The organism is Chryseobacterium taeanense, from assembly GCF_900099685.1.
GTDB lineage: Bacteria > Bacteroidota > Bacteroidia > Flavobacteriales > Weeksellaceae > Chryseobacterium > Chryseobacterium taeanense.
On record NZ_FNDW01000005.1, the window covers coordinates 57672 to 115342 of the forward strand.

Annotated in this window: 41 protein-coding genes (2 of these 41 cut by a window edge); 18 read left to right on the top strand and 23 right to left on the bottom strand. The window is 36.2% G+C overall.

The window, feature by feature from the left end:
- The 3 genes from BLR30_RS08870 to BLR30_RS08880 all read left to right on the top strand — a co-directional run.
- Window positions 1-252, top strand: partial view of an SRPBCC family protein gene (locus tag BLR30_RS08870; RefSeq protein WP_089857295.1) — the 3' portion only. 207 nt of this gene lie to the left of the window's left edge; the window shows 252 of its 459 coding nt (coding positions 208-459); its start codon lies off the left edge, out of view; it ends in the stop codon at window positions 250-252.
- A gap of 16 nt (window positions 253-268) precedes the next feature.
- Window positions 269-1561, top strand: coding sequence for a cryptochrome/photolyase family protein (locus BLR30_RS08875; protein ID WP_089857596.1), 1293 nt, complete (start codon window positions 269-271; stop codon window positions 1559-1561).
- Between the two features lie 83 nt (window positions 1562-1644).
- A complete protein-coding gene (locus BLR30_RS08880; RefSeq protein WP_089857297.1) occupies window positions 1645-2340 on the top strand; it encodes a VIT1/CCC1 transporter family protein in 696 nt (231 codons plus the stop codon).
- Between the two features lie 31 nt (window positions 2341-2371).
- On the opposite strand, the gene BLR30_RS08885 is transcribed toward BLR30_RS08880, so the two are convergent.
- The 8 genes from BLR30_RS08885 to BLR30_RS08920 all read right to left on the bottom strand — a co-directional run bounded on the left by BLR30_RS08885 (window position 2372) and on the right by BLR30_RS08920 (window position 13254).
- Window positions 2372-2839, bottom strand: coding sequence for a hypothetical protein (locus BLR30_RS08885; protein ID WP_139164609.1), 468 nt, complete (start codon window positions 2837-2839; stop codon window positions 2372-2374).
- Window positions 2840-3180: 341 nt separating this feature from the next.
- Complete coding sequence (locus BLR30_RS08890; RefSeq protein WP_089857301.1) at window positions 3181-3375, bottom strand: cold-shock protein; 195 nt, start codon at window positions 3373-3375, stop codon at window positions 3181-3183.
- A gap of 252 nt (window positions 3376-3627) precedes the next feature.
- Window positions 3628-4689, bottom strand: a complete 1062-nt coding sequence (locus BLR30_RS08895; protein WP_089857303.1) for a 3-oxoacyl-ACP synthase III family protein — start codon at window positions 4687-4689, stop codon at window positions 3628-3630.
- A gap of 198 nt (window positions 4690-4887) precedes the next feature.
- Window positions 4888-6174, bottom strand: a complete 1287-nt coding sequence (locus BLR30_RS08900) for a TolC family protein (protein ID WP_089857304.1) — start codon at window positions 6172-6174, stop codon at window positions 4888-4890.
- Window positions 6175-6258: 84 nt separating this feature from the next.
- Complete coding sequence (locus tag BLR30_RS08905; protein ID WP_089857306.1) at window positions 6259-8676, bottom strand: ABC transporter permease; 2418 nt, start codon at window positions 8674-8676, stop codon at window positions 6259-6261.
- Window positions 8677-8755: 79 nt separating this feature from the next.
- Window positions 8756-11170 (bottom strand): ABC transporter permease, encoded by a 2415-nt coding sequence (locus BLR30_RS08910; RefSeq protein WP_089857307.1) that lies wholly within the window; start codon window positions 11168-11170, stop codon window positions 8756-8758.
- Between the two features lie 100 nt (window positions 11171-11270).
- Window positions 11271-11993, bottom strand: coding sequence for an ABC transporter ATP-binding protein (locus BLR30_RS08915; RefSeq protein ID WP_089857309.1), 723 nt, complete (start codon window positions 11991-11993; stop codon window positions 11271-11273).
- Window positions 11994-12012: 19 nt separating this feature from the next.
- A complete protein-coding gene (locus BLR30_RS08920) occupies window positions 12013-13254 on the bottom strand; it encodes an efflux RND transporter periplasmic adaptor subunit (RefSeq protein ID WP_089857311.1) in 1242 nt (413 codons plus the stop codon).
- Window positions 13255-13575: 321 nt separating this feature from the next.
- Here BLR30_RS08920 and BLR30_RS08925 point away from each other — a divergent pair, with 321 nt between their 5' ends.
- Window positions 13576-14919: a sigma-54-dependent transcriptional regulator gene (locus tag BLR30_RS08925; protein WP_089857312.1), complete on the top strand. Its 1344-nt coding sequence runs from the start codon at window positions 13576-13578 to the stop codon at window positions 14917-14919.
- Between the two features lie 94 nt (window positions 14920-15013).
- Window positions 15014-16330, top strand: coding sequence for a sensor histidine kinase (locus BLR30_RS08930; RefSeq protein WP_089857314.1), 1317 nt, complete (start codon window positions 15014-15016; stop codon window positions 16328-16330).
- A gap of 110 nt (window positions 16331-16440) precedes the next feature.
- Here BLR30_RS08930 and BLR30_RS08935 read toward each other — a convergent pair whose 3' ends face one another.
- Window positions 16441-16740 (bottom strand): hypothetical protein, encoded by a 300-nt coding sequence (locus BLR30_RS08935; protein ID WP_089857316.1) that lies wholly within the window; start codon window positions 16738-16740, stop codon window positions 16441-16443.
- 160 nt (window positions 16741-16900) lie between these two features.
- On the opposite strand from BLR30_RS08935, the gene BLR30_RS08940 reads away from it, so the two are divergent.
- The gene (locus BLR30_RS08940; RefSeq protein WP_089857318.1) at window positions 16901-17137 is read left to right on the top strand and encodes a hypothetical protein; all 237 of its coding nucleotides are present in this window, start codon (window positions 16901-16903) and stop codon (window positions 17135-17137) included.
- A 106-nt stretch (window positions 17138-17243) separates the two neighbouring features.
- Window positions 17244-17438 carry a hypothetical protein gene (locus BLR30_RS08945; RefSeq protein WP_089857320.1) on the top strand — a complete coding sequence of 65 codons (195 nt, stop codon included), beginning with the start codon at window positions 17244-17246 and terminating at the stop codon, window positions 17436-17438.
- A 171-nt stretch (window positions 17439-17609) separates the two neighbouring features.
- Here BLR30_RS08945 and BLR30_RS08950 read toward each other — a convergent pair whose 3' ends face one another.
- From BLR30_RS08950 to BLR30_RS08975, 6 genes are all read right to left on the bottom strand, one after another.
- On the bottom strand, window positions 17610-18845 hold the full coding sequence (locus tag BLR30_RS08950) for a cation:proton antiporter (protein ID WP_089857322.1): 1236 nt from the start codon (window positions 18843-18845) through the stop codon (window positions 17610-17612).
- 128 nt (window positions 18846-18973) lie between these two features.
- The gene (locus BLR30_RS08955; protein WP_089857323.1) at window positions 18974-23785 is read right to left on the bottom strand and encodes a DNA repair ATPase; all 4812 of its coding nucleotides are present in this window, start codon (window positions 23783-23785) and stop codon (window positions 18974-18976) included.
- A 244-nt stretch (window positions 23786-24029) separates the two neighbouring features.
- Entirely contained in the window at window positions 24030-26039 is a 2010-nt protein-coding gene (locus BLR30_RS08960) for a flotillin family protein (protein WP_089857329.1), read from the bottom strand.
- A 106-nt stretch (window positions 26040-26145) separates the two neighbouring features.
- Window positions 26146-26793 carry a hypothetical protein gene (locus BLR30_RS08965; protein ID WP_089857331.1) on the bottom strand — a complete coding sequence of 216 codons (648 nt, stop codon included), beginning with the start codon at window positions 26791-26793 and terminating at the stop codon, window positions 26146-26148.
- Between the two features lies 1 nt (window position 26794).
- Window positions 26795-27496: a PspA/IM30 family protein gene (locus BLR30_RS08970; RefSeq protein WP_089857333.1), complete on the bottom strand. Its 702-nt coding sequence runs from the start codon at window positions 27494-27496 to the stop codon at window positions 26795-26797.
- An 18-nt stretch (window positions 27497-27514) separates the two neighbouring features.
- Window positions 27515-27910: a YbjN domain-containing protein gene (locus tag BLR30_RS08975; RefSeq protein WP_089857335.1), complete on the bottom strand. Its 396-nt coding sequence runs from the start codon at window positions 27908-27910 to the stop codon at window positions 27515-27517.
- Window positions 27911-28024: 114 nt separating this feature from the next.
- Between BLR30_RS08975 and BLR30_RS08980 the strand changes: the two genes are divergently transcribed.
- Window positions 28025-28645: a helix-turn-helix domain-containing protein gene (locus tag BLR30_RS08980; RefSeq protein ID WP_089857337.1), complete on the top strand. Its 621-nt coding sequence runs from the start codon at window positions 28025-28027 to the stop codon at window positions 28643-28645.
- Window positions 28646-28695: 50 nt separating this feature from the next.
- Here the strand turns inward: BLR30_RS08980 and BLR30_RS08985 are convergent, their stop codons facing one another.
- Window positions 28696-29985, bottom strand: coding sequence for a DUF389 domain-containing protein (locus tag BLR30_RS08985; protein ID WP_089857339.1), 1290 nt, complete (start codon window positions 29983-29985; stop codon window positions 28696-28698).
- A 10-nt stretch (window positions 29986-29995) separates the two neighbouring features.
- Window positions 29996-31321 carry a Na+/H+ antiporter NhaA gene (gene nhaA, locus BLR30_RS08990; protein WP_089857341.1) on the bottom strand — a complete coding sequence of 442 codons (1326 nt, stop codon included), beginning with the start codon at window positions 31319-31321 and terminating at the stop codon, window positions 29996-29998.
- Window positions 31322-31524: 203 nt separating this feature from the next.
- Between nhaA and BLR30_RS08995 the strand changes: the two genes are divergently transcribed.
- Window positions 31525-33261, top strand: a complete 1737-nt coding sequence (locus tag BLR30_RS08995) for an APC family permease (protein WP_089857343.1) — start codon at window positions 31525-31527, stop codon at window positions 33259-33261.
- 86 nt (window positions 33262-33347) lie between these two features.
- On the opposite strand, the gene BLR30_RS09000 is transcribed toward BLR30_RS08995, so the two are convergent.
- The 6 genes from BLR30_RS09000 to BLR30_RS09025 all read right to left on the bottom strand — a co-directional run bounded on the left by BLR30_RS09000 (window position 33348) and on the right by BLR30_RS09025 (window position 40508).
- Window positions 33348-34880 carry a SulP family inorganic anion transporter gene (locus BLR30_RS09000; RefSeq protein ID WP_089857345.1) on the bottom strand — a complete coding sequence of 511 codons (1533 nt, stop codon included), beginning with the start codon at window positions 34878-34880 and terminating at the stop codon, window positions 33348-33350.
- 355 nt (window positions 34881-35235) lie between these two features.
- On the bottom strand, window positions 35236-35847 hold the full coding sequence (locus BLR30_RS09005; protein ID WP_089857347.1) for an arsenate-mycothiol transferase ArsC: 612 nt from the start codon (window positions 35845-35847) through the stop codon (window positions 35236-35238).
- A 65-nt stretch (window positions 35848-35912) separates the two neighbouring features.
- The gene (locus BLR30_RS09010; protein ID WP_089857348.1) at window positions 35913-36386 is read right to left on the bottom strand and encodes a DUF6428 family protein; all 474 of its coding nucleotides are present in this window, start codon (window positions 36384-36386) and stop codon (window positions 35913-35915) included.
- A gap of 58 nt (window positions 36387-36444) precedes the next feature.
- Window positions 36445-36771 carry an ArsR/SmtB family transcription factor gene (locus tag BLR30_RS09015; protein ID WP_089857350.1) on the bottom strand — a complete coding sequence of 109 codons (327 nt, stop codon included), beginning with the start codon at window positions 36769-36771 and terminating at the stop codon, window positions 36445-36447.
- A gap of 156 nt (window positions 36772-36927) precedes the next feature.
- Complete coding sequence (locus BLR30_RS09020; protein WP_089857353.1) at window positions 36928-37398, bottom strand: hypothetical protein; 471 nt, start codon at window positions 37396-37398, stop codon at window positions 36928-36930.
- 116 nt (window positions 37399-37514) lie between these two features.
- Window positions 37515-40508, bottom strand: coding sequence for a LamG-like jellyroll fold domain-containing protein (locus tag BLR30_RS09025; RefSeq protein ID WP_089857356.1), 2994 nt, complete (start codon window positions 40506-40508; stop codon window positions 37515-37517).
- A 315-nt stretch (window positions 40509-40823) separates the two neighbouring features.
- Between BLR30_RS09025 and BLR30_RS09030 the strand changes: the two genes are divergently transcribed.
- From BLR30_RS09030 to BLR30_RS09070, 9 genes are all read left to right on the top strand, one after another.
- Complete coding sequence (locus BLR30_RS09030) at window positions 40824-42197, top strand: rhamnogalacturonidase (RefSeq protein WP_089857359.1); 1374 nt, start codon at window positions 40824-40826, stop codon at window positions 42195-42197.
- Window positions 42197-45052 (top strand): glycoside hydrolase family 2 protein, encoded by a 2856-nt coding sequence (locus tag BLR30_RS09035; protein WP_089857361.1) that lies wholly within the window; start codon window positions 42197-42199, stop codon window positions 45050-45052. Before BLR30_RS09030 ends, BLR30_RS09035 begins: the two co-directional genes overlap by 1 nt.
- A gap of 3 nt (window positions 45053-45055) precedes the next feature.
- Window positions 45056-46378, top strand: a complete 1323-nt coding sequence (locus BLR30_RS09040; protein ID WP_089857363.1) for a rhamnogalacturonan acetylesterase — start codon at window positions 45056-45058, stop codon at window positions 46376-46378.
- A gap of 292 nt (window positions 46379-46670) precedes the next feature.
- Window positions 46671-49442 (top strand): glycosyl hydrolase, encoded by a 2772-nt coding sequence (locus BLR30_RS09045; protein ID WP_089857365.1) that lies wholly within the window; start codon window positions 46671-46673, stop codon window positions 49440-49442.
- Between the two features lie 155 nt (window positions 49443-49597).
- The gene (locus tag BLR30_RS09050) at window positions 49598-50401 is read left to right on the top strand and encodes a DUF4350 domain-containing protein (RefSeq protein ID WP_089857368.1); all 804 of its coding nucleotides are present in this window, start codon (window positions 49598-49600) and stop codon (window positions 50399-50401) included.
- 255 nt (window positions 50402-50656) lie between these two features.
- Window positions 50657-52534, top strand: a complete 1878-nt coding sequence (locus BLR30_RS09055) for a rhamnogalacturonan lyase (protein WP_089857370.1) — start codon at window positions 50657-50659, stop codon at window positions 52532-52534.
- Between the two features lie 42 nt (window positions 52535-52576).
- On the top strand, window positions 52577-53734 hold the full coding sequence (locus tag BLR30_RS09060; protein ID WP_089857372.1) for a glycoside hydrolase family 88/105 protein: 1158 nt from the start codon (window positions 52577-52579) through the stop codon (window positions 53732-53734).
- Window positions 53735-53906: 172 nt separating this feature from the next.
- Complete coding sequence (rhaT, locus tag BLR30_RS09065) at window positions 53907-54995, top strand: L-rhamnose/proton symporter RhaT (protein ID WP_089857374.1); 1089 nt, start codon at window positions 53907-53909, stop codon at window positions 54993-54995.
- A 308-nt stretch (window positions 54996-55303) separates the two neighbouring features.
- Window positions 55304-57671, top strand: the 5' portion of a protein-coding gene (locus tag BLR30_RS09070) for a SusC/RagA family TonB-linked outer membrane protein (RefSeq protein WP_089857376.1). Its footprint extends 674 nt past the window's final position; 2368 of the gene's 3042 nt are visible here — the first part of the coding sequence; its start codon is at window positions 55304-55306; its stop codon lies off the right edge, out of view.

The window sequence follows — 57671 nt, forward strand, 5'->3', positions numbered from 1 at the left end:
AAAACCGAGATTATTCAGGTTGATTTCAGAAAGAGTTTTACCGATTTTCAGAAAAAAGGTCCTTATAAGCTTTGGCATCATCATCATGAATTCATAGAAAATGAAAATGGTGTTTTGATGAAAGATACCGTAGATTATGAATTGCCTTTCGGTTTTTTAGGCGAAATTGCCCATAAACTTTTTGTTAAAACTAAACTGGAGCATATTTTCAACTATCGATTTGAAATACTTGAAAAACGTTTTAATCAATAAAATAGAAATGCCTGAAATAAAAGATAAAATAAATATTTTCTGGTTTCGCAGAGATATAAGGCTGCAAGACAATTGCGGATTGTCTGAGGCTCTAAAGCAAGGCTTTAAAGTGCTTCCCATTTTTATTTTCGATAAAGAAATTCTTGATAAGCTTGAAAATAAGAACGATAAAAGAGTAGATTATTTCCATCAGGCTTTAAAAGAAATTCATCAGGAACTGAAAACATACAAAAGCGGAATTACTGTTTTCCATGAAAAACCTCTGGACGCATTCAAAAAACTTGTTCAGCAATATAATATTGATACCGTTTTTTGCAACTCAGATTATGAACCTGAAGCAATACGGCGGGATATGGAAATTGAAAAGTTTCTCAAAAAAAATATAATCAGTTTTAAAAGCTTTAAAGATCAGGTGATTTTTGAAAAAGACGAAGTTCTAAAGAAGGATGGAACGCCTTATACCGTCTATACACCGTATTCAAAAAAATGGAAAGAACTTTTCAATAAAAATAAAATTGAAATATTTACCACCGATTTTTCTAATTTTTTAAAATATAAGACTCCCGATTTTCCGGAACTTGATGATATTGGATTCAAGAAAACAGAAATAAAATTTACAAATCCTACTCTTAAAAAATCAATTATTGACGATTATGACCAGCACAGGGATTTTCCGGCTATGGATCATACGACACATTTGGGAGTTGCTTTACGTTTTGGTACGATATCAATCCGAAAATGTGTTCAGTTTGCTTCAGAGCATAATGAAATCTGGCTTAATGAACTGATTTGGAGAGAGTTTTTTATGCAGATTCTGTATCATTTTCCGAAAGTTGTACATCATTCATTCAAAGAAAAATATGAAAATATAAAGTGGAGAAATAACGAAAAAGAATTTGATCTCTGGTGCAAGGGGCGAACCGGCTATCCTATTGTGGATGCAGGAATGCGGCAATTGAACGAAACAGGTTTCATGCACAACAGAGTAAGAATGATCGTGGCGAGTTTCCTGACGAAGCATCTTTTGATCGACTGGCGTTGGGGCGAAGCTTACTTTGCAGAGAAACTTTTGGATTATGAACTTTCCTCCAATAATGGTAACTGGCAGTGGGCTGCTGGTTGTGGTTGTGACGCTGCCCCTTATTTCAGGGTTTTCAATCCTTATGAACAAACCAAAAAATTTGATAAAGATTATAAATATATCAAAGAATGGCTTTCTGAAAAAGAAATGAATATTGAACCGATTGTGGAACACACATTTGCAAGGAAAAGAGCGCTTGAAGTTTATGGAAAAGCGGTAAAAGAATGAAATGAATTTTTTGCTGTTAATAATTGAAATTTTACATCGTAAATTTAATATTCTCTTAGATAATTTATTCCTAAATTTATAGTATGCATTATCAGTTAGAAAAACATTACGTGAATAGAGTAGGCTGGCTGAGAGCCGCTGTTTTAGGCGCAAACGATGGTCTGCTTTCTACCACAAGTATCGTGATTGGGGTCGCTGCGGCAACTCCGGATCGCAATACCATCATACTTGCAGCATTAGCCGGAATGATCGCCGGAGCAATGTCTATGGCGGCAGGAGAATATGTCTCTGTGAGTTCGCAGGAAGATACCGAAAAAGCAGATCTTCTTCGCGAAAAAAAGGAATTGGAGGAAATGCCCGAAATCGAACTCCAGGAACTTGCCAAAATCTACGAAAAAAGAGGGGTAAGTAAAGAAACTGCTTTGAAAGTTGCAACCGAACTTACCGAACATGATGCACTGGCGGCACATGCGCATGATGAATTGGGAATTAATGAGATTACTCAGGCCAAGCCTTTGCAGGCTGCTATTGCTTCTTTTGGTTCTTTTGCTTTGGGGGCACTGCTTCCGTTTGCGGTCTCACTGTTGGCTCCAATTTCATCAATGGTTTACTTCCAGTATGGCTTTTCAATTGTGTTTCTGATTATTTTAGGAGCTCTTTCTGCAAAAACCGGTGGTTCAAATATCGGAATGGCTGTTTTAAGAATAAGTTTCTGGGGAACTGTTGCAATGGGAGTTACTGCTCTGATAGGCCATCTTTTCGGAGCTACAGTTTCTTAAGAAGAATATTTTCAAGAAGTATTGCAGTGTTTTATTTTCGAATACCTAATTTTTTGAGTGCATTGGTATTTAAATATATTTCATCAAATTGAGTGAGTGATTCAACATCTTTAAATTTCTGGAATGTCATTTCATTTTTATTAAAAGAAAGTTCTATAGACTCGTCGTATGTTGTTGTAATCCGGACTACAGAATAGCCGTTGTAGGCAATTTTGAACCCTTCAAAAAGACATTTTTTTTCAGCTTTCTGATAGATTTTGTATTCCTCAAATACACTGCTGTCGAGATTTTTTTCAGTTCCTTTTCTGTTGTGTTCCAGCGAATTCCATGATGTGTAGTTTTTGGGTTCTTTCAGAATCTGGCCTTTAGAGTCTACCGGCACAAACATTCCTAAGGTTAATGGTTTTTTAAGAAACGTAGCGTAGTTATTCATCAGTTTTAAGGTCTGAAGATCAGCATATCCTTCATGGGAATAATATTCTAAGACGAAATCTGTCATCGGAATCAGTTTATGAGAGGAGCTGATTGGCATATTTACTATTTCTTGAGGCAAAATTAATTGTAATTAGTTTAGAAAAACGAAGATAAATAAATTGTGAAAAACGATAAAATTATTTTAGCACTAATCTTTACGGCTAACCTAAAAAATAAACCTCCCACGTTCCGTGAGAGGCTGATGACATATATAAATGTAATTCATTAATGTCTGTAAAGACAATATATTCAGATATTTAAAAAGGATACATACAGATCGGTATAAAAAGATTTGGCTCGTTGAGAAAAATTTCTCGCGTGAAAAGATCCGTATGCTTACCTGTCAATACATTTTGTTAATTGGTCTTATGCCAATTTTACGTTCACAGCGTTTAAGCCTTTTTCGCTTTGCTGTACCTCAAAAACTACTTTGTCGTTCTCACGGATTGATCTTGAAATTAATCCTGAAGAATGTACAAAAACGTCTCTGCTTCCGTCTGCAGGAGAGATGAATCCGAAGCCTTTTGCTTCATTAAAAAATTTTACTGTGCCTTCTTGCATTGTAATGAATATTAAAAAATTATTGTTAAGTCCAAAGCCTTGTGCAATGACTTATTGTTTTAAACTAAAATGGTGGCTGAAAAGTAATCTGAGGAAAATGAATGAAAAATTCTACAGAATAGCAAAGGCAGAAACCTGTTTATTTTGCAAATATACAATAAAATGAATATAATAAATTTAATTTAAATAACTGATTTTCAAAAATATATTTGTAGATTCAAAGGCGTTTTTACAAACAATGTTTTAAAGGGCTTAAAATTTATACACAAGCGCATTGATATTCATCCCGGCTCCCACTGATGCAAAAAGAATAATATCATCTTTTTTTATTGTATGCGATTCCAGTTCGTCCTTTAAAATCATCGTCAGTAAAGAAGGTATTGTTGCTACACTGCTGTTTCCTAATTTGCTGATAACCATTGGCATGATGTCGGAAGGTACTTGCATATTATACAGTTGGTAAAATCTTTCTACAATCGCTTCATCCATTTTTTCATTGGCCTGATGGATAATTATTTTGCTCAGATCATTGATGGAATATCCACTATCGTCGAGACATTTTTTCATGGCATCCGGAACATTGGAAAGAGCAAATTCATAAATCTTTCTGCCATCCATTTTAATATATTTTGTATCCGGGCAGCTTTCGTTATTATAGGATTTTCCAAAGTATAGAAAATCTTTTTCGTTGAGTGTGTAAGAGGCTGACAAATGCGATTTTATCCCGGAATCGTCTATATCGTTGGCTTCAAGAATCACGGCTCCGGCTCCGTCTGCGTAGATCATACTGTCCCTGTCATGTATGTCTACTACCCTTGAAAGCGTTTCAGCGCCAATAACGAGACACTTTTTTGCAATTCCTGATCTTATGAATGCATTGGCCTGTATTACTCCCTCAATCCATCCCGGGCACCCGAAAAGAACATCGTAGGCTACGCAAAAGTTATTTTTAATTTTTAATAAATTTTTAACCCTTGAAGCCAGGCTGGGAACGGTATCAGACTGAATCGTTCCGAAACGAACATCGCCAAAATTATGGGCAAAAATAATATAGTCCAGCGTTTCAGGGTCTATCCCGGAATCTTCTATCGCCGACTGAGCAGCAATGAAGCCCAGATCTGACGTTACCTGTGAACTGCTGGCGTATCTTCTTTCTTCAATACCTGTGATTTTCTGTAGTTTTTTTGTAATCGAGGCGTTGGTGTCATTCAACAATATCCCTTCTTCATTAAGAAAAACATGATTATCGAAAAATAAATTGTTGATGGTTTCTGATGGTATGTAATTTCCTACCCCTATGATTTTGCTTGTCATATCTAAAAATAGATTCTAATCCTTAACTAAAAATGAAATAGTTGAACAATCGTTCAGCTTGCTAATAAGACTTCCTGATTTATCATGAAGTGCATAACATAATCTGTGGATTTATCCGTTTAATCGATAAAGGTAGTTGATTAATAATAAATAATGCTATAAACTGGTCTAAATCATTAAAAATTAACAATGCTATACTTAAAATCCGTTTTCTAAAACCCTGAGCAGTTCGGTTTGCTGAATAACATCGTTTTTACTGTTTATTAAATTATAGTTTACCTGAAGCCAGTTGTTTCTTACAACGAAAAAAGTGTACGCATCCATCAGTCCCTCCTTATATTTTTCTTCAGATTTTTGAAATGATAATTTTTGGTTTTCAAAATTGGTTTCCAGGAGGTTATACTTTTCCTGCGCATTCAGAAACTGAACTTTTATGGAATTAATGCTTTTTGTTAAATCATTAATGATGATATCTTTATCATAATTAGAACTGATGACATTCAGCTTGGCAATCTCTACGTTGTTTTTCACCTGTAATTTATTGAAAACCGGAATGTTAATGCCAAAAGACAATTGCTGATTTTTATTAAGTTTTATCTGTTCTGAAAAATCTGTCGCAGGCTGTCCCAGAATTTTGTTGTAAAAACTAGACCACGTGTAAGATCCGTTCAGCGTAGGGAGATAGCCAGATTTTGCAATTTTGACATTCTTCTGCTGTGCCTGGATTTCTTTTAAAACAGACTGATAGGCCGGATTTTTTTCTAAAAGATTGTGAACAAAATTTTGGTCATTAAAATCTGCACCGGTAAGGTTTTCTTCCGGCATGGTAAAATCAAGTGTATCTTTTGTAATAGCCAAAGCATTAAGAAGGTTGATTTTGGAAATATCTTTGAGATTTTTAGCAGAAAGCAGTTGTTCCTGCATCGTTCCCAGATTAGCTTTAATGTCGTAAACATCACTTTTTGGACGGCTTCCTATTTCCACTTCTTTTTCTGTACGTTTGATCTGGTCTTCAATTCCTGAGATTTGGGTCTGCAAAACATCAAGCCAGCTTCTGCTGTTCTGATAGGTAAAAAACATCATAATGACATTCATTTTAACTTCATTCTGTGCCAGTTTCATTTTATAAACCGAACTTTCTTTGTTGATTTTTGAAAGGGAAATGGTAAGGTAGTTTTTCCAGTTCATCAGTTCCCAGTTGGCCTGTGCATAGACTTGGTCATACTGTGTGTTGATGGCTTCTCTCTGGTTGGTATTCTGATTAATAGATGATCCGAAACCATAATTATGACTTACTCCAGCATTTACAGACGGAAGAAGCATTCCTTTTGCTGCAGAAATTTCTCTTTCATTTTTCCGGATATTTACCGTCGATTGCTTTACCAAAGGATGATGGGCAGAAGCATAATCCAGACATTGTTTCAGTGTCCAGCTTTGCTGAGCAGAAAGAAGATTGATGAATAATATGAAGAATAGTTTTTTCATAATTGGCTGTTGGTTGATAGTTTACAGTTGATGGTCTTATGGATAAATTCTTTTATCAACTAATAACCAACAACTGTGGATCAATTATTCGTATTTTAGGTATTTCACAAGGTTAATTTTGGTTGCACGGTAAGCTTTGAAACTCACGATTGCGAACGTTAAAATCAGTAATAAAAACAAACTCAGAACATACGGCCAGACCGGCATATCGATTCTGTATGCAAAATCTTTCAGCCATTCATTCATTGCATAATATCCAAACGGAATACTGATGAAAACCGCGATCAAACAAATCAGCAAAAATCTTTTGGTTAAATCCCATACAATCGTTTTCTCATCCGCACCCAATGTTTTTTTGATGGCAACATCTTTTAGTTTTTGTTCGATTAATAATGATGACAAAGCAAATAACCCCAGCAGTGCAATCACTAATACAACAATATTGAGCATTGTGAATAGGGTCTGCTGTTTCTGAAATTTCTCAAACGTTTTTGCAAATTGCTTATCAACGAATTCAAAATCGTAAGGATAACCTGGTTCTGCTTTGGTAATCCAGAATTCTTTGATGCGTTCTAAAGTGCCGTTGATATCATTGCCTGAAAGTTTTATCTGAACATTCTTCATATTGTTTTTTATCCAATTCCTATCATAATTAAAGTAAACTATAGGTTCAACAGGTTTGCTAACACCACTGTAATGTATATCTTTTACGACACCGAGAATTTTATATTTCTTCTTGCCGTCCCAACCTGTGAAAAACTCTTTGTTTAAAGCAGTTTTAGGATTATAGCCCAGTTTTCCGGCAAAAGTTTCGTTCACCACAGCACCATTGATGGTATCAGAAGCCTTCTTCCAGTTCAGGTCTTGCCCCGAAAGGAATTTCACTTTATAGAAACGCAGAAAATTTTCATCGATTCCCCCAAGCATGGTCTGAGTGGTTTTGGTAGTATCTGTTGATAATTTTACTATCGATCCATTAGCAGTACCATTCCCTAAAGAATTCACAGAGCCTGTAACATCGGTTACACCGGAAATTTTTTTCAGTTCATTTTTCAGGCGCCTGTATTTATTCATATTAAAATTATTCTCCCAATTTGTTTTTTTGAAATTAACCTGAATGGTCTGGTCGCCTTTGAAACCCAAGTCTTTATTCATCATATATTTTACCTGTGTATGAATGATAAGTGAACAGATAATGAAGAATGATGAAATAACCAATTGTAATGTCAGGATAAAATTTCTCAGCCAAACACCGCTCTTACTTCTTGCGAAATTCCCTTTCAATGTATTGATTGGTTTAAAATTCGACAGATAAAGGGCCGGAATCAATCCGGAAACTAATGAAAAAACGATCAGGAATAGTCCTGTATAAATAAAAAGACGAGGATCATTCAGTTTGATATCTTTTTCGAGAAATTTATTATATGCCGGAAGCAAAAGCTCTACCATTGCAAAAGCAACTATATAAGCCATAAAACAAATCATAAAAGTCTCTAATAGGAACTGAAATACCAACTTCACCTTTGAACTTCCGACTACTTTTCTTACACCAACTTCCTTAGCTCTTTGAGATGCCTGGGCGGTTTTCAGATTAATAAGATTTATGCCCGACAAGGACAAAATCAAAACAGATAAGCCAAGCAAAATCATTATTGATTTTTTATCTCCTTTTCTTATTCCTTCACTTTTGGCATCCAGTTTCATTTTGCTGATTGGTGTCAGATAGACCATTGGCGGATTTTTTTTATCAACAGCGTAGCCCCATTTTTTAGCAGAAATTTCGTCCTGTTCCTGCATTTTTCTGGAAAGTTTATCTTCCAGTGATTTGATATCTGTGCCGGGCTTCAGCTTGAAAAAACCATTATAACTGTAGTTTGTCCATTGCTCTTTAGACTGCTCCATATAAGGATTTTTGTACATAAAATCAGGTTTGAAAACCGTATTACCTTCCGGAATCTTATAAATTACCGTAACCACGTATTCTTTATCATTAGAATCGCTTTTAACTGATTTTCCGATAGCATCAAGATAATTGTCACCAAAAAGCAGGTGTGCGGTTTTATCCGAAAGGGCAATTTTTCCATTATCCGAAAGAGCATTCCGGAAGCTTCCTGCTACTTTTTCGAAAGGAAAAAACCTGAAAAAAGAATCTACCGTAGCCGACCCCGAAACATAAGCAGAGTTATTCCCGAAGGAAAGTCTTTGTTTCCCCCAATCATTGAGAATTGTACAATCTTCAATCTCTGAAAATATTTCTTTGGATACAAAAATTTCAGGATAACTTGAAACGGACATGGTTCCAAAAGAAGCACTTTTGTTTTCAACGAAATAAATATTTTCTTTACCCGGAATCCATTTTTCATAGGACTTCTCATCCTGCCAATGGATAAATATCAACAGGAAAACACAAAGCCCAACACTTAATCCCAAAATATTGATGATTGTGGAAAGCCAGTTTTTTCTGTAATTGATGAACGCTATTTTGAGCCAGTTTTTTAACATAGTTGTTGGTTGTTAGTTGTTGGTTGTTGGTTGTCGGAAGAGTTCTATCAACTTTCAACCGACAACCATCAACAAATGTTTACTCGTATTTCAAATATTTCACAAGATTCACTTTTGTTGCCTGATACGCTTTGATGCTTACGACAGCAAACGTCAGAATCAATAATAAAGTCAAACTCAGGACGAATGGGAAAACCGGCATATCTATTCGGTAAGCGAAATCTTTCAGCCATTCGTTCATCAGGTAATAACTGATCGGAATGCTTATCAGAACTGCAATGAACGTAATCCAAAGGAATTGTTTTGTTAATCCAAAAATCAATGTGCTGTCTGCTGCGCCCAAAGTTTTTCTGATGGCAACATCTTTCAGTTTTTGCTCAATCATTAATGAAGACAATGCGAATAATCCTAATAATGCTACCATCAAAACCATTGCATTCAGAATTGTGAATAAAGTCTGCTGTTTCTGATATTTCTCGAAACTCTGTGCAAACTTTTTATCAATGAAGAAATAATCAAAAGGATAGCCAGGTTCTACATTATTTTGCCAATAAGTTTTAATCCTTTTTAAAGTTCCACCAATATCGTCTGCTTTTAATTTCAACTGAATATTGTAAACATTGTATCGTTTCCATTCTGTTTCTCTGTAATGAAAAAACACGATTGGCTCTACTGCTTTTCGGGGATTCAGAAGATTGAAATCCTTTACAATCCCGACAATATGATAAGGCTTATTGTCAAATCCAGGGCGGAATTCATTTTTAATAGCCTGGTCATCTGTCCATCCAAATTTTTTCACAAAAGCTTCATTTACCAAAACATTAGTCATTGTATCGGATGCAAGATTTGGATTCAGCCAGCGTCCTTTTTTCAATTTAACATCCATAAACTGGAGGTAATTATAATCCATAGAACCGTGCTGAGCGTAGATGCTTTTGTCCATATAATCCATATTGGAATTGCTGAACCTATAACTTCCAGGAACTGCTTCTCCGTAAGAAACAGCATCTACACCCTGGATTTTTTTCATTTCGTTTTTGATGCGTTCGTATTTCAGCCAGGGTTTTGCATCGTTCTCACTGAAATTAATCAATAAAATTTGCTTCCCATTGTAGCCAAGATCTTTGTTCATCATATATTTTACCTGATTATTCACAATTAAACCACCGATGATGAAAAATGAAGAAATGATGAGTTGCAAAGTCAAAATCCCGTTTCTAAGCCAAATCCCGTGTTTGCTTCTGGCGAAATTTCCTTTCAAAGTTTCTATTGCTTTGAAATTGGCTAAATAAATCGCCGGAATCAAACCTGAAATTAGCGTAACCGCCAACACCATTACAAATGAATAGAAGTAAATATGCCAGTCATTCATCATGATTTCTTTGTCATAGAACTTATTGAAGCTCGGCAAAAGAAGTTCCGTCAATGCAAGAGACAAGAGATATGATGCGAAACAGATCAGGAAAGTTTCCAATAAAAACTGGAGAATAAGATTATATTTTGTACTTCCAATTGCTTTTCTAACACCAATTTCTTTGGCTCTTTGAGAGGCCTGCGCTGTTTTAAGATTAATGAAATTAATTGCTGATAGGATGACGATCAAAACTGAAAGTGTAAACAGGATCATCAACGTTTTGAAATCTCCATTTCCAAACCAATAGGCTTCTGCATGAAGTTTCATTTTATCAAGCGGTGTCAGAATACTGCCCGTTGGCCCGTACAATTCCAAATATTTTTGTGGTGTGACACCGCTTCCTGCCGCATTTATTTTCGCCCGGTATTCAAAAAGATCTTTGACTATTTTGTTTTGAACCTCCTCCACATTTGCATTTTTGCTTAGCATAAAGAAACATCCGTAGTTGAAATTGCCCCATTGGTCCTTATCATTTTTCATTTGTTCAAATGGCAGGATAACAAATTCCGGCTTGATGAGGCTATTTTCCTCTGGTAATTCGTAAACTGCTGTTATTACATAGTTTTTGTTATCAAACTTCACGCTTTCGCCTGCAACATCAGTTTTACCGAAGAGGTTTTTGGCAGCCCCGGTAGAAATTGCCAAAGATGATTCTGCCTTCAGTGCATCTTTAAAACTTCCGTCAATTAGCTTGAAAGGAAAAAAGTTGAAAAAATTACCTGAAACCAACATCCCATCCTTCTGAAAAACCGTTTTCTTTTTTGTCGTCATTTTATAGCCGACACCTGAACCGTTGAATAAAACATAATCTTTGATTTCGGGTATTACTTTTACGGCACGTTCTGCCATGATATAAGGAATAGTTGCGCCATAAGCGTTGTCCTTTTTATTATAAACCTGAGCCCCGTAGATTAAATTTTTTTTAGGATTCCATCTTTCATAGGATTCTTCGTCATTCCAGTGCATCAGAATCAGCATAAATCCTGTTAAACCAACAGTCAGTCCGAATAAATTAATAATCGTGGAAAGCCAGTTTCTTTTATAATTAACGAAGGCAATTCTTAGCCAGTTTTTTAGCATAATTGATAGTTTTTAGGTTGGAAGCGGGGTGATGGAAGCAGGAAGTTATTGAACGCAACAATTTAAACTTCCAGCTTCCATCATCCATCTTCCAGCTTTTTTACTCAAAGTTTTTAGAATCCGCTTTTTCGAAAACATCTTTTCGTTGAGAAGAATGTTCTTCGGAGAAAATTTCTCCGTCTTTCATATTTACAATTCTTGAGGCGTAACCTGCATCATAGGAAGAGTGCGTCACCATAGCAATCGTAGAACCTTCTCTGTGAAGTTCTGCCAGGAGATTCATTACCTCGTTTCCGTTGGAGCTGTCGAGATTTCCGGTGGGCTCATCGGCGAGAATCAGTTTGGGTCTTGTCACCAACGCTCTTGCAACGGCCGCTCTTTGCTGCTGACCTCCGGAAAGCTGCTGTGGATAATGCTTGGCTCTATGTGTAATATTAATTTTCTCCATAATTTCTTCCACTCTTCTTTTTCTTTCTGAGGAAGAAATACCGTTGTAGATTAAAGGTAATTCGATGTTTTCATAAACCGTAAGTTCATCAATCAGGTTAAAATTCTGGAAGATAAAACCGATGTTTTTCTTTCTGATATCTGATTTTTTCTTTTCGCTAAGGCCTACGGTCTCGGTGCCGGAAAACTGATAGGAACCCGATGAAGCACTGTCTAATAGTCCCAGAATATTTAGAAAAGTAGATTTTCCGCAGCCGGAAGGCCCCATAATGGCTACAAATTCACCTTCTGTGATATGTAAGCTCACATTGTTAAGTGCATTGGTCTGAACATCTTCTGTTTTATAGATTTTTGAAAGATTTTGAATATTTATCATTGCAGTATATTTTTAAAGTTTATTTTTGAATATCAAGAATTTCATATTTTTTCAGCTCAGAATAATCCGAAGTAATCACTGATTCGCCGGGTTTCAGACCGGAAACCACTTCATAATACATTGGATTCTCTCTTCCCAGACTGATGTTTCTTTTTTCAGCTTTATTATTTTTTATTACGAAAATCCATTTTCCGTTCGTGTCTTTGTAAAAATTTCCTTTCGGAATCATCAGGCTTTGTGTGTCAGCAGATAGTTTCAGTTTCACTCCGAACGTCATTCCTATTTTTAACGCTGAAATTTTGGTATCTATAAAATTCAGTTCTACGGAAAACTGGCCGTCTTTCACTTCTGGAAGAATTTTGGTGATGATGACTTCATATTCTTTTCCGTTGTTGTCCAGCGTTCCTTTGATTCCTGTTGTTAATTTATTGATGTAATATTCATCGACTTTAGCGACCAGTTTATAGCCATCCATCAGATCAATTTTTCCGATGCTTTCTCCATTGGTAAGGTTTTGGCCGAGCGAAATTGTAAAAGAAGAGAGTCTTCCGGCAGCAGGTGATATAATTAGAAAATTATTTTTATTAGAGCGTAGAATATTTAAACTTTTTTCCATCTGACTGATAGAATTGTTGATGGCTGCCATCTGTGAATTCCTCGAAGATTTTTCGTTCGTTGCCCCTTTTTCTACAATAGATTTTCTCTGTTTCTGATAGTTCAGGTTTTGAAGAGCCATATCGTAATCTGTTTTCTTTCCGATTTCCGCATCATACAATCTTTTCTGAAGATTAAATGTCTGCAATGCCGTATTGTAATCATTCTGAGACTGCAATAGTTCTTTATCCTGATTGAATTCCTGATTTTTAAGTTCAAGAAGCGAGTTTCTCATCTGGCTGATCTGCTGCATGATTCCCGTTTCCTGATTCAGGTAGTTGAATTCCGTGTTCGGATTATAAACCCTTGCGATCGGCTGGCCTTTTGTCAGCATTTGTCCGTCTTCCGCAAAAATTTCTTTTACAGCGCCGCCTTCTACGACATTCACCAATGAAGAATTCAGCGATTGTGTCTGGGCTGTCACCATCAGCATATCTTCAAATTTTCCTTTGGTAACTTCATCAATTGTAATATCTTCTGTTTTTACATTATATGTTTTTTTCTGGTTCAGGAAATACCATCCGAAAACCAGAACTGCCAGCATTGAGACAATTATTATAAGAACAAGTTTCAGTTTAGATTTCTTTTTTACTATTTTCGTATCCATATTTAGATAACTGTTTTAATCACAGTTAATTACACAATGCAGGTGCCATAGATTTATAAATCTGTAACTTCCTGTAAATGTGATTAAATATAATTTTTTTAAATTTAAAACTGTTCATTATCGGACACTTTTTGTGCGGAAACGGACATGTTAGTTATAAATGATGAATTATAAATGATAAATCATTTTATTTTAGAGTAAAATTGATAACAGATGTACTAAAATAATTAGCAACAATATCAATAAAAATGGGCTGAAATCCATTTAAAAAAGTTGACAAAACAAAAAGGCTTTAGTCAAAATTTAAAACAATCTATTTAAATGCGAAAAAAAGAGGCTCATATTTTAATTGTAGACGATGATGAAGACATTTTGTTTTCGGCGAGAGTCTGGCTGAAGAAATTTTTTACAGAGGTGAGCTGCCTCAGCCAGCCAAAAAATATACTGAAACTGATGTCGGAACATCAGATTGATGCTGTTTTACTGGATATGAATTTTCGGAAAGGTTTTGAAAACGGTCAGGATGGATTGTACTGGATGCAGGAAATTAAAGCATTAGAGCCTGAACTTCCGATTATTCTGATGACAGCTTACGGCGAAGTTGAATTAGCGGTAGAAGCTCTGAAAAACGGCGCTTCCGATTTTATCCTGAAGCCCTGGAATAATGAAAAGCTTTATGCCTCCGTTAATCTTGCCGTCGACATTTCCCGGAAAAATAAAAAACTGAATCAGTGGGAAAACGTGAGCGTAAAAACTAATCAGTATCAGCTGGAAACAAAATCATCTGTAATGGAGGAAGTGATGGATCAGATTGCAAAAGTTTCTGCGACCGATGCGAATGTTTTACTTTTAGGAGAAAACGGGACGGGAAAATATGTGCTGGCAGAACATATTCATGAACTTTCCGAAAGGAAAAGCCAGCCTTTTGTTCACATTGATCTTGGAAGTCTTTCCGAAAACCTTTTTGAAGCGGAACTTTTCGGGTACAAGAAAGGCGCATTTACAGATGCGCATCAGGATTATGCCGGGAAAATTGAAAATGCACAGAATGGAACGGTTTTCCTGGATGAAATCGGAAATCTACCGCTCCATCTTCAGACTAAATTGCTGAGTTTAATTCAAAACAGAAAATTATCGAGGATAGGGGAGACTAAAGAACGTTTGCTGGACGTAAGATTTATTTTTGCCACTAATGAAAATCTTAAGAAAGCGGTGTCTGAAAATCGTTTCCGGAAAGATTTGTATTACAGAATTAATACGGTGGAATTGCTGATTCCTGCGTTAAGAGACCGACAGGAAGATATTCCGGATTTGGCAGATTATTTTCTGGAAAAATACAGACAAAAATATCACAAGCCCAAACTTTTTTTAAATGGAAGCCTGATTTCTGAGCTGATGAATTATTCCTGGCCGGGAAACATTCGTGAACTCGACCACTGTATTGAAAGAAGCGTCATTCTTTCCAACGATAAAAACATGAAACTGCTAATGCCAAATGACGAGGAATCGGAGAAAACAGTTGTGAATCTTAATCTTGAGGAAATGGAAGAAATCCTGATTAAAAAAGCACTGAAAAAGCATCGTGGAAACATTTCCTTAGCAGCTGAAGATCTGGGATTGTCGAGAGCAGCGCTTTACAGAAGAATGGAAAAATTTGAGCTTTAATTTTGAAATATTAATTATTTCTTCATTCATGAATGTTTAAGAATAAATAAGCATTGATATTAATAATTTTAAGGAAAGCATATTTATAAAAACTATGAAAAGACATCAGTTTTTTGGGTTGATATTCATTCTGCTGGCGATTGTTTGCGGAATTGTCGCATTTGATTTTTATTCTCATAATAAATGGATTAACTGTATTTTATTTTCGTTCATAAGCTTGGTTTGTGTTATTATTGCGCAGAATTCGGTTTTGTCATACATCCGGAAAACTGAAAAATTGATTTTGGCCATCCGGAAAAAAGATTTTTCGCTGTTTCCGAAAACTGAAGGTAATATTCTGATCGATAATGCGGTAAAACTTTATTATCAAAGCAAAGAAGAACATCTTTCGCGGTCTTCTTACAAGCTTTTGTATGAGGAAATCCTCGGGCAGTTGGAAATAGGTCTGATGATTCTTTCTGAAAAGAACAATACCTGGGAAGTATTCTACGTGAACCCTGTTTTTCTTGAAATTCTGCAGATTCCGAAATACAATTCGTGGAACCTTTACGAAAAGAAAACGCCGGATTTTTATAAAATCATTGAACAAAGCCAATATGAAAATTCTCAGGAGTTTTTTGATATTTCGATTAATGAAAATACGAAGCAGTCTTACTCGCTCAGAACCAAAAAGGTGCAGAATGCCAGACACAGGTTCTGCATCATCAGCCTGGAATCTGTTCAGAAAATTATCGAACAAAAGGAAAAGCTTGCCTGGAATAACCTGATGAAAGTAATTTCTCATGAGCTTCTGAATACTCTTACACCGGTTAATAGCTTGATTCAGAATATGGAATATATTGCTAATCAGGATATTATAGGAAAGGAAGATCAACAGGACATGAAGGAAAGTCTGATGATTATTAATTCAAAATCAAAACAACTGCTTGATTTTGTAGATGATTACAGGCAGGTGGCAGAATTACCCAAACCTGTTTTTAAGACCATTTCTTTAGCAGATACTGTAGAATCTGCACTTCATTTCCTGAAGCCCGAATTTGAACAAAAGAATATTGAGATCATCAATTCATTGGAAAACTATACGATTTCTGCAGATGAAAAAATGATTCAGCGGTGTCTTATAAATCTTTATCTGAATGCTATTTATGCAGTGTCTGAATGTAGCGAAAGGAGTATAAAGACTGAAATTAAAACAGTAAATAAACGAATTATTCTAAGTATTGAAGATAGTGGAGCAGGAATTCAGAAAGAAATTCAGGATAAAATTTTTCTTCCATTTTTTACGACAAGAAGCGGTGGTTCCGGAATCGGATTGACACTGAGCAAAAGTATTGTCGAAGCGCACAAAGGCTACTTGAATTACAAACCTCTGGAACGTGGCAGCCGTTTTGAGATATGGTTTGTCAATTAAATTTTGATTGATTATAAAGTTTTTCCAGCACAAAATAAAACCGGAAAATCCGATGGTTGAGGTTTTCCGGTGATAATTTTTAGCGATTTTAATATCGGCTTTGTCTGTTTCTACAATTCTTCTTCCAGAATACTGATGATGCGGTCGATAACGTGTTGTTTTCTGTATTTTTTATGATATTCAGCTCTGGGTTCAGAAACAATCTGGTCGTGTTCTTTACTGAAAAGGGCATAAAGATCTATTTCCGGATGATGTTCAATGTACCACACCAAAAAAGTAAGAGGCATTGCATTTTTGCCTGAAAAATATAGCTGAATCGACTGCGGTGTCGCACCATATGCTTTGGCGATTTCTGTCATTGTTTCGCCTTTTCCCTTGCTGTACTCACGGATCTTCTCGTAAATTTTCATATTGAGTAGCTTCTTTGTGTTAATTTTTAGACAATAAAATAGTGTAAAATTTTCAATATTTTATTGTTTTTAAATATATAATTGTATATTTGTTTTCTAATTCTCTTTGAGACAAATACAAAATTACGAAAAAAGGTTAAAATAAAATTTATTAATTTTTATGAGCGAATCGATATATACCTGCCATCAGAAAATAATTGATGAAAAGTTTGATTTTATTGACCAATGGCTACCGGCGCGTTATACGGATTCAGTGAATATTTTTCTTAAAAAGGAATCAAAAGATGCCAATTATATCAGACAGGTAAGAATGAGGAAAATAAATGATGAGAAAGTGACGGATGCACTTTACAAAGTTTCTCTTGTTAATAAATTACAGGTAGAGATAGGAACTTAATTAAAAAAAATAAGTAAATTTGATTTTTTAAAAATATAATTCAGTTAAAATTCAAGCATTTAGGAACTCGATGTAGAGTTTAATTATTAAAAACAACACAATAACTATGGAAAAAAAAGCAGCGGTAATCACCGAATGTTTAAAATGTAAAGCACGATACAAGAATTATTTCAATTTATCTCCTTGCTGCCAGTCACTTGTTTTAAAAGTAGACGAAAACGGAAACCGTACCAATATTACTTTTCTCAGTGCCTTAGCGAAACCCCGTCATCATATAGCAAAGAAAATAACTACAGAATAAGAGTTTAAGCAATTGTTTTGGTATCCCGCAGACGTTTTTTTAAGTCTGCGGGTTTTTATCTTGATTGTAAAGGATTTAAAAATCTATCAATTATCTGTGAAAGTGGATTTGTATTTTAAAATTAGTTTAAACAAATGCCTTGGTATAACATTGAATGTATTTCATTTCTCATTAATTACTCAGCTTTTTGATGACTTTTTCAACCGTTACTCCCTGAATGATAATTGAAAAGATAACAATAACAAATGTAATCGAAACGATAATATTTTTGAATGGGCTGGCTGGAAGAGATAAGGATAATGCGATCGATATTCCGCCTCTGAGTCCTCCCCATGTCATAATAAGCAAAGACCTTGTTCCAAACGATTTTTTAAACCGAAAAAGAAGAGAGGGAAAATACAATGAGAAAAAGCGAACCAAAATAATCGCTAAGGCCATGATAATCCCGATGATAAGATAATTTAAGTCAAAAGCCACAATAACGATTTCCAGTCCAATAAGCATAAAAAGAATAGCATTTAGCACCTCATCCGTTACTTCCCAGAACTTTCCGAGATAATCTCGTGTGACATCACTCATCGCAAGCTCTTTACCGCGATTTCCGGTCATTATACCTGCTACAACCATAGCCAAAGGGCCTGAAACATGAAGATAGTGACACATACTGTAACCCCCCATTACCATGGCAAGAGAAATGAGAATTTCTGTTTGAAAATGATCGATAGATTTCATCATTCGATAGCCAATGTATCCGATAACAAGACCCATGAGTATCCCTCCGAAAGCTTCCCTGAAGAAAAGCAATCCAATATCTTTTATGCCAAAATTTTCTATTCCTCCCACTGCTATTTTTAATAAAGTGGCAAAAATAACTACTCCGATACCATCATTGAAAAGTGATTCTCCCACAATATTGGTTTCAATTTTTTTGGAAAGATTGGCTTTCTTAAGAATTCCCATCACGGCAATAGGGTCTGTCGGTGAAATCAAAGCTCCAAAAAGAAGACAGTAGATAAGAGGCACATTCTGATCAAACAATGGCAAAATATAAAACAACGAAAATCCAACAGCTGCTGTTGAAATTAATGTTCCCAGCGTGGCAAAGCTGATGATGCTTTTTGAAGACTCACGCAAATCGGGAACCGATACGTGCAGCGAACCGGCAAACAAAAGAAAACTCAGTAAAATCCCCAGAAGAAATTCCGAAAAATCGATCAATAATAATTTTTCTCTAATCATTTCGGTAAATCCTGCCGAAAAATATCCTGCCACAATCACTCCCAACGCGGCAAGAACTCCCATCAGCATGAGGCTGATCCCGGAAGGAAGTCTGAAAAGTTTTACATTTAAATAAGAAAAAAAGGCAGCCAGCGTGATGAGGCTGGAAAATAATATAAATAGTTCCATGTGTTAAAGTAGAATTCCTTACAAAAGTAGTGAAGTTTTATTTGTAAATATAGGGTAGAAGTGGCAATGCTTCTGAGAAATAATTAACTGCACTGAATGTGCAGTCAATTATTAATACAAAATCATCGTTAGCTGTTTTTGAGCACATCTTTTATTCCGTCGAGTCCCTCGCTGAACTGTGCCAGAAGCGCAATCACCTGTGTCATTCGGTCATTTTCGCCCAAGCCTTTTAATGTCTTGTTTTTTACGAATGTTTTTTTAATTTCTTCCCAACGCAGTTTTTCGTCTTCAGAAATCAAATCCATTAAGTCTTTTAATTTAAGCATATTCGATTCTGCTCCGTTTGTGAGTGTTTGAGATTCGTTCTGATAATGATTCAGCACCATCTGGGTTACTTCCTCATTTTTAAGAATCGGCTGAATCTGGCTAATCAGCTTATTCATATTCCGGTAAGAGCCCTGCAATTTGAAAGCGGGTTCGTTTCTGTATTCATCTGACATGGCTGCAGAAGCGATGTATTGTCTGTTGACTTTTAAAACAACATCTCTTACTTTTAATGTATTTTCAAGCACTTTTCTGAAATCTGAAATTTCGTTTGAACTGAAGTTTCCGGCCAGCTCCACATTGGGTGAGTCTGATAGAATGCTGTCGTACAGATTGTAAAGATTATCCATTCCAAATTGAGTCAACCGGGTAAGATAATCGTTGGACATTAAAGCATTTTCAATTAAACTTAAATCAAATAACTCTGTTTTACTGCCCGAAATTTCACCCAAATTATACGTATCGGAACGGTTTGCCAGCATATCAGGAATTCTGAATTTCTCACCGCTTTCCGTGTAAGGATTTCCGGCCATCACCAGACAGAAACGTTTTGATCTTAAGTCGTAAGTTTTGCTTTCTCCATTATAAATTCCTTCAATTTTTCTTTGCCCGTCAGCCAGGGAAATGAATTTTTGCAAAAACTCAGGGTTACAATGCTGGATGTCATCAAGGTATAACATTACGTTGTCACCCATCTCAAAGGCCAGGTTAAGTTTTTCGAGTTCCTGTTTTGCTCCTGCATTTTTTGCTTCATTCGGATCGGTGGAAACAATATCATGGCCGATTGATGGCCCGTTGATTTTCATGAAAACCAATCCCATTCGGTCTGCCATGTATTCCATTAAGGTTGTTTTTCCGTAACCCGGCGGCGAAACTAGCAGCAGCATTCCCATTCTGTCGGTACGTTTGTCGTTTCCGACGGTTCCCAGCTGCTTGGCCAAATTGGCTCCGATTAATGGGAAATACACTTCGCTGATTAATCTGTTTCTTACAAATGAACTCAAAACCTGAGATTTGAAAGTATCTATTTTCAGAGCTTTCTTTTTATCGTGTACCCATTTCGCTTTCAGTTCCTGAAGCTGTCTGTATTTCGGAACCACCACTTCATTGAAGTGGGATAATCGTGAACTAAATTCATAATAATTTAATGTATAATCTGCATCTTTTTCTAATGATTTCAATCCTTTCAGAACTGTTTCATAGGTAATATGATGAATATTTTTAGCATCAAAATTCTGTGTTATGAAAAATACAGTCGTTTCTTTTTTTATTTCATCTTCAAAATTCGATTCGGAGTTCGATAAAAACGCATCCAAAGCACTCTCAGCAATAGAAAAACAAGCTGCAGGATATGCCTTTAAAGTATTGAGCTGGTCGATAAATTCTAAATCTTTTCCTTTTTCTTTTAAATCTTTTAAAAATGATTCATACAACAAGCCTGCTTTTTCCGAAACCAAAAATGCGGACTTATTTTCTCTTTTCAGATAAACTGCAGCGTTCAGCTCATTTATATCCGTAAAAAAATGATTATTCAAAGCAAATGAATGTATTTCCTTCGACAGTTGCTCATTGAGATGCTGAAAACCACTGTCTGTTGCAAATGATTTTGAAATTAAATCTGCTGCTTCAAACTGCTTCTGATAATAGTCTTTTCTTTCTTCATCCAGAAAATGCCAGAACAGTTGTGCTAAAGCTCTTTCTTTCGGAGTAAACTGCATCAGTCCCAATTCATTGTGCATCTGCTGAAGTTTGGAAACAATCGTTAATGCATCTTCATCATGAATTCCCTTTACCAAACCTTCCCCAAAATGTTCTGTCATAAACTGCTGAATACCATTTCTATTTTGTGTTTCGGTATTGATGCTTTTATTATTTGAAAAAATATTCCATGCTAAATATTCAAAACGTTTTACCGTAGCATTCTCCGAAATATATTCCTGATTCCAGACTTCTTTGTAATCTGAAATGGCTTCAAAATGTAAAGGCTCATAAAATGCAGTTCCTGTAAGATGATAATAATACTGTGCATTTTTCATCACCAGCGTCAGGTCTAATTTCTGACGGTTCACTGCAAATTTATAATCGCCCAAAGCAATAATATTGTCGCCGTCTGCATAAATCTCCTTCTTATCTTTCAGCTTTCTTGATGCTTCCTGTTGGGAAGTTTTAAGCAAAGTCTGGATTTCTTCCGCTTTCGCAGAATCTTCCATTTCCATGAGCTGTCTCGAAATATCACGGACTTTCTCCACCATTAAATCGGTCGCAAAATAGCCGTTGATCTCATTTTCGGAATCAAAAGATTCTGCTTTGGTCTGAACGGATTTTAAAATTCGCTGTGCAGAATCGTACAGACTTTGCGTGCGTTTGTTTCTAGTTTCAGTCAGCTGAACTCTTTTATTTTGAAAATGACCGTAAACTTCTTCACGTTTTTCACCAATATTCTGAATAAATTCATCGAAATCAACAAATTTTGTTTCCATTTCTTCCAGCAAAATGGAAAGTTTTGTCAAATATTCATCACATTTTTCCGGTGTCTGAGACAATTCAAGAAAATTAATCACCGATTGGTCAAACAAAGTCATCTGCGCCTGAAAATCGGCAGATAATTCCTTTCCGGAAATTTCTCTTTTTCTTTTTGAAAGTTCTAGCCGTTCCTGATTTAACCTTGCAAAAATCACCGAAATATTTTCGATAATCTGTGTAGACAGTGAAGTGTCTTCAATTTTTAAATTATTGACAATATCCACCAAAAGCTCAAGCTGTTGCGATAAATTATTAATTTCCTCGTCAATAGATTTTGCGTCAATAGCCTTCTGTAAATTGATGATATTTTCAGAAATATGTTGTGCTCTGTTTTGATAAGGAAGCAATGCATTATCCTGAAGCAAAAAATTCACACAGGCATTAGAGAGTTCCTCCGATCTTTCAGCGAGTGATTTTTCTAAAGAATCAAGTGTTGCAATATCTGCATATTTCAGATCTCTTGCTCCGGTAATTTCTCCTCGTAAAGCTCTGATCTGGGAAAGCATATCGATATATTCCGTCAGCTGAGAATAGTTGATTCTTTTAGTGTCTTCTAAAATTTTCTCACAGCTGGCTTTGAGTTTTTCCACCGCTTCGCCTGTATTTTTCTTCTGCTCAACAACCTTTTCATATTCATTGATGGCAGAATGAGCAATATTTCTGATTTCTTTTAAAGGCTGGTCGAGATTTTCAACCTCATCATCATTAAGGAAATAATATGCATCTAAAATGGTCGTGGAAATCTTTACAATATCATCATACAATCCGCTGTAGGAGTCTTTTTTGTTGAGTAGCGTAATCAGCTCATGACTTTCTGCCATTACTCTCACAATATCTTTATTCCCGATTTTGTAAAGCAGCCTGTCAGATTTTTCTGTATCCGGCAGCAACTCTCTGGAATAAGGGGTCTGCCAGATTTGGGCTAAATGATGTTTTGTCGTTTCTACACTTTCTCTTAAATAAATAAGTTTTCCGTCATTTAATAAAGAATATCCACTGCAACGGATCGGTGTTTCAATCGTCTGGGTAATAATGTTGTACGAAATCAGCTGATAATTATTGGTTTTATCATCATAAAATACGTACATGAAATTTTCACCGTTCGGCTCCTGGATTGTTTTCAGATAATGAAGCCTGTTGACATCCTGCGAAATCACTTTTAAACCTCCCGTCTGCAGAGCATAACCGTTTGAGAATAAGACACCTTGATTTTCCGGAAGTAAAACTGCTGAATATTTCAAAGTATCAACTCGGGAAACTGTTTTTTCCTTATGATTATAAATGAAATATCTTTCTGCTTCCTGATAAGGTTTAATCTTAAATAAAACCAGATTGTCAAGATCACAAAAATGAATTTCCGCATCATCCAGATTCTGGTCTTTATGAACGACATCTTCAGAATAAATTCCTTTTCCGGTATTGGTATTGTCTTCAATTTTTATCGTCAGATCTCCACCGATTGATTCCACAAAAACTTTATCAGCCAGAGAAACGTGCGGGAATTTTCCGCTTCGCTGCATATCTCTGGTTGCTTTCGTCCATGAAAAGCCATGTTGAGGAGGGTAAGAAACTTCGGAAGCACTCCTTGAATCAATATAAGTCAACTGATTGTCTTTTATCAGCCATTTGAACGCTTTGATGTCGGTCGTGCTTTCAGATAGCTGGAAAACCATATACAAATAGTTTTCGGTAAAGTGAAAGCGTACAAAAAAAGTATTTCTGTAATATTTGTATAAATTTTTGAACTCTTCAATAAAGATTTCATTACCGATTAAAGAAGAATCCTGAGGTTCAAAACGATTGTTATTGATTGTGTAGATTGAAAAAACATCTGTGATGTTGATTTCTGTCTGCAAACCCAGATGTGCATTGGAACCGAAGATCAAAGTGTTTTTCAGCGAAAAAATATCTTTGGCCACGCAGTTGTGATCCGTAGAAATTCTTTCGTTGGCGATGAGTGAAAAATCTACGCCGCCGAAAATCTCTTTACGGTTTTCGTTCAGTTTCTGAAGCTTTTGAATGAGACTGTTTTTCTGCTCATTCAGACGGCTTTGTATGATTTCGTATGTCCCTGAATGTAATTGTTCTGACATCGTTTTTTTATTTTATGTTATTCTTTGATGATCTGTTGTAACGCAGAATCTGCAAAGTTTTTTTGAAAATTTTTGCTTGAAGCTTTATTATTCATCAAAGGTTTAAAAAATGCCTTTTTATTTTGAAAGGATTAAAATCCATTTCTATTGAATTGCTTATTCAATAAAATTCCATTAGAAAAACTCTCAAAGGATTAATAGAATCAGGCAATGAGAGTTTATCATATATAGAATGGTTATTGTTTTATTGTACCGGTTTGTGATCTATTCCCAGGTTTTTCGCCATATCCAATGCTCTGTCGAGAATCCCTTTTTCCTGCTGGTTGGCAACACTGTTCAGTTTAAAAATAAGACCTGCAATGCTCATGTTTTTGATATCTTCTGAAGAAATGTTGTATTTATTAACCATTGACATTACTTTTTCGATGATATTTTCGCCGTCACCTAATAGGTTTTCTTTAACCAGAGTTGCATTTTCACTGTGGTTGATAAATTTATCAAGACCTTTACCCGCAGAAACCTGACGTACTACATTGTCGAAGAACGTGTTATCTCCACCCACGATATCAATTTTTGCAGATTTGAAGGCTTCAGCCAAAACGCCGGCCTGTGCTTGTGCAATATCTTTCTGAATGGCGATCTGTGCAAGTTCTACTTCTTTTTCTTTTGCTAGCGTTAATCTGAACTCTTCGTGATCTTTTCCGGCATCGTTCAGCTTCTTCATGGCTTCAGCTTTTTCGGTAATTCCTGCTGCTTCTGCCAACGCTTTTTCTTTGATGACTTCTGCCTGGGCAATTCCTTCTTTCTTAATAGCATCTGCTTTTTTCTCAATCACCACGGCTTCTACAATTCCTTGTCTTTCAGCTGCATCTGCTTTTGCGTGAAGAACCTGAGCTTCGGATAAACCTACTGTTGCTTCTTCTTTTGCTTTAGCATCAGCAATGATTTTACGGGCCTCTGCTTCTTTTTCAGCGGCATCTCTTTTAGCCTGAGCTTCAATCACATATTTCTGAGCGTCTTTTTCAGCGGCTAAACGTCGTGCTTCTGCTGCTCTGGTTTCCTCAATGAGTTTCTTTTCAGCTTCCTGTGTAGCTACGGTGATTTCTACCTGCTTGTTTCTATCAGCTGTTTTGAAGGCCTCAAGGTCTTTAATTCCCTGCTGTTCTTCAACTACAGTTTTTTCCATGGTTAAACGCTCACGGATGGCATCCTGGATATTTTTCTTTTCAAGCTCAATAGCTTTTTCTTTTTCAATCTGAGCCAAAGAAACAATTCTTTCTCTTTCGGTGGCTTCCAGCATTTTGTCTTTCTGTACTCTTTCGGTTTCAACCAAATCGGCACGTTCTTTATTCTTAGCGGCAATCACTACCTGTCTCAGCTTATTTTCTTCTGCGATCTGAAGTTTTTCTTCGGTTGCGATGCGAACAGTTTCATATTTTAATCTTTCCTCTTCGTTCACTTTCAATATTTCAGCATTTTCACGGGCTTTAATATTGGCAACTTCTCTTTTCTGAGATTCTTCTTTTTCGGCCAGTTGCTTTTCCAGTTCTAAAATCGCTTCACGGGCTTCAACGTTCTGTTTCGTGATGGTTTTCTCTTCATCTCTGCGAACCTGATTAGCCTTAATATTTTGTGTAGCTGTTAATTCGGTGATTTTTTTGATCCCTTCTGAATCCAGAATATTGTCTTTGTCTAAACTGTCGATGGAAGTCTGCTCCAGATAGTCAATCGCACAGTCGTCGAGAACGTAGCCGTTAAGATCTGTTCCGATGATATCAAGAATTTCCTGGCGGAATTCACTTCTCGCTTCATACAGTTCGATGAATTCAAATTTTTTACCTACTGTTTTTAATGCTTCCGAAAATTTAGCTTCAAATAATTCTCTTAGAGTATGGATGTCTGAAGCTCTCTGGCAACCGATGGTCTGACCGACATTAACAATGTCATCAACCGATTTATTAACCCTGATAAAGAAAGCTACCTGAATGTCTGCTCTCATATTGTCTTTACAGATCAGGCCGGCTTTTCCTTCTCTGGCGATTTCCAGTTTTTTGACCGAAATGTCCATAGATTCCATTCGGTGTATAATGGGAATTACGATTCCTGCATTGAAGAATACCTTTGTTCCTCCGTATCCGGTTCTGAGAATAACGATTCCCTGTACTGTTTTTTTGTACATAGACAGAATCCAGAATATCAATCCAACTGAAGCTACTACAGCAACAATTAGCCCTGCAATTAGTGGTAAATTCATAGTTTTAAAGTTTAATTATTTGAAAATGTGTTTTTTTATTATAAATGTGCTTATTACAGCATGTAAATAATGGTTAAATTATAATGTAAATGAAGATTGTCATTTTTTAAAAACGAATTTCAGTCGCTACATAATAGTATTTTCTGTTTACGTCTTCATCTACGATAAATACTGTTTCCCCGTATTCTATTTTTTCGCCGTCTTTGCTTTTTACCATCAGAGTCATCGGATCGCTGCCGATAAAAACTTCAAGAATTCCGATTTTGTTTCCGTGGATGGTGGATTTCAATCTTCCTGTACGGCCCAAAAAATCATGTGCCTTTTCTCCTTTATGGTTAATTTCCCTGAAAAAAGGATTTAATGGTTTTAAAATCAGTTTTGTCAATAATATACTTGCCAGAAACACAGGAAAGACCAACAGCGCAGAAGCCCATACCTGAAAGGAAGCAAATGCTTCAATATAAAATGAACCCAACCATGTAAAGAAGAGCGATATCGTCATAAAATACGTAACCGGCACAATATCAAGATCCAGAAATGTTAAAAACTGAATCCATGCAGAAGGATTTTCAGGAACATGTACCTGACCATCCGGTGCATCCATATCCAAATCCAAATCGCCATCAAATCCTACATCAATATCTAAACCTGTTACGATGGTAAAAAGCCAATAGAGAACAGCGAGAATCAGTAGCACACTCAAAACGGTATTAACCGGAGAAAATGCGATATCTAAAAATTGCTGAAAAGTCATATTAGTCTTTTTTAAGTGTTTCTTTTAGTTTTTGTAATGCTTCTTCTGTATTTTTGTCTGAGTTGTTAACAATAGCATCAATCTCATCATCAATGGTTTTCCCTGAAGTTGAAATATCAGAATAAGCTTCTGCCAGAGCTTCTTGTCTGGCTGCCCTTTCTTTTAGTTTTTCAAGCATGCTTACCGTGCTTCCGTTTTCAATAAATGTCATCTTTTTATTGATATCTCTGGTGGCTTCACTTACCTGAACTCTTGCTTTCAGTGTTTTCAGTTCGTTTTCCCATTTAGAGATGTTGGATTTTAAGTTATTGATATTTCCCTGCATTTTTTCGCATTCCATATGAAGTTTTTCATGCTCATTTTCTAATTGTGAAGCATTTTCCAGGGCAGAGCTTTGCTTTTTCAGGGCTTCTTTTGCCAAACGGTCGGCTTCTGCAGCTTCAATCTCTTTATTTTCGGCTTTCTGAACCAAAATAACGGCTTTGTTGTAATAGTCATTTGCAGTCTGTTTTTCGGTCTCTGCTTCGTTTTTCTTTCGTATAGAGATTGCTTTTAGCTGGGCGAGTGCCTCTACGCTTTTGGCTAACTGTTCTTTCATTTCTCTTATGCCTTGTTCGGTCATATTGATGGGGTCTTCAAAGCTTTCGATCACAGAGTGGATCTCGGCTTTTCCTATTTTGAATAATTTTGCAAAAATGTTCATGTTAAATTTTTTTTGTGATTATTTACTCATTTCTATCATCTCGTTGCTGAATTCTCCTACAAGAATTCCTAATGAGTTGATAGATGCAATGACTTCATTCTGTGCCATATTATCTGTAGGAAGGGTGTCACGGAAAATCACTCTCTTGCCTGTGTTGTCTAAAGCGAATGCTCCGTGTACAATATCTCTGTTCTTTCGTAATAATGATCGGTAAATTGCTTCCGACGGGTTTTTAATTTCAAAAAGAAACTGTTCCATAATGACGATGGAGTCTGAAATAATAAGAATCATGTTTTTGATTCCGCTTGACTCTTTTTCAATTATTAAGATTCTCTGAGTTTCATCTTCCAGTGTGATGTTGAACTCATAATCTAACAACCATTCTTTAACCGTTCTAAATATTTGATTTTTCATGATCGTAAGTTTGATTCAAATTTTCTTAGGCAAATATAGATTAAATTTTCAAAATTGCAAATATTTTTAGCATAATTTTATTTTAATTCTTATATTTGCTAAAAAAATAGGCTTATGAGTTTTTTCGGAACCAATATTAAGAAAATAAGGCAGGTCAAAGGATTGAGCCAGAAGGCTTTTGCTGATTTATTTGATTTGAACAGGGGAGTAATAAGCTCTTATGAAGAAGGAAGAGCTGAACCTAAAATTGATACAATTCTTAAGGTTGCCAATTATTTTAACCTTAATCTTGATAAGTTGTTAACTGAAATATTGCAGGTTAATCATCTAGTAAGCGTTTCTGACATCGATCACCTCATGTTTGAGTCGGATAAAGTAAGCGAAAAAGTTGCTGAAGTTCTTCGTTATGGTAATGGTAATCCTGTAAAAGATGAAGTATTGCAAAAAATATTAGCAAATGTTGATTTGATTTATGAATGTAAGAAAGATCCTCATCGAAAATATCATTATAATGAGGGAGATATACTGTTTTTAAGCCTTGAAAAATCTGATGAACACAATCAAAGTGTATTCATTGACGAGGAAGGTTATTTGCAATATATTGCTGATATGCCTATAAAAAATAAAACGCATCAGACACTTTACAAAATTGTAGGTCATCTCTCCATTGGTACAACTAATATGCTTGCGGATATTCTTACTCGTTTGGAAAAGTTGGAAAAAGCTGTTTTTTAGAATTTGTAAATAAGTACATAAACATTTCTTATCAATATAACTCTTGCAAGTTACTTGGTATCAGAATTTATGATCCTGATATTTTTTTCATGAAGTCTTTTTTCCAGCCAGTTGCTTAACTGCTCCTGGTTAATCTCCGTACCGGAATACACCAGTGTAAATTGTAGCCTTGCGCTGTCCGTAAGTGGATATTCTACGATTTTTCCGTACGAAATATTTTTAATGTTTGGATAAAGGATTTCTATTTCTTTTAAAAGTGTGGAATCGGAAACTCTGTAAGTATCAAGCTCCTGTCGCAATTTTGAAATGGCAATATCTTTTTCAGAAATATTGTTGTCGAACTTATTGATCTCACTCATGATCTCCGATTTTATATCAGTATCATTCTGTCGTATATTGAGTTTGGTATCTGCAAGTCCATTATCGGAAAGCATCTTGTTGAATGATGCTATTTCATTGTCTGTAAACTTTTTATTGAGAAATGCCAGATCGATCGTTTTCGGACTCGAATTGTAATTGATTTTTTTATAAATTACGGTATAGCCATTATTTTCAAACTCCTTTTGAACAAACTGTTCAGCTGTTTTAGTAAATTTTTTCTCATTAAAAAGATTATAAGCTAAATAGAAGCTCGGGACGATCATGACGATAATCAGGACAGAAATTCCGTATCTTATTCTTTTTTCGTATTTGCTGTCAATGATGGAAGAAGGATACTGAAGAAACTTCACGACAAAAAACGTGGCAATACAGATAAAGAAGCAGTTGATGGTGTACAGATAAAATGCTCCGAAGAAATAGGAAAAATTAAAAGTGGCAAGTCCAAATCCTGCCGTACAAAGCGGCGGCATCAATGCTGTTGCAATTGCTACACCGGGGATCGGGTTTCCTTTTTCGACCCTTGTGATGGCAATTACACCGACCAATCCTCCAAAAAAAGCAATCAATACATCATAAATATTGGGAGATGTTCTTGAGAGCAGCTCAGACTGTACATCTTTAAAGGGGCTGACGTAAAAATAAATCGATGAAACCGTAAGACTTACAAATGTGGCAATCAGAAGGTTTTTGAAGGATTTCTTCAATAAAGAAAAGTTATAGGTTCCCAGTGCAAAACCAGCACCGACTATCGGCCCCATCAATGGTGAAATAAGCATCGCACCGATGATAACAGCGGTGGAATTTACATTAAGACCTATAGAAGCGATAATAATCGCACAGGCCAGGATCCAAAGGTTGGAACCCCGGAAGGATATATTGGAAATTACATTTTCGAGTACCTTGTCTTTCTTTTCTTCGCCATTATGAAGATTAATAAAATTAAAAACATTTCTGATCATCGTCGTGGCTTTATTTAGAAGTTTTGTTTAATATTATATACCCTATAATGCCTCCAATGAGGGATGCTGCAAAAATGCCGATCTTTGCCTGTGTCTGAAATTCTTCATGGCTAAATGCGAGCGAGGTGATGAACAGAGACATGGTAAAACCTATTGAAGCCAAAAAGCCGAGACCAAAAAGATTCCTGATATTCATGCCTTCCGGAACTTTAGCGATTTTAAGTTTAATAAATAACACACTGAATCCTACTACTCCTATTACTTTACCCAAAAGCAGCCCCATTGCTGTTCCTATGGCAATATTATTGACAAAAAGTTTGTCGATATCAATGTTCAGGGATACGCCTGCATTGGCGATTGCGAAGATAGGGATAATCAGAAAAGAAACTGCCGGATGCATTGCATGTTCCAGCCTTTGCAAAGGAGGCGTAGCAGCCAGTGTGGCTTCGTTCATTTTTTCCAGAACATGAAGCTGCTCGTTCGTGAGCGTTGGTGTATTTTCTTGAGGATCAATATTTTTAAACCTTTCCAGGTAAGCTTTTATTTTGTCGATAAACACATTTTCCCTGATGTTTACGTCAGCAGGTATGGTAAAAGCAGCCAGCACTGCAGCGATAGTAGCATGAACTCCGGATACCAGAAAACAGGTCCAAACCCCTCCGATGCCAAGTAATGCATAAAAAATAATAGACCGTACACCAAGACGGTTTCCGAGGTACATCAAAAGGAGAATGAAAAGACCAACTAATAAAAAGGTCATGTTGATTTCTGAGGTATAAAAAAATGCGATAACCAGAACGGCTCCAAGGTCATCGACAATGGCCAGTGCCGTAAGAAAGACTTTAAGCGCCAGCGGAATTTTATTTCCCAAAAGATACAAAACACCCAAAGCAAAGGCGATATCAGTAGCCATAGGAATTCCCCAACCTTTTTGCGGTTCTCCTGCAGGATTGAAGATGATGTAAATAATAGCAGGCACTACCATTCCTCCGATAGCGGCAAAGATGGGTAAGAGTGCCTTGCGGACGTTGGAAAGTTCTCCGCCGATAATTTCCCTTTTTAATTCAAGACCGACAACAAAGAAAAACACAGACATGAGTCCGTCATTGATCCAATGATGGATGTTATATTCAAAATACGTTTCATTGTTCCAGCGGAAACCGAAAGACTGCTCTAAGATTTCATGATAAACATGTGATAATGGAGTGTTTGCTAATATTAACGCAAGTATAACGCTGATACCCAGTAGCAGACCGCCAGATTTTTCCTGCTGAATAAACCTTTGCATGGGTTGTACGATCTTGTCAATGGGTTTCTTATTGTAAGTATTGTTCATAGTTTATCATGTAATGGTCGGTAAATTTACGAATTTCAGCTATGATTTTCTGCGGTTCAGTACGAATATTGTATTACAATGATGTTGATACTAAAATTATGTTGCTTAAGCTAAAAATTTAAATAAATATTTTGAAACAAAAAATAAGAGAGCAAACAAATTAATTTTTAATATTACAAAACTAAAACAATAATATAAATATAATGTCTACAAAAAAACTTGGCGAATGGTATGCCACTGCAATATGCGGAAATGATATCACTTCTTCCTGTTTGTATGTATCTGCCCTGGCAATCGTAGCTGCAGGCCAATACGCCTGGGTTGCTCTTTTACTCGTAGCAGCAGTATTGTATCTGTTTAGAAAAATCTATGGAGAAGTCGTGGGAGCGCTTCCTTTGAATGGCGGTGCCTATAATGTTCTGCTAAATACAACATCGAAAAGTAATGCTTCGGTAGCAGCTTGCCTCACCATTTTGTCATATATGGCAACAGCGGTTATTTCATCGAGTGAAGCGATGCATTATCTTCACCACATTCTTCCATATTTCAATGTTAATGTAGCTACTTTCGTTTTATTACTCATTTTTTTGGGTTTAACTGTGATGGGGATCTCTGAAAGTGCAATCGTTGCTTTGATTATTTTTATCTTTCATCTGTCGACAATGGCCTTGCTTATTGGCTCCTGTATTTACTTTGTGGTTCATAACGGATTTACGGTTTTAATGGATAACTTTCATCTGCCTGTAAGAAACGGGAGTATTATGATGGCCATATTTTTTGGTTTCTCGGCGGCGATGTTAGGTATTTCCGGTTTTGAGAGTTCTTCAAATTTTGTTGAAGAGCAGAAAAGAGGAGTATTTGCCAAGACGTTGAGGAATATGTGGATAGCGGTTTCTATTCTTAATCCGCTCATTGCTTTTCTTGCGATTTGCATTATTCCGGTAGCAGAGGTAGAGTCTCATCAGAATTCTTTTTTAAGCTATGTCGGAACCTTAACGGGAGGTAAATGGCTGGCCACTATTATTTCAATCAATGCTGTATCGGTGCTGAGTGGTGCTGTTCTTACTTCTTTTGTAGGTGTGAATGGCCTGATTAAAAGAATGACATTAGACAGGATTCTTCCGAATTACTTTTTGAAAGAAAACAAAAGAGGAAGTACATACAGGATTCTAATTCTGTTCTTTCTTTTATGCTGTTCTGTATTATTGGTTACCAAAGGGCAGCTGGCTCCGCTGGCGGCAGTTTATGCCTTATCTTTTCTTACGGTGATGGCTTCTTTCGCATTGGGAAATATCCTGTTAAAGCTGAGACGTTCCCGTCTGCCAAGACCTGAATATGCCAGACCCGGTGCTGTTGTGATAGCCCTTATTGCCATCATCATTGCCCTTTATGGAAATATTAAAACAAAACCTCAATATCTTGTAACCTTTCTTCAGTATTTTCTTCCTTCGGTCATTATTATCCTGGCTATGCTGATGCGTAAAGATATTATGCATTTTGCAGTTAATATACTGGAATCGGTATCAAGAGGATATAAGAAATATACCGTTACCAGACAGCGCTTTCTCAACCGGAAGCTTAAAAAACTTTATGAGCAGAATTTTGTATTCTTTTCTAAAGGTGACGATATCGCTACGCTGAATAAAGTGATGATGTATCTTCATGAAAACGAGGTGACTAATAAAATAAAAATTGTTACTGTTTTAGATAAAGAGCAGCATCCTGATCCGAAGTTTCTTTCAGATTTTGATACCCTTGACCGTGCTTATCCGGATGTGGATATGGAGTATATCACATTAGTAGGGCAGTTTACTCCCGCGCTTGTAGATGAACTTAGCCGTAAATGGAATATCCCTAAGAACTTTATGTTTATCAGCAGCCCCGGAGAGCGTTTCAGTTACAGGGTTGATGAATTGGGCGGAGTGCGTCTGGTATTGTAAAGGTATAAGAAATAACAGATTAAAATATAAAATAATCGGCTTATCAATAATGGTAAGCCGATTAATTGTAAGTGTTGATTAGTTATTTATTTGGGCATTACATTATAAGTAGGATCTTCCTGAATATTAACTTCAATAAACCCATTGGCATTTTCCAATAGTTTAATGCAATCCTGGCTAAGGTGTTTTAGGATTACTTCTTTATTTTCGGATTTATACTTTTCTATCACTTTTTTCAAAGCTTCTATTGCAGACATATCAACAACTCTTGATTCCTTAAAATCTATAATTATGTTTTCGGGATCACTCTCTGCATCAAATTTTTCAATAAATGCCGCGGTGCTTCCAAAGAACAGAGGTCCGTAGATTTCATATATTTTATTTCCTGCTTCGTCGAAAGATTTTCTTGCCCGGATTCTTTTGGCATTGTCCCATGAAAAAACCAGTGCAGAAATGATGACACCTATTAATACTGCCAGCGCAAGATTATGAAGTACCACGGTTATGATGGCTACCAGTATTCCTACAAATATGTCTGATTTTGGCATTTTATTGATGATACGAAATGAAACCCATTCAAAAGTTCCGACAGCGACCATCATCATTACACCTACCAATGCTGCCATAGGTATCTGCTCAATTACGGAACCGCCTATAAGTATTACTAAAAGTATCGTTAATGCTCCAACGATTGCCGATATTCTGGTTCTGGCTCCAGCTCCGATATTCACAAGGGTTTGTGCTACCATAGCACATCCTCCCATGCCCCCAAAGAAACCATTGGTGATGTTTGCAATTCCTTGTGCGACAGCTTCTTTATTAGAGTGACCTTTGGTATTTGTAATTTCATCAACCATATTCAATGTTAATAGAGATTCGATGAGGCCAACACCTGCCATTACCGATGCATAAGGAAAAATAATTTTCAAGGTTTCAATAGTGAAAGGAACATCAGGAATATGAAATGAAGGAAGTGAACCGCTGACAGAAGCAATATCGATAACTCTTTTGGTATCAATATTAAAAAAATACGCGATGGCAAAGACTATAATAATGGCCACTAAAGATGAGGGTACTGCTTTCGTTATTTTCGGAAACAACAAAACGATTGCTATCGTCAAAACAGTTAATCCTGCCATTATGAGCAAAGCTGAGCCTTCCATCCATGTTGAGACTCCGTTAGATACTACTTTAAACTGTGCAACCTGAGCCATAAAGATAATAACTGCAAGACCATTCAGGAAACCATACATGACGGGTTGGGGAATTAATCTCACAAATTTTCCGAGTTTAAAAATACCGACAGTTAATTGGATGATTCCTGCCAATATAATCGCACCAAAAAGATACTGAACACCATGAGAAGATGCTAATGCTATTAAAACTACAACGGTAGCGCCTGCGCCTCCCGATACCATGCCTGGTCTGCCTCCGAAAACGGCGGTTACAATCCCCATTAAAAAGGCTGCATAAAGTCCCGTGAGCGGTGATAATCCTGCCAGAATAGCAAATGACAGTGATTCTGGTATCATCGTCATAGCAACCGTTAAGCCTGCCAGAATTTCGTTTTTTATATTGATATTACGAATTGATTGAAAACCTGATAAGATGTTTTCCATAATTTTAAAATAATTTATCCAATACCTGTCAAAAAAAGATATTGACTGTTAAAATGATGTTATTATAGGAGAATTTATCCAGATGATTATCCGGATATAAAAGAATTAATTAACCTTATAATTTAAGGCGGTGTAATTTGCGAAGATGTAACTCTGAATCTTTTCATTGGAAGCAACAAAGATAAATAAATTCTTTTTAAAATAACGTAATGAATAGTAACTTATGATTATTTGATATAAAAAAAGCCTAACCATATTAACGGATAAGCTCTTTTAAAAGATGTACAGATTGTATATTTAATGATAATATTTTTTCTTTAACCATAAACTCGCTTTTACTAATGTTATAATCCATTTAATTTTCTATTTGAGAAAAGACATAAAACATTTCTGTAGCGATCTGAAGGCTTCTTTCTGCATAGATTTTATCCTGTTCAGGAGTATTATCTGAAGATTTGGGATCATCATATTTTACAGCAAATCTTACCTCTGCACCAACGACCAGCGGACAGCCTTCGTCAGCATTATTACACGTCATAATAACCGCAAATTCATTTTTAGGATTGAATTCATTGTCGTATTTCTTTGAAAAACAAATAACAGTAACTTCATTTTGTGCATATTTTACCGCATAAACAGGGTTTTTATCTTCGCTTAATCTCTGAATCCCAAAGCCTTGACCTTTTAGTGTTTCAGCGACCTTCGGAAACATTGCTGTTGCTTCTGTTCCTCCTGAATAGCAAAACACATTTTTAATTCCAAAATGATAAGCCATGGTTTGTGCCCAGATCTGGGAAAGATGACTTCTTCGGCTGTTATGAGTACAGATAAAGTTCAGCCGGATTGTCTCACAGGCTTTTATTTTGTCTTTAATGTAATCTGTTAGTGGCTTTAAAACAACTTTTCTTTCTTCTGAAATTGTATCTGCAGAAAGTGATTCAATGGTTTTTAAAATATCAGGATTCATTTTATTAAATAAAATTAAAGGCTTGTAAGTTACGTGTTACGGTTACTTTTTTCTGTTGTCCAATTTTAACAGCATCCGCCTCCGGGCGTACATGATGTTGTCTGAGCGCCTGTGAGTTCCGAAAGATTTCTTTTTTGCTTTTCAGAAGGAATACCACAGGCATCCTGAGCAAGACATGCGGTGGTTTTACTTTTCAGGATAAAGTTTACTCCATCAAATTCCAGATCATATTTGCCAATTGTATCAGTTTGATATTCTACTTCAATTTCGGCATCTTCAATTCCTAATTTTTCTTCGGATAACCTGATGATGTTGAGTAATTTTCCTGGTTTTAAGCGATGCTCGTAATCATCAGCATTCCACAGCTGGAAGTTCACCGTTTTTTCATCCCGGATCACTCCGCCACAGTCAATGAATTTTTTATTGATTTGACCGACTTCCGTAACGTGGAAATGTTCCGGTACAAATGTTCCGTTTTCCAGCTGAAATTGTACATTGTTTAATGTTGGTAAAATTTCTTTGATTTCAGATAGTTTCATAATTTTTCATTGTATTGGTTAAATGCAATATTGCGATTAATAAATGTAAAAAAATGCCTTAACAGCATTTCTGATTGGTTGTTGTCAGAATTATATTTGAAAAGTAGTCTTTCAGGACTCCGAAATTATTTTCATCAATACAGTAGCAAATTGCAGTACCTTCGATATTTCCTTTAATAAGACCTGCATTTTTCAATTCTTTCAGGTGTTGAGAAACAGTTGCCTGCGCCAGTGGTAATTCATTGACGATATCTCCGCATATACACGTATTTACTTTGAGCAAGTATTCAATAATAGCAACTCTCGCAGGATGTCCTAATGCCTTTGCGATAGTAGCAATCTTATTTTGCTGATCTGTAAAATGGTCTGTTTTGGTAGCGCCCATAATTTTGTTTAATTGTATATTGCAATATTACGATAAAAAACCATAATATAATTATTTTCCATATGTTTTTTATTAAATGGAAGTTATCATTCCTAAAATAATCGCTCAAATTACTTCAGGAACAGCAACTTCCATTTTTATCATAAAGTTTAAAAATTAGCGTACGAGAGACCATATTAAAACTCCGATACCGGCATAGGCAACCACGGTAATAATATCGGCTATAGGCTGTGAAAAACGTTTTTCAGCAATTTTCTCACTATTGATCTGATTCTTATGGAATTTCATAATTTTTTTAGGATTATGAACCGCGTGCGCAACCAGACTGTCATTTTGCCATTTGTCGACGATTATTTTATAAGATTTGCCGTCAACATTAATTTTAAAATTTTTACCGGGAGCAAGCTTTTCCTGAACATTGATCGGAATTGGCGCTTGTGATGAATTCAGATTCTGTGATCCAGCTGCCATATTTTTTGGTTGTGCGGAAGCATTATTAGACAGATTTGCCCCGTTTTTAAATTCCTGCTTATTCTCAGCCGACGTATCTTTTTGTTTTTTAACCTGATAAGTGTAGCAACTGATAAGACAAAATGATATAATGATAAGATAAAGATTCCTTTGCATGGGGACTAATTTAATAATTAAACGGCATATTCAGTATTTTCTTTTGAAAAATTCTGTTAAAAAAAAATCCTGCCTGCAAGAAAATAAGGAATCAGACCAAAAATAAGATTGTTTTTTTACTCAATGAAAACATTAAAACTAGTCATTAGATTTTCACCCGAAATAGTTAAAATATGATTTCCATATGATTTTTTATTATCGATATTTAAAATAAAAACACCTTTATCATTAGCATTAATTTTTTTAGTAAGAACAACTTTTCCTATCATATCTCTTAATTCAGCGGTTAAATTAGGTTTTTTATAATCAGGAAGTTGTATAAAAATTTGATCTTTTGCAGGATTGGGATATACAATGCCTTTTTTATAAATCAATCTGTTTGTTTCCGAAGTTGCCTGGCTGTATAATTCGCTTACTTCAGAAGCTGTTAGAGCGTAATTAAACATTTTCAGCTCATCAATCGCACCTTTGTAAGGAGCAGGTGCTGTGGTGGTTGACATTAATTCAAATTCACCGATATTTCCAATAATTAAGTCACTAACCTCTCCAATCCCTTTGACAGCGGTTTCGTCGCCTTCTGCACTCAAAGTACCATTGGTATAGATTCTCATTTTGTGTGCAACAACATCTCTCATTATTACAACATTGACCCAGTTTCCGGTGAAAAAGTTTGCAATAGGAGAAGTAATCTCTTTTTTGGTGACATCATCGTCAATGGCAAAACGAAGCTGGCCGCCTTTTATTTCAACATTATAACGTTTTCCGGTTGCACCTGTTGTAGTATTTTTAGTAAATGAACCTTTACACAAAACATACAGGCTTGTTGATGAGGATGTTGGAATCATGCTCGTTGGTGCTTTCATCCAGAAAGAAACAGTGAAAGAATGTTTATCAAAAAATAAATGTTCCTGATTCGGAATGCTTGCGATATATATGTTACTTGGCGCAGTTGCAAAATTGAGTGCATAATTTTCCTTCCCCTGAATTCTTACATTGCTATTATCATAAGCAGTATTCAATATTCCGTCATTTTCATAATCTGTAATATCTGCAATTTTCTCCCCTTCAGACGGAGCTTCCCGGAAAGGCCAGTGACCCACAAGGCTTGGTGCTAATGTTTTAAAATTCCATACATCTCCGGTGGCTGTCCCTTTTTCGTTGGTAGCATCAATTCTCCAGTAATAGGTTGTTGCAGGATTTAAGCCGGTTAATTGGTATGATGGTGACGCTGAATAACTCACGTCCATCACTTTTGTTAAACTGGACGCATTAGTTCCAAGATAAACCGAATAAGTCGTTGTATTGCTACTTCCTGACCAATTCAGAAGAAGATTGCCGTTTGTCAGCTCTACATTGGTATTTCCTGTCGTCGGAGTTGGATTTGTAGCTTTAGCTGGAGCTGACGGAATCGGTGGAGTTGTAATAGATGCAATAGAAGTATAAACTGAAGATGCTGTTGCATTAATGGCTTTAACTCTGTAATAATATTGCGTATTGGGAGCTAAACCTGTTTCATTATAGCTTATTATATTAGAAGACAAGGTGGCGATTTCAGAAAAATTAGTTCCATCAGTGGAACGTTCTAATATATAATTGGTTTCGTTGGACGCATTATCATTCCAATTGACAATGAGAGAACTTGAAGTTGGAACTTCCGTTGTCGTAACATTCGTAAAATTAACATCTGTCGGTGGAATAATAAAATCCGGCGGAGTTTGATTGGGTAAACTATTGATGTAAACTTCGATGTTCAGATAAGGAGCATTGGTAGAACTTACATTTAAAGCATCGGGTGTGTTTTTATTCAATCCGTGCGCATCTTCCCAAGCATCAGGCATTCCGTCATTATCGGTATCCAAAGGAGCCGGAGCACCATAAACGTGTCCTGCGCCACCATTCGTAAAACCAAATTGAGAGGTAAGATCAGACTGAACGTAAACATAAGTCGCCGTTGTTCCTTTCGACTGTAAATCAGAAATCATCAGATTCTCAACCTGGTCACGTCTCGGATAAGATGCGCCGACGTTCAGAATTGCTTTATCGTAAGCTTGTTGAGCTGTTAAACTTGGATTTTTCATCGGATAATCATAAGGTGTTGATTTAATGGAATTAATATCTCCCGTAGGAAAACCAGTCAAGTTAGAAGGAACCAATGTTCCGTTTAAAATCCCATCTTTATTATTATCAAAATAATTCCCCGATCCGTATAATGAGAAATTGTCATTCCCTCTGTTAAAAGGTGTTGTGACAGCGCTGCTTGTATTCGGACCACCAATAAAATAATTATTAATAATGTTTACATCCGAAGTCCCTGCCGAATCTCCGCCCATAATATATGCATCACCGGATTCTGTGTGGCCGTAGGTATTGCCATAATTTCCCCAGTTATAAACGATATTATTCACAAATTCATTGATTCCCTTTATCTTATTGTTTCGGGTTTTGTTGCAGATGTATAAATTTCCGATCAAACTGATTTTCCCACCGGATGGCTGCATCAATCCTCCGGCTGAGTGATTATGGCGATGTAACCCTTGTCCGATAATAGAATTCTGAATCGTGATATTATCCGGGCTTTCTCCCTTGTTATCCCAGTTGATAGAGAAAACCTCATCTGTTCCCCAGGTGAATGACATATGGTCAAAAATCATATTGGTGCCATTTGCCAGACCCGATGCATCCTGACCTTGTGTCGTATTACCAAAACGTATTCTTAGGTATCGCGAAATCGTATTGCTGGCACCCGTAAAAGTCACTCTTGATCCCAAAATTACAATGCCTTCGCCAGGAGCTGTTTGTCCTGCAATGGTTGTATTTTTTGGAATGACAATTTGAGACTGCGTTTTTATGATACCACCAACTTTGAAAATTACAAATCGCCCTTCTTTGCTTACCGCATCACGGAAAGAACCCGATCCGCTGTCATTTAGGTTTGTAACTAAATAAATTTCCGGGGCTGCCGCACCGCGCGCTCCTGTTGCAAATCTTCCAAAACCTGTTGCTTCCGGAAATGCTAAGGTTTGGGCATTTAAACCAACCGTGGCAGACATTACACCACAAAGTATAAAAAGTTTAAACGTTGAATTAATAGGTAGAATTTTTTCTTTCATAACAATAATTTTGATTAGTTAAAAAATTAATTTTGATGTCACGGAAAATTAGAAACAACTGTCAGAATCACTATCCTGTTGAATCCTGTTAGTTATCAGTTTGTTATGAACTCTTGCTGGAATGGTAATGAAAATGTCTGATCTTATTTGAGGATAAATGAGTTTGTCATATTTTAATCAATAATTTATTATAAAGAGTTTTATTTTAAAATAATTGGACCGTATGCAAAACTTAACTGACAGGAGAGGGCAGGATGCTTCTGGTTTTCAAAAACTGTATTTTTATTTTCGTTTATTAGCAATACAAAATCGATTATGAATTTTCAAAATATATCAAAAATTTTCCTGGTCTTTTTATTTCTCTTTTATTTTTCAGGGTTAAAAAGTCAGGATAAATTCCCGGACGGAACTTCCATTCCAAAATGGTTCAAAGAAAATAAGCCAACCGACATTAATAAACTTGGAAAGAAATACATCATCACAGATTTTGGAGTGAAGAATGACAGTACAGTTCTTCAGACAAAACAGGTTCAGAATATCATTGATGAAGCTTCGAAAAGCGGAGGTGTAATCATAGTACCAAAAGGAACTTTTCTCATCAGTTCACTTTTTTTTAAACAAGGAACACATTTGTATTTAGAAAATGGAGCTAAATTAAAAGGAAGCGACGATATCAATGATTTTCCTGTCGTAACAACCAGAATGGAAGGGCAAACGGTGAAATATTTTCCGGCTTTAATTAATGCAGACGGATTGGATGGCTTTACCATTTCAGGAAAAGGAACGCTCGACGGAAACGGATTAAGATATTGGAAATCATTCTGGAAAAGACGAGAATGGAATCCTAAATGCACCAATATGGATGAAATGCGACCGAGAATTATCTATGTTTCCAACTCGAAAAATGTTCAGATTGAAGGAATTACCGTGAAAAATTCACCCTTCTGGAGTACGCATTATTACAAATCTCATTTCGTAAAATTATTAAACTTAACGATTTTAGCACCGAAAGAGCCTGTAAAAGCGCCAAGTACAGACGCCATCGACATCGATGCCTGTTCAAATTTCCTGGTGAAAAACTGTTATATGTCAGTTAACGATGATGCCATCGCTCTGAAAGGTGGAAAAGGTCCAAAAGCAGATACTGACCCAAACAATGGCGAAAATAGAAACATTATCATCGAAGACAATACTTTCGGATTTTGCCATTCTGCACTGACTTGCGGAAGCGAATCGATTCATAATTACAACGTTATTTTCAGAAATTCTACCGTGAAAGATGCTTCAAGATTATTGCACCTGAAAATGCGTCCCGACACACCTCAACATTACGAGTACATTACTTTAGACAATATCAAAGGAACTGTAAAAACTTTCTTATATGTGAAAGGTTGGAGTCAGTTTTTTGATTTGAAAGGAGAAGCAAGACCGAGAAAAGGGTTGGCTAATAACATTACTATCAAAAATATAGATTTAAGTTGCGAAACAGCGTTTTCTATTGAAAAATCAGATTTGTTTGAACTAAAAGATTTTACTTTTGAGAACTTAAAAATCAAAGCTTTAAAACCTGAAATGCAAAATTTAGATAACATCAAAAACTTAAAGCAAACCAAAGTTAACGTGACTAAAGTGGTTTCTCTTACACAATCTCACGATAAAAAAGACGACTCAGACATTGCTACAAAATAATGAAGTTTCCTTCCAAAATATTCGCCCTTTTATGTGTCTGTTCACAGCTTTTGTTTTCTCAGTCTAAAGAAATTCAATTCTTAACTGGGAAAGATGCTGAGCGCACCAAAGAATGGGATTTTTGGATTAATTCAGGAAGAAAATCGGGAAGCTGGAGCAAAATCAATGTGCCTTCTCATTGGGAGCAGCAAGGTTTTGGTTCGTACAATTACGGACGTGATTATGTCACTTACGGTAAAAACTTCAAGTTTCACGACGAAACTGGTTTGTACAAACACAAATTCACCGTTCCCAATTCCTGGAAAGGAAAAACTGTCAACATCGTTTTCGAAGGTTCAATGACCGACACGGAAGTGAAAGTCAATGGAAAATCAGCGGGAGCAATTCATCAGGGTGCTTTTTATGAATTTAAATATGATATTTCCGATAAAATTCAATTCGGAAAAGAAAATATTCTCGAAGTAAAAGTCTCCAAAATGTCGGCTGATAAATCTGTCAACAATGCAGAAAGATTAGCAGATTATTGGATTTTAGGTGGAATTTTCCGACCTGTTTATTTGGAAGCCAATCCGAAAGAAAATATTTCGTGGACGGCGATTGATGCTAAAGCAGACGGGAATTTTCGTTCAAATATTCATTTAAATGAAATTAATTCTGCCAATAACATAAAAGTAGAGTTATTTGATGTTAAAAATAATTTGGTTGGCGAATCTCAGGTTCAGATTCAAAAAGGAGATACTTTAAAGCAAATCCAGTTTTCCGTTAAAAATTCAAAACTCTGGACGGCAGAAACTCCGAATTTATACAAAGCAAAATTTACGTTAAATAAAAACAAAAAAACAATCAGTCAGACCGAAGAAAAATTCGGTTTCAGAACGATTGAAATAAGAAAAGGCGACGGAATTTTCATCAACGGAACAAAGGTGAAAATGAAAGGCATCAACCGTCACATTTGGTGGCCCGAAACGGGAAGAGCGGTCACGGAAAATATCGATTTAATGGACGTTCAGCTCATCAAAGAAATGAATATGAATGCCGTTCGTTGTTCGCATTATCCACCGAATAAATCGTTTCTGAAAATTTGTGATTCGCTCGGTTTATACGTTTTGGATGAATTGGCGGGTTGGCAAAAAAAGTACAGCACACAAGTCGGGAAAAAGCTCGTGAAAGAAATGGTTATAAGAGATGCCAATCATCCGTCAATTATTTTCTGGAGCAACGGAAATGAAGGCGGACATAATTTTGATTTGGATGCCGAGTTTGCAAAATACGACTTGTCAAACCGTCCCGTAATTCACGCTCATCACAAGCCTGGAAACGCTTTCAACGGCATCGACTGCAATCATTACGAAGATTATTACAGCACAAAAAATATCCTCGAAGGCGAGAATATCTATATGCCGACCGAATTTTTACACGCACAAGATGACGGCGGTGGCGGAACTTCTCTCGCCGATTATTGGGAACTGCACTGGAATTCCAAAAAAGGAGCGGGCGGTTTTTTGTGGGCTTTTGTGGATGAAGGTTTGGTGCGAACGGATTTCAATAATCAGATTGATGTGAACGCAATCAATGCGCCTGACGGAGTTTTGGGACCACATCGTGAAAAGGAAGGTAGTTTTTATGCTATTCGTGAAATTTACAGTCCGGTAAAAATTGATTTGAAAACCTTGCCGAATGATTTTACCGGAATCATTCCTGTGGAAAACCGTTATCATTTTACGAATTTAAAGGATTGTCAGTTTGAATGGAAATTAATTAAGTTTAAAACTCCATTTTCTTCTGAATCAGGTTTTGATATTATTAAAACAGGAAAAGCAGAATCCCCAAATATTCAACCGACAGAAAAAGGAACTATCAATTTAAATCTTCCTTCAAACTGGAAAGAAAATGAAGGTTTGTTATTAACGGCAACCGATTCTTTTGGAAAAGAAATTTATACCTGGACTTGGAAATTAAAAGCTAATGATGAAATTTCAAAACAGTTTTCAAAATCTTTAATTAAAGAATTTCCGGTTTCTGTGACTGAAAATGATGCTGAATTTATTTTAAAATCAGACGAAAAAGAATTTGCCATCGGAAAAAAAGATGGACTTTTAAAATCTGTCATTGTCGATAAAAAAGGCAAAAAAATGACCTTCAAAAACGGCCCTGTTTTCGTCAACGGAACAATGGAATTATCTTCTATTAAATCTTTTGCAGAAGGACAAAATCAATTAATTGAAATCAATTATAAAAACGGAAATAAAATCATTTGGAAGCTAAATCCGAACGGAATTTTAGAATTAAATTATGAATATTCTTTGTCAGGAGATTACCAATTTTCAGGCGTAAGTTTCGATTATCCCGAAAATTATGTCATCAACGCAAAATGGCTTGGAAAAGGTCCTTATCACGTTTGGAAAAACCGTTTAAAAGGACAGACTTACAATGTTTGGCAGAATTTAAAAAACTCAACAAGAACCGGACAATCTCCGTGGATTTACCCTGAATTTAAAGGTTATTTTGATGATGTTTCGTGGTTGCAATTGGATACCGCAGAAGGGAAAATTACCGTCGGAACCAAAGAAGAAAAAATGTTCGTGAGGCTTTTCGATTTTTATGGAATTCACGGCGCAGAAGGTTATCCGAAATTGCCAAGCGGAAATATTTCATTTTTAGATGCGATTCCGCCTTTGGGAACTGTTTTGGCGTTTAACATTAATGATAAAACCGAATCTTTAGGACCGGAAAGCGAGCCGAATCATCTGAACGGAACGTTTAAAAGAACTTTGTATTTCTATTTCGGATTGCCGGATTTTGGCGATGAAAATAAACAGTTTACAATGCCAAAAGAAAATATTTTAACGGATTAAATTATGAAAAATAAGATTGGATTTTTAATGATTTTTATTTATTCGTTGATGTTTGCTCAACAAACGACTTTCAAATTTGATTTTGGCGGAGACAGAGTGGAAAAAGGTTTCATTCCAATTACTTCAATTTCAAAATTTGACAAGAAAATCGGTTACGGGTTTATGGATATTTCTGGCTTAAAATCAGTTGATAACGGCGGAAATGCTTTGACGGGAGATTTCATCACGAGCGACAAACCATTCTATTTTTCGGTGGCAGTTCCCGAAGGAAATTATGATATTCGACTGAATTTAGGCGATATAAAAGGAAGTTCGGAAACAACAGTTCGTATAGAAAACCGCCGATTGATGTTGAATGATATTAAAACAAAAAAAGGCGAAATTGTTGAAAAAACAATCACTGTTCACTTAAAAGACAGCATTATCAGAAATCAAAACGGCGAAAAAATCGGAATTGTAAAATTAAAACCAAGAGAAACAAAATATTTACACTGGGATAATTTGCTGACGATTGAATTTAATGATAAAGCTCCGAAAGTTTGCTCAATAATTATTCAACCCAACAAAACAGCAAAAACCATTTATTTAACGGGAGATTCAACGGTTGTTGATGCGCAGTACGAACCGTGGGCTTCTTGGGGACAGATGTTACCGTATTTTTTCGTTCCAAATGAAGTGGTGATTGCGAACTATGCCGAAAGCGGAGAAACTTTAAAAGCCTTCGAAGACCGTCACCGAATCGATAAAATCTGGAATAAAATAAAACCCGGAGATTATTTATTCATCCAATTCGGACACAACGACCAAAAAGCAGGAAACAGCACAAAATCGGGTTACAGAAAAAGATTAAAAGAATGGATTCAAAAAGCGAAACAGTTGGAGGCAATTCCGGTTTTGGTCACTTCTATGAATCGCAGAGTTTTTGATGAAAACAATAAAATTGTCAACACTTTAGATGATTTTCCTGACGCAATGAGAGAAATTGCAAAAGAAGAAAAAGTGGATTTAATTGATTTGAATGCCTTAAGCAAAACCTTATTCGAAGCGATGGGACCAGAAGCGGCGAAGAAAGCATTTGTCTATTATCCGGCAAATGCTTATCCAAATCAGCCGAATGCTTTGGCAGACGATACGCATTTTAATTCTTACGGAGCTTATGAATTAGCAAAATACGTCGTAAAATCTATTGTTAACCAAAACTTGCCTTTAAAAAAATACATTTCAAAGAATTATAGAAATTTTAACCCCAATAAACCCGATGATGTTGAAAAATTCCATTGGCCGGAATCTGTTTTTATGGAATCTTTAAAGCCTGATGGAAATTAAAATTTTGGACTTAATAAGCTTAATCAAATAAACAAAGTTTATTCTTTTTAACATTAAGGATTTAAGAATTGACCTAAATATTAAAATTAAGAACTAATAAATTGATTTAGATAAGAATCATTAAGAAGAATCTTAAAATCTTAATTTCTTAATGTTGAAATAAAGAAAAAAATCTTTGAATTTTTACAACTAATGTGTTCTTCTCAAAAGTCGAATTACAAACTTAAAATAACTAAAGTGTCAAAAACTTTTGTGCCTAATTAAAAGCGCGGTTAATTTAAAAGTAAAAATAATGAAAATTAAAAATATACTCAAAATAAGTGTCATCTGTTTTGCCTTCGGAAATCTTTCCGCACAGAATCCGTGGCCAAAAGCGACCAACGCCGCTCAACCGTGGACGCGTTGGTGGTGGATGGGAAGTGCCGTTGACGAAAAAGGTTTAGACAAACAATTGACAACCCTTTCAAAAGCAGGTTTTGGAGGAGTAGAAATTGTACCTATTTACGGAGCAAAAGGGTTTGAGAACAAATATATCAATTATCTTTCTCCAGAATGGATGAAAATGCTGAAGTTCACGACTGATAAAGCAAAAAGTCTGAAAATGGGCGTAGATATGGCTGTCGGAACAGGCTGGCCAATTGGCGGACCGCAGGTTGATGAAAATGATGCTGCAACCAAAATGATTGTTCAGACTTACAGCATTCAGCCCAATGAAAAATTTTATGAAAAGATTGTTTTAAAAGACGAAAAACAGAAGAATTTAAAAATTACAAAACTTGATATTGTAACAGCTTACAACGAGAAAAATGAAGCTGTAGTTTTAACGGATAAATTGGCTCAAGACGGAACTTTAAACTGGAAACCAACCTCTGGAAAATGGATAATCTATGCAGTGTTTGCGGGTAAAACTTTACAGAAAGTAAAACGTGCTGCTCCGGGTGGCGATGGCTATACGTTAGACCATTTTTCTCCCGATGCAACGAAAGATTATCTGAAAACTTTCGATAAAGCTTTTGGAAATTCAAACTATGGAATCCGGTCGTTTTTCAATGACAGTTATGAAGTTTACGGCGCAGACTGGACTGCCGATTTTAAACAAGAATTTAAGAAAAGAAGAGGTTACGATTTAAGTCAGTATATCAAATATTTGGTGAGTGATGAGGAAAGCGAATTGGCTGGAAGGATAAAATCCGATTATCGTGAAACAATGAGCGAATTGATTTTGCATAATTTCACGGATAATTTCACGAATTGGGCGCATTCCAAAAACTCCAAAAATACCAATCAGGCACACGGTTCTCCGGGAAATTTGCTGGATTTATATGCTGCAGTAGATATTCCGGAATCTGAAACTTTCGGAAGTACAAAGTTTGATGTTCAGGATTTAAAAAGAAATCTGGAAGACATCAATACAAAGGAAGTTCCCGACATTAATATGTTGAAATTTGCTTCTTCTTCGGCAAACATTACCGGAAAACCTTTGATTTCTAATGAATCTTTTACCTGGCTGACAGAACATTTTAAAACGTCTTGGTCACAAGTAAAACCTGAAGCTGAGCAGATTTTTTTGTCAGGAATCAACCATATTTTTTACCACGGAACGACGTATACACCGGCTGATGTTCAGTTTCCGGGATGGTTGTTTTATGCTTCGACGAATTTCGTTCCGGAGAATTCTTTGTGGCCAAATATCAAAGGTTTAAATTCTTACATCGAAAGAACACAATCTGTTTTACAAAATGGAAAATCGGATAATGAAATCCTGATGTACTGGCCAATTTATGACCAATGGGCAAATCCGAAAGGGAAAGATATGGCGTTCAAAATTCATAATATTGAAAAGTGGCTGCATCCGACTGTATTTTATGAAAACCTTGAGAAATTAGGAAAATCCGGGTATTCTCTTGATATGATTTCGGATAAAATGATTGGTGAAACGAAGTTTGAAAATCAAAATATTCAGGTTTCTAAAAATGGCGGTTTTTATAAAGTTTTGATTATTCCTCAACTGAATTATTTCTCAGAATCTACGTTAAAAAATATTTTGAGTCTAGCTCAAAACGGAGCTTCGATAATTTTCCAAAGTGAACCGAAAGACGTTCCGGGATTTTTTGAATTTGAAAAAAGGAGAAATGAATTACAGTCTTTATGGGCTAAAATTCCTTTTCAGCAAGACGGAAATGTAAAATCAGCAACATTCGGAAAAGGAAAAATTGTCTTGAGTATTGATGTTGAAAAAGCGTTGGAATATTTAAAAATCGAAAGAGAAAAATTAACGGATACCGGACTGAAATTTGTCAGAAGAAAATTCTATGGCGGAAAATATTATTACATCGTCAATCACACGTCAGAAGAAATCAATCAAAATATTCCATTGAATTTTATCGGAAAACAGGTTGCTTTAATGAATCCTGAAAATGGAGAATTTGGAATTGCTGAAACGCAGAACAATTCCGTTAAAGTTCAACTGAAATCAGGAGAATCTTTGATTATAAAAGCTTCGGAAACTCCAGATAATTCAATTCCAAAATGGAAATATGTTGAAAAAACAGATGCTCCGATTGTTTTAAACCAACCTTGGCAACTGACTTTCAAAGAAGGCGGACCCGAACTTCCGAAATCAAAAACATTGGATAAACTTCAACCTTGGACGAATTTCACAGAAGACGCTTCAACGCAGAGTTTTTCAGGAACAGGAGTTTACGCAACTTCATTCAAATTAAATAAAAAAGCCGATGATTTTGTATTGAAATTCGATAAATTATATGAAAGTGCAAAAGTAATCATCAACGGACAAGATGCCGGAATTGTCTGGAGTCTTCCGTTTGAAATCAATGTCGGAAAATATTTGAAAAAAGGGAAAAATACCATTCAGATTGAGGTTTCAAACCTGATGGCCAACCGAATCCGTTATATGGACCAGAATAAAATCCAGTGGCGAAATTATCACGAAATCAATTTTGTAAACATCGATTACAAACCGTTCGACGCTTCCAATTGGAAAGTACAACCATCAGGTTTAGATGGCGAAATTCAATTAATTCCTGTATATTTCTCAAAATAATTTTAAAAAAGTCCTGCATATGAAACAATTTTGTGTTCTTAGCTAAGTTTACGCCTTTGCGAACTTAAAAACAGTTGGTAGTTAAAAAAACTTTGCGGACTTTGCGTTAAAAATTATGGAGAAATAGATTGAATTAAAATGTTAAATAAATATTTATGAATAAAAATATCTTAAAAACATTAGCATTAGGAACACTCCTTACATTCGGATTTTCCAATGCTCAAAACAAACCGAAAGTCGTTTTAGACAACTTTTTCAACAACGAAAAAAGAGAAAACAAAGAAACAAAAGCTTTAGAATCGTGGCATTACAGGTGGAATGATACATCCAACGGTGGATTTTCTTTGCTGGGCGAAATCTTCCAGAAACAAGGTGCCGAAATCAGCACTTTAATGACCGCACCTTCAAAAAATGATTTGAAAAATGCCAACATTTACATCATCGTAGACCCCGATATCGACAAAGAAGCGTACGGCGGCAAAGCAAATCTAATGGATGCTAAAACAATAAAAAATCTCGAAAAATGGGTGAAAAACGGCGGTGTTCTGGTTTTGATGAGCAATGATAATGGCAATTCTGAATTTGAACATTTCAACAAACTGGCGGAGAAGTTCGGCATTCATTTCAATGATGACAGCATCAATAGGCTGAAAGGTAGAGAGTTTGAAAAAGGAGCGGTTTATGTAAAACCGGGAAATGAGGTTTTCTCAGAACTCAAGTTATATATGAAAGAAGTGAGCACTATTTCGGTAAAAGCACCTGCTAAACCATTTTTGTATGCTGAAAACAAGGCGATTGGTGCCATAGCGAAAGTCGGAAAAGGCACTGTCTTCGCTTTAGGCGACCCTTGGTGCTACAATGAGTACATCGATGGAAAGAAGCTTACCGAGGATTTTTCCAATTATGAAGGAACCGAAGAATGGGTAAAATGGTTACTCAAACAGGTTTCGGAAAAATAATTTAGTGTGTGCAATCGATTGAATTTAATTGTTGGGAATTGTTTGGGCAGCTTTTCCGCCTTCCGCTCCCAATCTTTTTGTTCCGCTTTGCTCCACAAAAAGGATTTCCGCTCAAGTCGGGCTGGGAGAGATTCAAATGGACAAACCTTATAGGTTTTTAAAACCTATAAGGTTTAGGAAAACAGAAATAGATTTTATTTCATTTAAATATGAGATTCAAATTCGGCTTTAGCGAAGCTTATTAAAACAAGATTTATGAAAATCAAATACTTATTCATTACATCCGCCATTTTTCTGTCGCAGTTATTTTCTGCGCAAAGACAAATGGAATACCTGAAAAGAGGAATCGTAGCAATTCCATCAGAATCAGGTATATTTGTAAGTTGGCGTTTGCTTGGAACAGAAGCTCAGAATACGCATTTTGATTTGTATCGTACAGAAAATAATCAGACTAAAAAACTGAATGAGAAACCGTTGTTCAACGAGACTAATTTTTTAGATAAAACCGCTGATAAAGGGAAAAATTACACTTATTTCATAAAATCAAATACACAAAATCAGGACGTTGACCAAGATTTTGCAAAATACACAGCGAATCAAAAACCTTATTTTTCAATTCCTTTAAAAACTCCACAAGGTTACACGCCGAATGACGCTTCTGTAGCTGATTTGGATGGCGACGGAGAATATGAAATCATCCTTCATCAGACCGGGAGGTCGCACGATAACAGCCAAAAAGGAGAAACTGACCCGCCGATTATTCAGGCCTACAAACTGAACGGACAGTTTTTGTGGGAAATTAATTTAGGAAAGAATATTAGAGAAGGAGCACATTATACGCAGTTTTTGGTGTATGATTTAGACCAGGACGGAAAAGCGGAAATAGTAATGAAAACCGCCGACGGAAGCAAAGACGGAAAAGGGAAATTCATTGGTGACCCAACCAAAAATTATGTCAACGAAAACGGAATGATTCTTTCCGGTCCGGAATTTCTGACAGTTTTTGACGGAAAAACAGGAGCGGAAATTAATACCGTTAATTATGAGGTCCCAAGATTTGCAGGAAGTTTGAATCCGACCAATGAAGAAATGAATGAAACCTGGGGCGATGCCAAAGGAAACCGTATCGACCGGTTTTTGGGAGCCGTTGCTTACCTCGACGGAAAAACGCCGAGCGTGATTATGTCAAGAGGTTATTATACAAGAACTGCGATTGCGACTTGGGATTTTAAAGACAGAAAATTGAGTCTGCGTTGGCTTTTTGATACGGAAAGTTCAGAAGAAAACAAACAATACCGTGGACAGGGAAATCATAATCTGAGCATTGCAGATGTTGATAATGATGGAAAAGACGAAATTGTTTTCGGTGCAATGACGGTTGATGACGACGGAAAAGTCTTGAACAGCACAGGTTACGGTCACGGCGATGCGTTGCACGTTGGAGATTTGGACCCAACCAATCCGGGATTGGAAATTTTTGATATTCAGGAGAGATTTGATGATGCAGGAGCCCATTTCAGAGATGGGAAAACAGGAAAGGTTTTGTGGAAATTACCGTCAACCGTTTATAGTCAGGCAAGTAAATTTCAAGGACCGGGAAGAGGTTTGTCGCTGAACATTGACCCTCGGTACGAAGGTTCAGAATGTTGGGCATCTGGTGCCGGATTAAAAGGTGTTTACAGCGCAAAAGGCAAAAAAATCAGCGATAAAAATCCGGCAGTGAATATGGGGATTTATTGGGACGGTGATTTTTTAAGCGAGATTTTAGACGGAACTGTTGTTTCAAAATGGGATTGGAAAAAAGAGAAATCAAATTTAATTTTTGATGCTAAAAATTTCCAATGCGAATCGAATAACGGAACCAAGAAAAATCCGGCTTTAGTTGCCGATTTATTCGGAGACTGGCGTGAGGAAGTCATGTATAGAACTGCAAATAATCAGGAATTGAGAATTTTTAGTACAACCATTCCGACGAAACATCGTTTATATACTTTGATGCATAATCCGCAGTATCGATTAAGTATTGTCTGGCAAAATGTGGGGTATAATCAACCGCCGCATACAGATTATTATTTGGATGAATCGATTAAGGAAATACCTAAGTCGAATATTGTCTCTGTAAAAAGAAATTAATTCTAAGCAATAAAAATTCCAATAAAAAATAAAATCAATATAATGAAAAAGCTATTCAAAACAGTTTTTTTGGTACTCATCATCGGAGGCCTGACTTCCTGTTCAGTACAGAAAAATAGTGCGTCAAAAGTTGAAATTCCAAACAAACAAAAAGTTCTGGAAGTTTCAAGACGAGCCAATCAATACTTTATGAACAAATGGCCCGATACCAAAAAAGAGATTGTCGGGAAAAAAGTCTGGCCTAGTAATCTTTGGACAAGAGCGGTTTACTACGAAGGTTTGATGGCGTTATATTCTGTTGACCCGAAAAAGGAATATTACGATTATGCAATGTCTTGGGCAAATAATCACAACTGGGAACTGCAGCGAGGAACTTATACCCGAAACGCTGACCACCAAGCTTGCGGACAGACTTATATCGATTTGTATGAAATCGACGGGAGAAAAAATCCGGAAAGAATAAAAAACGTGAAAGCTGCGATGGACAGTATGATTGCGACCAAAAAAGTGGATGACTGGTGGTGGATTGATGCCCTTCAGATGTCGATGCCTATTTTCACAAAGTTGGGCAGAATTACGGGCGAACAAAAATATTTTGACAAAAACTACGAAATGTATGCCCACACCAAATATAAAGAAGGTGGAAACGGCCTTTACAATCAGGCTGACAAAATCTGGTGGCGAGACAAAAGTTTTCTTCCACCGTACAAAGAACCAAATGGCGAAGACTGTTACTGGAGCCGTGGAAACGGTTGGGTAGTGGCAGCTTTGGCAAAAACTCTTCACGATACACCGAAATCTGATCCTCATTACCAGGAATATCTGAAGGATTATAAAGATTTATTGGCGGCTTTGGTTCCAATTCAGCGGGAAGATGGTTTTTGGAATGTGAGTCTTCACGACCCAAATAATTTTGGTGGAAAAGAAACTACGGGAACGGCACTTTTTGTTTACGGAATGGCTTATGGCGTAAACAATAATTTAATCGACCGAGAAACTTATCTACCGGTTTTAGTAAAAGCCTGGAATGCCATTGTGAAAGACTCTGTTCAGCCCAATGGATTTTTAGGTTGGGTTCAGGGAACCGGAAAAGAGCCTAAAGACGGGCAGCCGCTATCTGTAAGTAAAGAACCTGATTTTGAAGATTATGGTTTAGGTTGTTTATTATTGGCGGCAAGTGAAGTTTATCAGTTAAAATAGAAGAAAATTGTAACTATGAAAATTTAATAATCAAAATCGTAATCATATTCATTTATAATTAGAAATTTTAAATTTGCTTTTTCATCTTCAGATCACATTTATTACATGACAGTACAAGATGCGCAATCGGTAGCATCTTGTTAATTTTCAGGCTCAATCCATAGATAAAATTATGAATGCATTATTAGGCGTTATTTTCCATTTCTTAGGAGGCTTTTCTTCAGGAAGTTTCTATTTACCTTATAAGAAAGTTAAAGGTTGGCAATGGGAAACCTTTTGGTTAATCGGTGGAACTTTTTCGTGGATTATTGTTCCGCCACTGGCTGCATATCTTACCATTCCCAATTTCTGGGCAATCATTCAGAATGAATCTTCATCTATTTTAGGACTTACTTTTTTGTTTGGTGCTCTTTGGGGAATTGGCGGTTTTATGTATGGTTTAGGCGTTCGTTATCTGGGCGTTGCATTGGGAAGTAGTATTATGTTAGGATTGACGATGGTGATTGGTTCACTTCTTCCTTCTATTTTTTATGAATTTTATCCACAAACGGGAAAAGATAATATAGGATTAATGCTTTCCAGCGATTGGGGAAAAATGGTTCTATTAGGATTATTGATCTGTATAGTTGGGATTATCATTAGTGGAAAAGCCGGTGTGATGAAAGACAGGGAACTTCAAACCGATTCTGTTGATCCTCACGGAATGGAAGTGAAAACAGAATATAAATTTGGCTTAGGTCTTACGGTTGCTATAATTTCAGGGATCTTGAGTGCCTGTTTTAATTTCGGACTGGAAGCAGGAAAACCAATGGCGCACGTTGCCAATGAAGCCTGGAAATTGGCAAACCCTGGTCAAGGAGAATTTTTGTTTCAGAATAATGTGACCTACGTCGTCGTCCTTTGGGGCGGAATGGCTTCAAATTTAATCGGATGTCTTTATCTGGCTTTCAAAAATAAATCCTATACAGATTATACCCAGAAAAATGTTCCTGTTGTAAAGAATATCATCTTTTGTGCATTGGCAGGAACGATGTGGTTTTTACAGTTTTTCTTCTACGGAATGGGAGAAAGTAAAATGGGAAATGGTGCCAGCTCCTGGATTCTGCATATGGCATTCATTATTTTAATTGCTAATCTCTGGGGAGTTATCATTAAAGAATGGAAAGGCGTTTCTCGGAAAACAATTTCAACCATTATTGTCGGGATGATCGTTATGTTGATCTCTATCCTGATTGTAGGATACGGAAATTCCTTACGTTAAATAAGGCTTTATTAAATATTATTTCATACAGTTTATATAGTTTAATTTCTCTTAGGTGCTGATTTTATCAGCATCTTTTTTTATGCTATGCGTATAATTTAGGGACATGATGTTTTATTTACGCTAAAATTTATTTATTGTGAATTTTTATTTTATTTCATTTAAAAGTGATTAAATTTTTATCGTTAATTGATATTAATTAAAGAATTGATATTTATTTAACTTAAATAATGATTATTTTGATACAGGATATTGCAGGATGCCTGTATATTTCTAAGGATGTATTTTGGTGATGTAAAAATTAATATATGTCTATTAAAATCAAACAGAAGAATTTTAAGCCACTTATTGCACCGCTGTTTTTGCTTGCATCCGGCTTTATGTTCGGTCAAAAGACAGTAAATGACACTGTGAAAGACAAGACTAAAGATATTGAGGAAGTAGTCGTTATCGGCTATGGTAAAGTTAAGAAATCAGACTTAACGGGATCTGTTTCTTCAGTTTCTGCAAAAGAGCTGGCAGCTACACCGGCAATGAATGCTTTACAGGCATTACAGGGAAGAGCCGCAGGTCTTAATATTGTGACGGCCGGAGGAGCGCCAGGTGCCGGTGCAAACGTTACGGTAAGAGGAGGTTCTTCCATTACGCAAAGCTCTGATCCGCTTTATATTGTAGACGGTTTTCAGCTGGATAATGCCCTGAATGTAATCAACCCCAATGATATCGAAAGTATTGATGTCCTAAAAGGGGCTTCTGCCATCGCAATATACGGAGCACGAGGTTCTAACGGGATTATTGTAATTAAAACCAAAAGCGGAAAAAAAGGAAGAACAGTCATTAATTATAATACTTTCATGTCATTTGACATGCTTTCTAAAAAGCTGGACATGGTTTCCAACTCAGAGCAGTTTGTAAAATATCAGTACGAACTGGCTCAGCTTCAGGGAAAAACAACACAGTGGAGTAATGTATTTGATAACAGCCTGGGAACAGACACTCCTGGGTTTTATACAGGAGCATACAGCAGAATTGCCAACCGTTACGGATCTGCATATAGTCTCGACTGGCAGGAAAGAATGTTGGGAGGAACAGGCGTAACCCAAAACCATAACGTGAATGTTTCTACAGGAAACGATAAAACGCAGGCATTCATCAGTTATAATTACAATAAACAGGATGGTTTGCTTCAAAATTACAGCGAAACAAGAAATTCATTACGTGCCAACATCAATTCCGAATTGTATAAAGGGATAAGAGTAGATTTCAATACAATGTTTACGAATAATTCTGTGAACGGAGGAGGCTCTTATTCCGGAATGAAAAAAATTCTTCTTCAACCAATTAACGGAGGTACGTTATTCACAGAAGACCAGTTGTTTAATACTCAGACTTTCCCAGATTATTCAGCTTTGGATTCCGGCTTTGATACCGAAAACCCATACATCGAAACTCAGGCATCAACTTCAAACAAACGTACAAGGACATTCGTTGCCAATGCAGGTATTGAATTCGATTTTCTTAAAAACTTCACATGGAGAACAGCGGGACAATATAGCTGGACAAACGCAAAATCAACATCTTTTTCAGATCAGAATTCCCGCGCGTTTCTTACAGATCCTGTAAATACAGGAATCAATGGAAGTATTGCCAATGCAGAATCGTTTCGTTATCAGATCACCAATACTTTAAACTATAATAAAACTTTTGGAGAAAAACATAAGGTAAATGCTTTAATCGGAAACGAAATCTGGTACGAAGAATCTGAAGGAAACAGTATGAGACTGACGAAATTTCCATATCCTAATTTCGGACTGGATGATATTGCCAATGCAACGGTTGCCGACAAAAATACAGACCGTTCCAGCAATAGTTTACTTTCCTATTTTGCCCGGGTAAATTATAATTATGACAATCGTTATTTAATTACAGGTACATTCCGTGCCGACGGATCTTCAAAATTTGCGGAAGGTTCTCGTTGGGGATATTTTCCATCTGTAGCCGGTGCATGGCGTGTTTCTCAGGAAAATTTCTGGAAAGATCACAAGATCAATAATTTCTTTAATGATTTTAAATTAAGAGTTGAATATGGAGCCACAGGTAATAATGGAGTATCCAACAATTTATGGAGAACCAATGTTTTACTTACCGACTATCCGATAAATAATACGGTCGGTTATCCTGTATATGTTACAAGTACAAACTGGGGAAATCCCAGCCTTCAGTGGGAAGAGCTGAGAACAACCAATGTCGGGGTAGATGTGGCGTTTTTTAACAACAGAATTAAATTAACCTCCGAATGGTACAACAATAATGTAAGCAAAATGCTTTTGGAAAGTGTACTTCCTGTTTCTACCGGATATTCCAGACAGTATCAGAATATCGGTTCTATGAGAAACAGAGGGATGGAATTTACATTAAATACAGTAAACCTGAAATCAGAAAACTTCAGATGGACTACAGATCTTAATATCTCTTTCAATAAATCACGGGTTCTTTCTCTTGAAAACGGTCAGCAGAACAAAACTTTCAGTGTAGGTGGCAGCAGAACGGGAATGGTAACCTATTATGCAACTGTAGGCCAGGAATTGGGAGATATGTATGGATATGTTTATCAAGGAGTATATACTACCGATGATTTTACTCAAAATCCGGACGGATCATTAACCCTGAATCCCG

Excerpts from the sequence above, each read along its gene's own strand:
- BLR30_RS08880 (WP_089857297.1), top strand. The coding sequence starts at position 1,645 with ATGCATTATCAGTTAGAAAAACATTACGTGAATAGAGTAGGCTGGCTG.
- BLR30_RS08885 (WP_139164609.1), bottom strand. The coding sequence starts at position 2,839 with ATGACAGATTTCGTCTTAGAATATTATTCCCATGAAGGATATGCTGAT.
- BLR30_RS08890 (WP_089857301.1), bottom strand. The coding sequence starts at position 3,375 with ATGCAAGAAGGCACAGTAAAATTTTTTAATGAAGCAAAAGGCTTCGGA.
- BLR30_RS08895 (WP_089857303.1), bottom strand. The coding sequence starts at position 4,689 with ATGACAAGCAAAATCATAGGGGTAGGAAATTACATACCATCAGAAACC.
- BLR30_RS08900 (WP_089857304.1), bottom strand. The coding sequence starts at position 6,174 with ATGAAAAAACTATTCTTCATATTATTCATCAATCTTCTTTCTGCTCAG.
- BLR30_RS08905 (WP_089857306.1), bottom strand. The coding sequence starts at position 8,676 with ATGTTAAAAAACTGGCTCAAAATAGCGTTCATCAATTACAGAAAAAAC.
- BLR30_RS08910 (WP_089857307.1), bottom strand. The coding sequence starts at position 11,170 with ATGCTAAAAAACTGGCTAAGAATTGCCTTCGTTAATTATAAAAGAAAC.
- BLR30_RS08915 (WP_089857309.1), bottom strand. The coding sequence starts at position 11,993 with ATGATAAATATTCAAAATCTTTCAAAAATCTATAAAACAGAAGATGTT.
- BLR30_RS08920 (WP_089857311.1), bottom strand. The coding sequence starts at position 13,254 with ATGGATACGAAAATAGTAAAAAAGAAATCTAAACTGAAACTTGTTCTT.
- BLR30_RS08925 (WP_089857312.1), top strand. The coding sequence starts at position 13,576 with ATGCGAAAAAAAGAGGCTCATATTTTAATTGTAGACGATGATGAAGAC.
- BLR30_RS08930 (WP_089857314.1), top strand. The coding sequence starts at position 15,014 with ATGAAAAGACATCAGTTTTTTGGGTTGATATTCATTCTGCTGGCGATT.
- BLR30_RS08935 (WP_089857316.1), bottom strand. The coding sequence starts at position 16,740 with ATGAAAATTTACGAGAAGATCCGTGAGTACAGCAAGGGAAAAGGCGAA.
- BLR30_RS08940 (WP_089857318.1), top strand. The coding sequence starts at position 16,901 with ATGAGCGAATCGATATATACCTGCCATCAGAAAATAATTGATGAAAAG.
- BLR30_RS08945 (WP_089857320.1), top strand. The coding sequence starts at position 17,244 with ATGGAAAAAAAAGCAGCGGTAATCACCGAATGTTTAAAATGTAAAGCA.
- BLR30_RS08950 (WP_089857322.1), bottom strand. The coding sequence starts at position 18,845 with ATGGAACTATTTATATTATTTTCCAGCCTCATCACGCTGGCTGCCTTT.
- BLR30_RS08955 (WP_089857323.1), bottom strand. The coding sequence starts at position 23,785 with ATGTCAGAACAATTACATTCAGGGACATACGAAATCATACAAAGCCGT.
- BLR30_RS08960 (WP_089857329.1), bottom strand. The coding sequence starts at position 26,039 with ATGAATTTACCACTAATTGCAGGGCTAATTGTTGCTGTAGTAGCTTCA.
- BLR30_RS08965 (WP_089857331.1), bottom strand. The coding sequence starts at position 26,793 with ATGACTTTTCAGCAATTTTTAGATATCGCATTTTCTCCGGTTAATACC.
- BLR30_RS08970 (WP_089857333.1), bottom strand. The coding sequence starts at position 27,496 with ATGAACATTTTTGCAAAATTATTCAAAATAGGAAAAGCCGAGATCCAC.
- BLR30_RS08975 (WP_089857335.1), bottom strand. The coding sequence starts at position 27,910 with ATGAAAAATCAAATATTTAGAACGGTTAAAGAATGGTTGTTAGATTAT.
- BLR30_RS08980 (WP_089857337.1), top strand. The coding sequence starts at position 28,025 with ATGAGTTTTTTCGGAACCAATATTAAGAAAATAAGGCAGGTCAAAGGA.
- BLR30_RS08985 (WP_089857339.1), bottom strand. The coding sequence starts at position 29,985 with ATGATCAGAAATGTTTTTAATTTTATTAATCTTCATAATGGCGAAGAA.
- nhaA (WP_089857341.1), bottom strand. The coding sequence starts at position 31,321 with ATGAACAATACTTACAATAAGAAACCCATTGACAAGATCGTACAACCC.
- BLR30_RS08995 (WP_089857343.1), top strand. The coding sequence starts at position 31,525 with ATGTCTACAAAAAAACTTGGCGAATGGTATGCCACTGCAATATGCGGA.
- BLR30_RS09000 (WP_089857345.1), bottom strand. The coding sequence starts at position 34,880 with ATGGAAAACATCTTATCAGGTTTTCAATCAATTCGTAATATCAATATA.
- BLR30_RS09005 (WP_089857347.1), bottom strand. The coding sequence starts at position 35,847 with ATGAATCCTGATATTTTAAAAACCATTGAATCACTTTCTGCAGATACA.
- BLR30_RS09010 (WP_089857348.1), bottom strand. The coding sequence starts at position 36,386 with ATGAAACTATCTGAAATCAAAGAAATTTTACCAACATTAAACAATGTA.
- BLR30_RS09015 (WP_089857350.1), bottom strand. The coding sequence starts at position 36,771 with ATGGGCGCTACCAAAACAGACCATTTTACAGATCAGCAAAATAAGATT.
- BLR30_RS09020 (WP_089857353.1), bottom strand. The coding sequence starts at position 37,398 with ATGCAAAGGAATCTTTATCTTATCATTATATCATTTTGTCTTATCAGT.
- BLR30_RS09025 (WP_089857356.1), bottom strand. The coding sequence starts at position 40,508 with ATGAAAGAAAAAATTCTACCTATTAATTCAACGTTTAAACTTTTTATA.
- BLR30_RS09030 (WP_089857359.1), top strand. The coding sequence starts at position 40,824 with ATGAATTTTCAAAATATATCAAAAATTTTCCTGGTCTTTTTATTTCTC.
- BLR30_RS09035 (WP_089857361.1), top strand. The coding sequence starts at position 42,197 with ATGAAGTTTCCTTCCAAAATATTCGCCCTTTTATGTGTCTGTTCACAG.
- BLR30_RS09040 (WP_089857363.1), top strand. The coding sequence starts at position 45,056 with ATGAAAAATAAGATTGGATTTTTAATGATTTTTATTTATTCGTTGATG.
- BLR30_RS09045 (WP_089857365.1), top strand. The coding sequence starts at position 46,671 with ATGAAAATTAAAAATATACTCAAAATAAGTGTCATCTGTTTTGCCTTC.
- BLR30_RS09050 (WP_089857368.1), top strand. The coding sequence starts at position 49,598 with ATGAATAAAAATATCTTAAAAACATTAGCATTAGGAACACTCCTTACA.
- BLR30_RS09055 (WP_089857370.1), top strand. The coding sequence starts at position 50,657 with ATGAAAATCAAATACTTATTCATTACATCCGCCATTTTTCTGTCGCAG.
- BLR30_RS09060 (WP_089857372.1), top strand. The coding sequence starts at position 52,577 with ATGAAAAAGCTATTCAAAACAGTTTTTTTGGTACTCATCATCGGAGGC.
- rhaT (WP_089857374.1), top strand. The coding sequence starts at position 53,907 with ATGAATGCATTATTAGGCGTTATTTTCCATTTCTTAGGAGGCTTTTCT.